Here is a 49,973-nt window from a genome sequence, read left to right on the forward strand (position 1 = left end):
TTTTTTATTTTGCTACAAACAGGTAGCCCCTGGCGGAGCATTTTAATGGCGGGTTTGTCGCGCGGTTGACTCACTCCGGCTGCACTGCGCTGGCCGACCCTCTCTTCCGCGGCGCGGTAAAGAGGGTGTAAAAAAGGTGGCGGCCTTTTGATTGAAATTTTAAACCAACGATTGATATATGAAAACGATTGACGCATTTACACTAACACCTAAACAACAACGCTTTTGCGATGAGTATTTGATGGATATGAACGCCACCCTCGCTGCCTTGCGGGCGGGATACACGCAGGCCACCGCCATGAACGGGCAATTGATGGAAATGCCCAAGATACAGGCTTATTTGAAGGAGCGGACGGCGGAGGCGAGTAAGAAACTGCAGGTGAGCCATGAAACGCTTTTGGGCGAACTGATGAAGGTTGCTTTTGCCAATATGGGCGACTATTTTGGGGATGACGGCAAGATAATGCCTATGAACGATATTGCGGATGATAAAAAAAGCGCGATATGGAGTTTGAAGGTGAGCGAGGGGAAATATGGTACTACGGTACAACTACGACTACACAACAAACTGGCGGCTTTGGAAAAGATTGCCAAGCACATTAAGTTTTATGAGGTGGAGCAAAAGCAACCGGAACCACAGGAGGCCGTTTATGTGGACAAAGGAGACCTGAACGATGATGACCGCTTTGAGGATGATAGCATTGACGCACTGGACAAGGATTTATACGAAAAAAAGGTAAAGCTTGAAACGCTGCAAAGGGAATTGTACTTAAAGGAACGGGATTTAAAGCAGCGGGAGGCGGATTTGGCGATGAGGGAAATGGGTATTCAGACCGCCTTAGCAAATGCTGCGGCAGTTGAAACGGCTGAAAAGGTTGAAACGGCAAAAACGGAAAGCGCGCCGACCAATACCTTTAGTAACCCGGGGTTGAGCGGCAGGAAGTTGAGCAATGAGGTGATGAAAGAACGCCGCCAGCAGTATTTGAACAGTTTGCCGCCTAAACCCGGGCAGAAGGTGTTCTTTTAAACAAAGCGCATGGCGCGTGGCGCAAAGCGTTTTGAATAACTTGTGGCGGATTTGAATTTTATGTGGCGTTTGTTATTTGGGGGATTGGAAATCCCCTGCCTTTGGGTCGAGGATTGGAAATCCCGATCAACGATTGGAAGCGGCTTTAGCGATGAGAGAGATGGGTGTAAACAGAGCGCTTGCTGATGCCGGGCGTAACAATAAGAACGGGGCTGCTACGGTTGTTGGTGATCCCGATAGCTATCGGGACACCAGCAACGGCGGTTGGAAGATGTGGTGCGTTATGCAGGGTGCAAATATGGCTTTGAGAAGGTTTCTCCTCGTACCTCGTTCGAAATGACAAGGTAGGTGAGTTTAAGTTTTGAAACACCCATATTTACCCATAGGGTTTGGTCATTGCGTCAATTGTTCATTGTGTTTGTAACGGGGTTAAAATCGCTTAGAGATTGCTCTATGCCTCGCCATGACGTTGTTACAGGCATATTTAAATATTCCCCCAGCCGCTGGCGAGTACATCGGCCAGGTGCATGGTTTGGAGCGGGATGTTGTTTTTGTCGATATAGCTTTGCAGGTGCAACAGGCAGGATGAATCGGTAGAGATGATATAGTCGGCCCCGGCTTCGAGGGCGTACTCTACTTTTTGCTGGGCCATGGCACTGGATATGGCATCGAACTTTACCGCGAAGGTACCGCCAAAACCGCAGCAGGTTTCGTTGTGTTTCAGTTCGACCATTTCGAGACCCAACACTTTGGAAAGCAGCAGGCGTGGCTCTGCCTTTATTTTGCACTCGCGCAGGCCGGCGCAGCTATCGTGGTAAACGGCGCGGCCTTCCAACTCGGCGCCAAAGTAATCGCGGTTGATGACGTTGACGAGGAAGTCGGACAGTTCGTGGATATTGCCTTGAATGGCCCGGCATTTATTATGGACGGTGGTATTGGTAAAGAGGTCGTTATAGTAGTTTTTTACCATGCCGGTGCATGAGGCCGATGGCGAAACGATGTAGTGGTCTTCGGAAAAATCGTTGAGAAATTTGCTGCCGGTTTCTTTGGCCTCATCCCAAAAGCCGGCGTTAAATGCGGGTTGCCCGCAGCAGGTTTGATTGGGATTGTATTCGACAGTGCAGCCCGCTTTTTCTAAAACCTTAGCCGTGTTGAAAGCTGTTTGCGGAAAAAGCTGGTCGATAAAACAGGGTATAAACAACTCGATCTTCATGCAGGGGGATTATGCGACACTAATATCAGGAAAAATACAATTTTATCCGGTGATGGCAAAGTAAGCAATAAATCCATGTGGTTTGAAATAAATATTTTAAAATCCGGTTTTACATTTGTAGCGGCGGATGGTCTAAAAAACAAAAGGAAAAATGCTTTTATTTGTTGCGCACAGACAACGTGCGGACACACACTTAAGCTTTAACTTTTGGAAGGACAGTTTTTTTTGTTGTGTTATTTTTAATATTTTTAACACAAACTTTATATATTTTATCCATATTTAAAAATTGAACGATAAAATTGAAATAAAATGCCCTGATCACAAAAAAACAGTTATCCGGAACGGAAAAAGGACCAGATTTGTCCGAGTTGCAAGCAAATATTGTTGAACGAACCTTATACAAACGACGCGAATAAGAAGATGAAAGAAAAAGAACGGATGAATATTGACCCGCTTTTTATCAAACCCAGCGATAATAATGCCGTGGCGAGGGTAAAATTAGTGTTACAGTATTTTAAGGCTTTGGCATCGTATGTTCAAATTGCTTTTTTTGTATTTATAACTTTTATATTATTTATAGTTGGTATCTTTGCAGCATAAAAATTTTCTCCCTAATTAAAGCAATAGCTTAATATTTAGCGCCTTTTACTTTTTGAAAACACTACTCAACCCATGGTTTATTTTAGGTTGTTTGGTTTGGTTAACTGTGTTTGTTTTACGGAAACTGCATTACGCTATTCCGCATTATAGCAACAGCTACCTGACCGACCTGTTTGCCGTGCCTGTGATTGCTACCCTGGGGTTATGGTTTATGCGGACGGCGATAATAAAAACGAACTTATACCGCCTATCGGCAGGGCAGGTATTGTTTATAGTAGCTTATCTGTCGTTGGTGTTTGAAGTGATTTTACCCCACTATTTTAAGCAATATACGGCGGATTATATGGATGTGGTGATGTATGCTATTGGGGGTATATTTTTTTTCAAAATAATGAACAAGCCTGTCGTTTGATTTCCCTTTTTTGCAAAATAACACGGTTAACTGTACTGTTTTGATGTCTACAACGCGTAAATTTTTTATTAAATACATCTATTAAACAAAAAAAATGTAATTTTAAAAATTAAAGATACAATTGGCCCTTAGAAAGTTGCGGTTAAAATTTGATCTTTGATTTGAACTACCGTTCTAAATTTAAACATTGCATAACCGGCGCTTATCGAAAGATGAAAAGGCAATTTATTCTGACCTGTATAATCCTATTAGGTAGCTGTTCGCTTGTATGTGCCCAAATAAGGGCTTATTACGGCCCCGACTCTGCTGAGTTGGCGGCGTTTAAAAAAGATTCGGCCAGGGTTGTTGCATTAAGAGCGGGTATTAGTTTAGAAAAAGCCCGTCCGTATCCGCTGCCTGAACCCAATGTAAAAGAAATAAAGTTTTACCACCGTTATTGGCGCGATATTGACCTGTCGAACCCGCAAAACAAAGTAATGGCGCAACCCGGGGCAACCTTGATAGAGGCAACCTTGGCGGCATTGAAAAAGGGAGTGATTACCGCTTATGACCCAACACCGGGAACGCCGGAAAATCCTACGGGCGACGCCTTTACCTTGCCGATAAACTACGCCCTAGTGATGTCGCAATTGAGCGATAGCGCTACGGTTGACCAGTTTGACAAGGACGGCAACAAAATTGGCAGCATACAAAAGGCCAACAATTTTACGCCCGATAAAATAAGCGGCTACCGGATAAAGGAGGACGTATACTTTGACAAAACGCGGTCGCGGGTGATGACACGTATTATAGGCATAGCGCCCTTGTTAAAACTAAGTTTAAGCAATGGCGATAGCTTGGGCGTGCAACCCTTGTGCTGGTTCAACTTTAACCAGTTCAGGAAGGTGCTGGTTACCATGGCTGTTGACACGGCGAATAAAAAGGCTGCTATGAGCATGGATGATATTTTTTTACAACGGCGTTTTGCGTCGCGGATTGTTGAGGAGTCGAACCCCCTTGGCGTACGCATTAAGGATTACGCCAGTTTGCCTGCCGACCAGGAAAAAGAAGCCAGACGGATAGAACAAAAATTAACGGCATATAAAGGTAGTATGTGGCCCTATAGTACGGTCGAAATTGAAGACGAGACTAATGGTACGGCCGATGCAAAAACCGACCGCGTACAAAAGAATACCAAAAAAATATCGGCACCCACGGGCGCTGCAAATGCCCCTACAAAGGTTAACTAACAAACGGTTTAACCACTACCCTACCCAAATAACACATTTGCGCCATTTTTTAGTAATGGCGTTGCAATGAATTTTATTTGAGCTATTTTAGTTAAAAGCCACGAGCTAATATATTGTAATACAAATGATATCAGAACCAACATACCAGGCGGCAAAAATAGTTGCCCCCACTATCGAAAAGCTTTTTGCGCAGCAAATACATGCCGCTGCCGGAAGCGAGGAAGCCGAAAAGGCCTCATTGGCGCAGGCATACCTGATTGAAGCGGTTATCGACGTGGCATTTTGGGCCAGCCTGCGCAAAGAAGAAGGGCGTTCGCCAAAGATATCCATCGCGTTGATGCCGCCGGATAAATCGGAACAACCACTTCTTTTTCACAAAAGGCTGAAATTTACTACCGATATTATTGTAAAACTGGCACCGGCTATTGAAAGCCCCGGCACGCATTTGGGTGTTTGGCATACCGGCGATGAACTATACATTTGGGGAACCACCCGATTTGTACCTGGTTTTTGTTTTATCTGCGAGGTTGTTGAACCAGGCTTATTGGTAATAAAGCACCGACGCATAACGGGCTTCGGCAAATTTGTAAATGTTGCCGTATTAAAAGGCGACCTCATTAAAGTGATTGATGAAAATACAGACGAGGTACCGGATTGCCCGGCATTGGTTACGTCGTTACTTGGGTTTAACGACCCTTCATCGTGGAATTACTCGATGAATATACACGTTCAACTGGCGGTATCGATGCGGGCGCACGGACGTGGGGGAGCGCTATTGGTTGTGCCTTCGGCGCACGAGAACTGGCGCGAATCCATTATTCACCCTATTACGTACCAGCTTACGCCCGAGTTTAGCGGACTGTCGGACTTGCTAAAGCAGGATGTTGCAAAAAAAGATCTGGATTTGTGGCAGGAAGAACTGAACCGCTCGGTGGAAAACGTAGCCGGCCTTACCGCAGTTGATGGTGCTACCCTGATGAATGATAAACACGAACTATTGGCTTTTGGTGCCAAAATAGCAAGGTCGCCAACCGGGCAACGGATAGAACGGATTTTGGTAACCGAACCTGTGATAGGCGGTGAGATACTGACGATACACCCCGGGCAATATGGCGGTACGCGCCATCTTTCGGCAGCGCAATTCGTGTTCGACCAACGCGATGCCATCGCCATGGTTGCATCGCAGGATGGGCGTTTTACTATTTTCGCATGGTCGCCATGCGAGAACATAGTACATGCGCACAGGGTTGATAGTTTACTATTGTAAACAAGCATAAACAAAAAAGCAACGCGGATGGCGCTGCTTTTTGTCTGAAATTTTTTAAAGCTTATCGGTTAAAAATTAGCTAACCTTGGATGGTTGTGTTTTTCGGAAGTGAAAGGTGATCCCTGGGTAAACAATGCCAGGCAAAAAAACAAGGCACCAAAACCCCAATGCGGCCAATGTACTTTAGGGATAAAGCTGTATAACCCAGGGCCAACCAATAAAAGGAAGCCGGCAAACATGGTCAAAAACAAGTTCATCTCCATGGGGAAAACCTGGATAACGCCCAATTTATTGTTGCTGAAAAATGCAATCAACAATAACAATACGCCCATGATTACCGGGATGAAAAGGGATGCACCGCCTACGTTATCAAAACCAAATACCCAAGGTGAAGAAATAAGCAATATAGCGCCCAAGTATTGAAGTGCCGCATGAAAAGATGTCGCGATAAATGGTTTCATTTTGTTTTTTTGTTTGTTTACGATAGCAAAAGTAAGTATATCTGTCCTTTGTTTTCAAAAAAAGTGAAAAGTCTGAAATAAAAAAGCCCCGGAGACAATTATCCCCGGGGCCTGTTAAACAGGATGGTATCTTAAAAGCCGAGGCCAATGCCGGCATTATATGAACTATATGTTCCTGCAGAGTACGATGCGTAAATATTCAATATAAAAAAGTTGAGTTGAAAGCCCGCATCGGCATGAAAGCCACTCACACTTGTTTCGTTTATAGATACGGGATTATTATAGGTTGTATACACCGGGTTTTGGGTAATCGGACTGTCTACACCTGTTGTTACAGGATAATTACCATAAGTATTTACGCTTGTAGTACCCGAGCTATAACCTACGGAAACGAAAGGGGTAAAAAACAATAATTTCTTTGAAAGTATTGCCTGAATATTTATTGCGCTAAACTTTCCCTGCAAAAGCTGGTTACTAAAATCTGTACTTTGCTGCCCGTCCTTGGGCTTTGCGTTCGAAGGATTAGGCGTAACATTAAGGTTATAGTTGTAAGTTAAACTTGTATAACCAAAGGCGATGGCCAAATCGAAAGGCATTAAATGTTTTGCTGTGCCAAAATCTTGTATAATGTCATGCTTTATACCAAAACCTATCATACCTAACGAACCAAAATCGGTGGAACCATAGTCTTTGCTGTTAACTGTGGGTATATATCGTAACGTAACATCAGTATTGTGTATTAAACCTACCGTAAGTTGCAGTAGCGGTGCCGGAACAATATTTATACCGCCGCTTGGCAAATTAAACGAGGCCAACTTTGTATGGCTGCCATCAGTACTGTAAACAGATATAGATTGACCTGGTGTATTATTACTACCCCCCAAAAGTTTGTGTTACCGTGCTTTGTCCTGCGGTTGTTGGCCCCACGGCACTTGATAAGCCTATCTTGGAATAATCAAAGCTTTGATCGGATGTTGGGATCATGGCCACGGAAACACTTAACCTCAAATCAAAATGCAAAAAATTTTTTGTTTTCGCTGTGTTTGTCCAACCATTAGAAAGATCGGTACCTAAACCCTTAAAGAGTGGTTCGAGATAAGCTTGTGCTAATTTTGTAGCATCGGCGGGTCCGGATTTAAAAAGGCTCGAAAAGTCGCCAGAGCTGTTTTGGTTGCTTTGCGCTTCGGCTTTTACACAGATAACAGCGGCAAGAATAATGCAGGTAAAAATTTTTTTCATTTTACTGAGATTTAGGTTCAACAATATTTATCGGGGATGACATTAAAAAAGCAAACAGGTAGTTAAAGTTACAAACAAATATAAATATTCGGACGCAATATTTAATTTTTAATTTATTACAACGCTGTTTTCAGCTCAAACCAGTTAAGCAACTTTCAGTTCTTTGTTACGCCGGAAGATGGACAGCAGGAAGCCTATCACCATAATAATGGTCCCGCTCCAAAAGAGATTGATATATGGGAAATCGATGGCTTTCATTACTATATATGGCTTTTTGCTTTCGGGTTTTTGGTAGACCGAAATCTCAATCTTGTTATCCTTTGCAATATTGACAATGCTGGTCAAACGCAACTTTAAATCGATATCCGCAATTTTACGGGCGAAATCGAAGCCGCTTTTGCCTTTAATCAGGTAAACGGGCTCGGCTTTATAAGTTTTGCCATGGCTGTGCACTTCGAGCATGGCGCCTACTGAAACATCGTTTTGACCAAGAGTAATGTTTTCGACTTTGGCATTCGGGTCGATGCCTTTCAACACTATCATGCCATCCCGATAAGGAATAGAATCGCCTATGGCAACCTCGTGAACAGTTGGCGGTTCGTAGCTGGCATCGTCGTTGGTTTCTTCATGAGCTGCACCGCCGTTTGTCTCATCGTCGAATTTAATGTTGGCCATGCTGATGTGGGTATACAAGTCGTGGAAAAGGTAATGGCGCGTATCGGGCGTAGCTACCAAACCAAACTTACTATTGGCTTGGGCATTTGGTTTTAACACAAATTCTTCTTTCAGGTTGCCTTTATCGTCAATCCTTTTATAATCCACCTTAAAGTAATGGTTCGGCAATGAAACTGAGTCGCCTGTATAAGTAATGGTATAGGCGCCCATTTTTATCGGCTCGTTTTTATAGAGCATGATATTTTCGCGGGGATTGTTCGTTTTGTCGAACTCGGCATTATAGGTTTCGCCGGTATCGTTAATGGATACCACTGAACTGGTGCCTGCAGAAAGTACTGCGCCAACCAGCAACAAACCAATACCGATGTGCGCAATGACCGAACCCGCCAACTTGGTTTTACCTTTTAATACTTCGGCCAAAATTTTGACATTAGCCAATACCGAGTAGATGGCACCGATAATGAGTACCGAATATATCCAATGGTTATGGTAAATACCGGTTATATAAATTACTAAAGCGCCAACAAGAGCCGCAAAAACGAGATATACTATCGACGTGATGAGAAAACGTGTGCTATCCGTTTTTTTATACTTTAAAAACTGGGTGAAACCCGCCAGTAAGGTAATTACTACAGCAAAACCACTTTGGAATACATTATAAAAATTGATGGGCTCTGTTGGTGGGGCTGCATGGGTGCCGAACATCGCGTTCCAAACGGGTATAGAGGTTACCGCTACCAATTGCAGACACGACAGTCCCAGAAAACAAGCGCCTACGAACATCCAGAACTCGCGGGAGTAGGTTTCTTCTTCTTTGGTAGTGATGGGAAGTTCTTTGCGCCTGATGACCAATAACACCACCGCGATGACGAGGAAAATGAGTACATCGATAACCAAATGCCAGTACATACCTAAATCTGTAAAGGCATGTACCGAAGTGTTTTGCAACACGCCGCTACGCGTTAAAAACGAAGCATACAACACCAGCACAAAGCTGATGAGCGTTAAAAATGTAGCCGTAAAGTAGGAATGCCCCGTATTTTTATAGACGATGAGCACGTGTACCGCACCAATCAAAGTAAGCCATGGGATAAGAGACGCATTCTCAACCGGGTCCCATGACCAATAGCCATTAAAATCCAGCGATTCATAGGCCCAAAACGAACCCATGATGATACCTGTGCCCAATACCATTACCGAAAACAGGGAATAACTGATGGCAGGTTGCACCCACTCTTTGTAGCGTTTGGTCCAGAGGCCGGCTACGGCGTAAGCAAAAGGCACTACCATGGAGGCAAAGCCCAAAAACAAGGTTGGCGGATGTATTACCATCCAATAGTTTTGCAGCAATGGGTTCAATCCGTTGCCATCTTTAATAAATTCGAGGTAGTTTGGCGAACTGAAAATAGGTGCCTGTATGGCATCGCGCAGCATAATAAATGGCGAGCTGCCTATGCGTGTACCAAATATCTCCACCCCTATCAGCATCGACGAAAGCAGCGTTTGCGATAAGGCCACCACTGTCATCACCGGATTTTCCCAGGATTTGGCTTTCCATATCAAAATATTGCCTAAAACGCCCTGCCAAAACGCCCAAAGCCAAAAGCTGCCCTCCTGCCCTTCCCAATAGCTGGAAATAATGTAGTAAACCGGCAATGCTTTGGATGAGTGCGCCCATGCATAATGGTATTCGAAAAGGTGGCTGTAAATGATATAGAACAGGCAGCAGCCAATACCAACTACCGATAAAGCATTTAAGCGGTAGCCAATGCGGCCAATGATATGCCATGATTTATCTAACGGGTTTTTGTTTACCGTGGCAAAATAATAGCTGATGGTTGATAATAGCGCCGAGCCGAAAGCGAGCACAATAAATAATTGTCCCAAATGCCCCGGCAAAAGGTGTTCACCTTTAAAATCTGTATCCATTAATATTATATAGTGGCTGTTTTAGCCTTGTATTCTGTAAGCTCCACCTTGTTTGGGGTGTATTTAGAAGGGCATTTCATCAATATTTTCGATGCGTGAAACTCGTTTCCTGTCATTTGCCCGGTGAGTACAATCTGCTCGGCGCGTTCAAAATCCTGCGGTTTGGTACCTGTAAATACCACTTTACACTCCTGGCCTTGCTTGTCGGTCATGTAAAAAGCGAAGTAGTTGGCATCCTTTGTGGCATCATAAACCAGTGCTTTTTTCTTATCCAGATGACCAACGATATCTAAAGCCGCATCCGTGTGTTTGGCATCGCTAAACGAGCCGTAAGTGCTTGTTTTTGAGTATGTGCTAATAATTACCGCTATCGCGATGGCGATAAGGACAATACCGAAGATGGAACCTTTTTTCATTGCTTAACTATTTAGATAACAATAGTGTGGCAAAAATACAAAACATCGGTGGAATATATTGTGATGATTGTCACTTATCTTATTTAGAATTGTTCTTAAGGGAGATGCGGAAAGCTAAAAGCAGAATGCGGAAAGCTTTAAAACAAAAAAGCTCAAAGCGACAGATCTGCTTTGAGCTTTTTGCTTTTTGCTATAAGCTTTTTTATGGCCAAACACCCAGTGTTTGATACGATACGGCTATTTTGTTGATAGCGCCTACAAAAGCGGCAGTGCGCATGGTATCTATCTTGGGGTTGCTTTTCCAGGTTTCGCGAATCTCGTGGTATGAGCGTATCATGGTATCTTCTAAGCCCGAGTTTACCAGTTCCAGCTCTGACGCGCCTTTGATGATGGTAGCACGTTGCATCGGAGTTAAAGCCGTGCCGGTGATACCTTCTACCATGTTCACCAAATTGAGGTTGGAGTTTTCTTCGAACCTGCGGTTCATACGGCCGAAGGCAACGTGCGACAGGTTTTTTAACCATTCGAAATACGACACGGTTACACCGCCTGCGTTGGCATACATATCGGGGATAATGATACCGCCGTTTTTGTAGAATATGGCTTCAGCCTCAGGAGTAGTTGGGCCGTTAGCACCTTCGCAAATAATTTTGGCCTGTATGTTATGCACGTTGGCTTCCGTTATCTGGTTTTCCAAAGCGGCAGGTACCAAAATATCGCATGGCTGTTCTAAACCTTCGAGGGAGTTCCTGAACTCTTTTGCACCCGGGTAACCTAAAATAGAGCCCGAAAGCTTGCGGTGCAGGAATACCGATTCGATATCCAAACCATCGGCATTATAAATAGCGCCTTCGTACTCGCAAAGGCCAACAATGATGCCGCCAAACTCGGAGAGGAATTTTGCTGAGTGGTAACCTACGTTGCCCAAACCCTGTACAATAACCCTTTTGCCCGATATACCTGTGGTGAGGCCTAATTTCTGCATGTCTTCGGCTACACTTACGCATTCGCGTATGGCGATGGCAACACCGCGACCAGTAGCTTCGCGGCGGCCTGCTATGCCATGCAGGGCGATAGGTTTACCGGTAACACAACCCATGGCATCCAACTGGCCGGGGTTCATGGTGGCATAGGTATCGGCAATCCAGCTCATTTCGCGTTCGCCCGAGCCGTAATCAGGCGCAGGTACGTCAATGCTGGGGCCAATAAAGTTCTTTTTTATCAACTCCACCGTGTAACGGCGGGTGATGTTTTCGAGCTCTTGTACGGTGTAGTTTTTGGGGTTGATTTTGATACCACCCTTTGCGCCGCCAAAAGGAACATTAACAATGGCGCATTTGTAGGTCATTAAAGCGGCCAAGGCCATCACCTCGTCTTCGTTTACCATTTCGCTGTAGCGGATACCGCCTTTGGTTGGCGATTGGTGTTGCGAGTGTTCAATACGCCAGGCATCGATTACCTCGAAATGGTTGCCTTTCCTTATAGGGAAACGGAAACGGTAGACGCTGTTACATGATTTGATTTGATCGAGCAAACCCGGATCGTGGTCGGTAAACTGGGCCGCGAAATCGAAGTTTTTACATACGTCACCAAAAAAATGCGTATCCTGTTCAGCAATAATTATACTGTGAGACATAATTTTGAAATTGAATAAATATTGGGTTCAGTTTATATTTGTGCAAAGGTGAATGAATTTATATCAATTGTGCAAATGAATACTTTCAAGGCTTGTTAGCCCCACCAACAACAACATCACGAAATCAATGTTTAAACAAGATAGTGTTATTTTTTGAACCAAATTGAACGGTAGTATTATTTTCAATTTTCGCAAAAAACAGACCAAAAAATGACATAAAATTGCCAAAGTGGCAATTTTAAACCCGGTTTTACCGCTCTAATTTTTTGAGCCGACGGTCGATAGTAAAGAGGTAAATGGCCAGGCCAACGAACACGATAGCGATGGTGGCTATCACCACATAAATTTTACCCGAGCTGCGCATGGTGTCGGCCATTTCAACATCAACGGGCTGGGCAAAAATGGCGGTATAGGTAAACAAAAATGTAAGGCGGGCGAGTATCTTTTTCATTAGTTTATGGCGTTCTTTTTGTTTTCAATCAAACGGATGCGGTAACGTATGGTGGCTATCCAAATAGCCATCAGGCTCCAGCCAATAAAAGCGGGGTACAATACCACGCGCATGCTTGTGGCCAGGTCGTACTTGCCAAAGGCCGGGTTGCCGCCGTTACCGGGATGCAAAGAGTCGGTTAAGCGGGGCAGTATAAATATAAGCACCAACATTATCGGAAAGGCGAAGATGTTATAAATGGCCGATATTTTAGCACGCTTTTGCTCTTCGTCCATAGAGTTACGCAAGACAAGGTAGGCGCAATACAGCAAAAAGGCAATGGCAGCGCTGTTTTGTTTTGGGTCGCCGCTCCAATATTCGCCCCAGGTGTATTTGGCCCACATCATGCCGGTTATCAACCCCAGAGCAAAAAACAATAGGCCGGTGTTTACACATTCAACTGCGGCAAGGTCGTACTCCTCTTTGCCTGTGTTTAAGTATTTGATACTGTAATAAACCGAAATGACAAAAACTGTTAGCATGCCCACCCACATAGGCACATGGAAATACAAATTGCGTATGGTTTCGTGCAAAATGGGCAAAGTGGGTACGGGCAATAAAAAACCGGCTATCATGGTATAAAATACCAGTGTTACGGCTAAAATTTTCCACCAGGATTTATAGATAAATTGCATATCGGTGTTTGGGGCTCAGTTTTATCAAATAGCGTAGCCGCAAAGGTATTTATTTTACGGGAGATAAGAGTCAAGAATCGAGAATCAAGAGTCAAGAATTTGTACTCGGGCTTGTTGATTTTACGCCTTAGTTATTTTTCTTAGTGTTTATCCGCCGGGGCATAATCAACCGGTAGCTGGTCGGCTACCTTATCGTTGCTCCAGGCGCCTTCGTACAATGTGCTCTTGCCTAACATTACAATGCCGTTCAAATCTATCAGGGTGTAGGGTTTATATAGCGTAATAATGGTGGACATGTAATTGGCCATATCGAGCGGACGATAAACATAGCTGTTGCTATCTTCATCGCGTTTTTTGGTATAAACCACATACAGGCAATCGGGAAAGGTAACGGCGAAAACTCCTGCCTCATCGGTTGTACGTAATACTTCATAGGGTCTTGTCGGTGTTCTGATCATTGTTTCGCGAAACTTGTTCAGATTGTATAGCTCTTTCCAATGATTGGCAGAATCGATCATGCCTTTGGCCATAAACTTATCAATGTTTTGGACAATGACTATTTGCGGCGGGCGCTCGGGGTTCGGCGTCCGTATCAACCGGTACATTTTAAAGCCGGCAGAATCAAGCTCGTTGCGCTCCAACGCACGAAAAAAGTGCATGCTTGAACCATAATAAGCATCTTCGCGTTTTTTGCGCCAAATTTCCAATTGTTTTTTGGTGCCTTTTAAATCTTCGAACTGGTATTGGCCGCCGTATGATACAATCTGGTTGATCTCGTCCAACTCAAAGCCGCCGAGCAGGTATTTGATGCGATAGCCCAGAGACTTGTTTTCGATCATGATATATTCATCGGCGGTACCTACCAGTTTCTTTTCGAAGGTATGGTAGTACAAATCGATAGCGGTGGGGTTCAGTATCCTGCATTTTTTGGCATTGTCCGAAGTACCTAAAAAGTATTTAATGAACTTGGCGAAATTCTCTTTAGAGAATGGGTGTCTAACAATGTTTACTTCCTGAAGATCGTAACTTTTGAGGTGCATCTCGATCTTCAAGTTGATTGGTGTTGCCCCTACCAGGATGGTTTGATGGTAACTATCGTAACCTACATAAGTAACCACCAGTTCGTATTGGCCGGATTTTACGTTTTGCATGGTAAATGTACCGTCGTTAGCGGTTGAGGTGCCAAAGGTAGCATTGCTTAAAAACACACTTGCTTTGGCCAACGGGGTGCCGAGATCGGCGCTGGTAACTTTACCGCTTATTGTACCTGCCTGTGCGAAAAGCAAGATTGGGGATAGTGCAAAAAGTAATAAAAGATAAAGTTTCCGCATGCGCTAAATTAACTGCAAAAGTAGCCTATTATTATGCAGGCAAAGTAACAATTATGTGTTAATCGCGCCATAAAAAAGGAAACAACAGCAAGGAGGTTACGATAACGATGAGGTTAATGGCCAGGAGTACGCCGATATCCTGATAGCTAAAACTGCGGTCGAGGCCATCGATAGCGCGTTTGCTCATCTTGATGAGTACCAGGATAACCGGTATGATGACCGGAAAACTTAAAATAGCCATCAAAGTGCCGTTATTGCCGGCTTTTGAGGCTATGGCCGATATCATGGTAAAAACGGTTGAAAAACTTATACTGCCCAATAAAACGCTTAAAAAGTAATATAGATTGTCGTCCGTTGGGTTTTTGAAGAACAAACTGTATATTATTAAAGCCAAAACGCTGAGAAGCGCCATCAGCAAAATATTGTAGATAATTTTCGACAAAATAATGGCGTGCGGGCCGGCGATGGTGTAATAGTACAACAACCGGCCTTTGCTCTCTTGCAAAAAGCTTTTGGCAATGGCATTTACCGCTGCGAAAAGGATAATGATCCAGAACAATATGTTCCAAACAATGGGGTAGCCTTGCGACTCGCGAAAGCCGGGATTGAGGTTAAATGCCATATAACACACAAAAACAGTGGATACGACGTATAGCAATACTCCGTTAAAGGCATATTTGGAGCGCCACTCCAAAATAATTTCTTTTTTTAACAGGTGTTTTGTTTGATTGAGCAAATCCATCGGTTGCAAATATACGTTTTTATAAAAGTGTGGACAGTATGGTTATCATGGGGAATAGATGCCACACAGACGGTGCGATAATCTTCGTAAATAATAAGAATGAGGCATAATTATATTAGTGGTACAGTTGTTGCCTTATTGTTTTAAATACGTTATTGATGAAAGCGATAGAAGAGCACATAGCATGTTATTGTTTGAACGCCCGGTGTTCGAACTCTATTTACCGTCATCAAACTACGGCCATAACGTATATCACCCTCGAAAAATCATTATTAGGAGAAACCAGATGCACCAAATGCGGTTCGGCATTGAAATCAATGGTTGACCTGGAAATAGAAGAGCAATTACGTACATTGCTGCCTAATTGAACGGCATATTTGCCGAACAATGATTACCTTAGTGTTATGCCCCAGATTTATTGTGATACCCCCGTTGGGGTAGCCTGTATTACGGAAACAGAAGGTTTTATCAGTAAGATATCGATTATGGATGTACCTGCTGATATTGAGCAGGCCGCCACGCCGCTTTTACAGCAGGCAGTGCAACAACTCGGTGAGTATTTTGCCGGAACAAGACAGGTTTTCGATTTTAAAATAAAGCAGGAAGGTACCCCGTTTCAGCAAGAGGTTTGGAGTGCATTGAGTGAAATAGGTTACGGAAAAACGATAACGTACACCCAGCAATCCAACAGGATGAAAAACCCCTTAGCCATTAGGGCCATAGCGGCGGCAAATGGCAAAAACAATTTATGGATAGTTGTACCCTGCCACCGGGTAATAGGTGCCAACGGCGAATTGACAGGCTATGCCGGTGGCTTGTGGCGCAAGCAATGGTTACTGGAACATGAAGCCAAGGTACTTGGAATAGGACAAACCAAGCTGACTTTTTAAACGGCCTTCCTTGTGGTAAGCAATTCGATATTGTTGTACAGATCGACCGCGTGAAAGGGTTTCGACATAATGACGTTCATGCCGGCGTCTACGGCGGCGCGACGTTCATCATCGAAAGATGATGCAGACAGCGATATAATAGGCATGCTGCGGGTTGGTTCGCTCATTTCGCACCTGATCATACAGGCAACTTCAATACCATCCATTACGGGCATGTGGGTATCAAGCAATAACACATCAAAATGTTTTTCCTGTAAAATATCAACAGCAGCTTGTCCATCGGCAACCATTTCAAAATCAACCTGCCATTCCCTCAGCATACGCGAAAACATAAACTGGTTGATGGTATTATCTTCGGCTACTAAAACTTTAAGGCCCTTTAACGTGGGCATGGAGTTGTTGTCAACAGATGTGGGGATTTGTGCTTGCATTGTGTTTCAGGTGTTTAGTCTCGTTTTATAATTTGGGGATGAGCTACTGCGGTACAATGGTTTATTTACCATAATAGCGGTATTGATACGCAAAAAAAGGGACGGATGTTTCGCCGCCCTGATTTTTTATTTACGAAAGAACTATCTGAGACAATTTTAAAGCGGGAATTATTGCTTGATTTCCATTTTATCGGCAAAGTGGGCGCAATAGTCGCGCAGGTCTTCCACAATGTTGGTTTCGCCGGTGGCGCGCAAAAAGCTATCGCCCATGGTTTGCAGGGTTTCGTAAAAGAAACGTTTCATATCATCGACAGGCATGTCTTTTGTCCACAAATCGATGCGGAGCGAATTTTTATAGTTATGGTCCCAAAGGGCCAGCATCATCGATTTTACGGGCAGCGCCTCTTTGGTTTTTGAGTCGGTTGATTCCCAAAGAATGGTTTCGGGAACATTGTTATCATCCAGTTCGATGGTGAGTTTAATTTCAGCTTTCTTCATGTAATGTGTTACTTCACTAATAATAATATAACGACCGTTAAGGTGATAAAGCTTAACTCAACGATCCATAGTTTTTTGGTTTGAGGGAAAAAGTTGCGCAGCATGAGGTCGAGGTAAAATACAACGAAGGCAAACAGCGCGAAAATAAAGGTAATGGTGCCCGTCCAGTGCTGGTAAGGGCTGCCCATTATTTTGGCGCCGTTGATAAATACGTAACCTGCTAAAACCAGCAAAAATGCCGTGGCGATATTGAGCGGGGTAATCCTGAATTTCATATTATCGTCTTTTCCTGTTCTCTTTTTGCGCGGCGGCCTTTTTGCCGGGCCTGTTGTTATGCGTTGCCTTTTTAGGTGCTGCCTTGCCTTTTGCCGCCGCGAATTTTTTGCGTTGGTTAAAGCTTTTCTTTTCGTGGAAGGCGCCTTTAAAGTCCGGGTCGTCTTTGCGTTTTTGGTCGTCAATCTCCCTGTCCTGGCTTTGCTTTTCGTCGTAAGGCGTGGCATCCACAAAAACTTCGGCGGGCAAAGATATAACAGGGATCTGTTGGCGTATCAATTTTTCTATCTTACGAATGTAATATTCTTCATTCGGGGCGCAAAAAGTAATGGCCTCGCCCGACTGGAAAGCACGGCCGGTGCGACCAATGCGGTGCACATAATCTTCGTAAACCACGGGTACATCAAAATTGATGACGTGGCTCACATCGCTTACATCGATGCCGCGGGAAGCGACATCGGTAGCCACCAAAATCTTCACTTCGTCGTTTTTAAACGCGTTGATGGAGTTGATACGGGTATTCTGGCCTTTGTTGGCATGCAGCACCCTCACCTCCTTCTCACCGAACTTACGGAGCAGGAATTTGTAAACATCCTCGGCGGCGTAACGGGTTTTGCAAAAGATGATGAGCTTTTTGATATCGTCGGGCTGATCGAGCAGGTATTTGAGCAGGTTTATCTTGGTTTTAACGTTCGGCACCATAAACAAACGCTGGTTTACCGTTTGTGCCGGTGTGGCCTGCGGGGTAACCTCAATGGTGATAGGGAACTCCAAAAAGTTTGAAGACAACTCGTTTATCTTATCGGACATGGTAGCCGAGAACAACAGGTTTTGGCGTTTGCGCGGAACTACCTCTAATATCCTGTTGATTTGGGGCATAAAGCCCATATCCATCATTTTATCGGCTTCATCCAATACCAAAACCTGGAGGGCTTTGGTTACGATGTGTCCCGCAAGGTAAACGTCCATTAATCTGCCAGGTGTGGCTACGATGATATCGACACCTTTATCTATCAGTTCTTTTTGTGTTTTGGGGCCCAATCCGCCATAAAGGCAAACAATGCGCAGGTCGGTATATTTGGCAAACTCGCGTGCGTTCTCTTCTATCTGGATAGCCAGTTCGCGGGTTGGGGCTACGATGAGCGCCCGCATATCGTTACCTTGGGCGTATTTGAGCCGCATGATGATGGGCAGCATATAGGCCGCGGTTTTACCCGTTCCTGTTTGGGCGATACCCATGACGTCCTGCCCGTTCATGATGGGCGGGATGGCTTTTTGTTGTATGGGCGTAGCTTCGGTATAACCGGCATCGGCAATGGCATTGAGTATTTGCCGGTTAAAATTAAAATCTTCGAAAGTTACGGACATGGCGGCAAAGGTAGGGTTTTGGGGATAGAGTCAAGAATTTAGAATCAAGAAACGGGAGGTGTGAATGATGAATATTTTAATATTAGATTAGAGGCAATTATGGAAGACCAACATATCAAAAATCTTTTAAACCAGGTATTAGCTGTTAGTAGGCGATATGAAAAGATAAATGAACTTTCGGGAGAGAACTTCAATCTTTTCAAAATATTAAAAATGGAATCATCAGAAGTCCGGCTTCATTCTGCTTTTTTAGGAGAAATGTTAAACCCGAAAGGGAGCCATGGACAGAAAGATGTATTCTTAAAATTATTCTTAGATAAATTTCAATTTAAGAATAACGCTTTCGATACGGCATCTGCACATTTAGAGATTGAAAAACACGCAGGATTTTTGAGCAACGATGGAACAGAAGGAGGTAGAATTGATCTTATAATAGAAGATCGAAATAGAAATCATATAATCATAGAGAACAAAATTTATGCCGAGGATCAAAAGAATCAAATGTTACGATACTTCAAACATTCGCCTACGGCTGACTTATTTTATTTGACACTTGATGGTAAAGAGCCTACGGAATACAGTAAAAACGAATTGAAAATCGGTAAAGATTTTCAATGTTTATCTTATATGACGGATATTATCGACTGGCTTGAAAGTTGTCGCAAGGAGGTTTCCGTTTTGCCTATTATCAGAGAAACCATATCTCAATATATTAATCTTATTAAACTTTTCACAAACCAAACAATTAACGACGCCATGAAACAAGAATTATCAAACATTATCATTTCAAATCTTGAAGCGTCTTTTCTAATAGCAAACAATTTAGATTCTGCAGCAGAACAACTATTGGAAAAATTGGAAATTGAAGTTGAAGCTATAGCTGAAGATTTAAATTTAGGTTGCCATTTCAATGCTAATTTGAATAAAAAATATACCGGTTTCAGTTTTGAAAAAGAAGAATGGGAATCAGCACATATCGTATTTCAATTTAGTGAATACGGAGAGAGGCCACTTAAGTATGGAATTTGTGCTTTTGAAGATCCCCAAAATGTGGAAATACCAGTTAACTTAAGAACTAAAGTTGCCGAAATATTTGGAACAACCCTTACAGCAAAAAATAATTGGTGGCTGTATAATCAAAATATGCCTGAACCTTTCAATAAAAATTGGAATAAATCGCCAGAGCCTTGGATCGATTTGAACAACGGTCGTCTAAAAGAGGTAATTAAGCAAAAGGTAGCGGAAATGTTAGATACTATCGGGGATTTAACACTATAGACTGGGTGTGTGCTAATATCAAATAAGCCAAAATTTCGTATTTTTGTAAAAAGGAAACCAGGGGGTTAACGGATATGCAATAAATGTAAAAAATACCCCATTTTATCCTCCTTAATCTAATTTTTCAGTAACAGCAGTAATAATGTAATGAAATATTATGAAGCCTAAAAATCAAATCTTAACAAAATTTCAGAAGTTTTTATTAAGTGGTCCAATAATGAGTGATGAGCAATACAAACTATTTAAAGAAGCTAGAAAGCATTTCAATAAATGGAGAATAAAGTAAGTCAAATTTTACCCATATAATTACAAGCACGTTGTTGGCGACAACACATTCAGAGTCCGTCGTTGTTAGTGAAAACGGTGCTAAACTTTATGATATACCGATATTTACCTATGACTGCCAATATACCGAAGCAATTGAATAGCGGGCTATCTATCGCAAAAGACATCCCGATGGAATCGGGAAGCCAGCAAAAAATAAAAATGAGAACACCCATATTTACCCATTTAATAGATTGCACAGCGACGGCCTGTCCTTAGAGAGATTGCCACGCTCGCGCTCGCAATGACAAAATAAAAAAACACCCATAAACACCCATATTTACCCATGACCATCCTGATAAAACAAGCGACTGTAGTAAACGAAGGCAAACAATTTGTGGCTGATGTATTGGTAAAAGATGGCTTTATTGAACGGATAGATGGCAGTATTAACCAAGCTGCCGATACGGTAATTGATGCCGAAGGCTTATTCCTGTTGCCGGGGATGATAGACGATCAGGTGCATTTTCGTGAGCCGGGGTTAACGCATAAGGCCAATATCTATACCGAATCTCGGGCGGCGGTGGCGGGTGGTATCACATCGTTTATGGAAATGCCCAATACGGTACCCAATACACTGACTCAGGAATTGCTGGCGGACAAATATGCCATAGCCGCCAAAACCTCGTTGGCCAACTATTCCTTTTTTATGGGTGCATCCAACGATAACCTGGACGAGGTGTTGCGTACCGACGCAAAGAATGTTTGCGGGATCAAGGTATTTATGGGCTCATCAACCGGGAATATGCTGGTGGACAACCCGAATACGCTGGAAAACCTGTTCAGCAAATGCCCGATGCTGATTGCTACGCATTGCGAGGATGAGGCAACCATCAAAAACAACCTGGCGCATTACAAAGCATTGTATGGGGATCACATCACCATTGAAATGCACCCCAAGATACGCAGTGCTGAAGCTTGCTACCTATCGTCGAGTATGGCGGTGGAATTGGCGAAGAAGCATAACACGCGGCTACATATTTTGCATATCTCTACCGAAAGGGAAACGCATTTGTTTGATAATACCGTCCCGCTAAAGGATAAAAAGATAACCGCCGAAGCCTGCGTACACCACCTGTGGTTTAGCGATACGGATTACCTCACCAAGGGCAACTTCATCAAATGGAACCCCGCCGTGAAGACGGCGGAAGACCGGGCCGGTATTTTAAAAGCGGTGCTAGACGGGCACATCGACATCATCGCTACCGACCATGCGCCACATACCATTGAAGAAAAAGCACAGCCTTATTTGGAAGCGCCGTCGGGCGGACCATTGGTGCAACATGCTTTACCTGCTTTGCTCGAAATGTACCATCAGGGCAAATTAACATTGGAACAAATAGTTGAAAAAACAGCGCGTAACCCTGCTATCTGCTTCAATATTGAAAAGCGCGGTTACCTGCGTGAAGGTTACTGGGCAGATATGGTGTTAGTTGATTTGAACTCGCCCTTGACTGTTAACAAAGAAAATATATTGTACAAATGCGGATGGAGCCCGTTTGAGGGGCAGGTGTTTAAATCGTCCATACGGCATACCATTGTTTCGGGTAATTTGGTTTGGAGCGAGGGTGGGTTTGTAGGGGATGTGAGTGGGAAGAGGTTGGGGTTTGTTTAGGCCAGAGGCCTAAGGATAGTTAGTCACGAGCGATGACGCTCGCGCCAGCTACTCCAACCAACAACCAATAAAAAACGCTGGCGCGAGGCTCTGCCTCGTGACTTGCTATTACCAGGCCTCCGGCCTGTATTTAAATGAATGTCGGAAAAGTATAAAACATATCCGGGTGGTTTATTTTTTGTAACGCTAACCGTAGTTGGCTGGATAGATGTATTTACTCGGCGTGAATATGCTGATGAGATTATCAAGAACCTGAACTATTGTATCAAAAACAAAGGGTTAAAGGTATATGCTTTTTGCATAATGCCAAGCCATATCCACATGGTCGCTTCGTCGGAAGGTTTATTGAGTGATATTTTGCGGGATTTCAAAAGTTATACTTCAAAACAGATCATTCAACAAATACAGGACAGCTTTGAAGAAAGCAGGAAAGAATGGCTGTTATATATGTTCAAGTTTTATGCAAACAACAATAAGCATAATGCTGAATATCAATTTTGGCAGCAACATAATCACCCTATTGATTTGTTTACTGCGAAAGTCATTGATCAAAAGATAAATTATATACATGATAATCCTGTAAATGCGGGTTTGGTTACGGAAGCGCGTTGCTATGTTTTTAGTAGTGCAAACGCGGATACAGAGTTATTGCTTGAGCGAGATTAGGCCGGAGGCCTGGGGATAGTTAGTCACGAGGCAGAGCCTCGCGCCAGCGAATGTTTTCTGCGGCATCGCATTGCTGCGATGCCACAGGGGTTAATGCTCTTTGAAATTATTTTACTCTCCCGGATGATATTGTCGCTCCACATGCTTTAACACATCGGCTTTGTAAAACAGTACGTCTTTAAACTGACCGTCGACATACATCTGGGCCTGGTCGGTGAAGTGTTTGGACGATGGGTCGAAGGATTGGCCGCCGGTAATCAAGCTTTTGGCTTTGATGGTTTTGCCGAACTCGACCGCGGCGATAAAGCTGTTGCCCGAATAACCATAACGCTTTTCTGTACCGGGCATTTGGCGGCTAACGAATGAAGGCAACTGCCCGAAGGCGGATGACACCTGCCCTACCGGTATGCTGGGCTGCTTATCATCAAATTTGCCGTCGGCAAGGCGCTGGTAGCGGTTGATATCGCCCCATTGTACTTTCCAGGTGCCGTATTTAGCTTTCAGGTCGGTGAGTGTTTTTACAAAATAGCGTAGTTGCAGTTGGCGGTCGATGGTTTTTGCCATAGTGGCGATGCGTTCGGTGGCATAGGTGCCTTCTTCCACAGTTTTGGCTTTGGGCATTTGCTCGGCCATCATGGTATTGCCCCAAAGCACGGCCAGTGTAGTTGCCACCGATGTTGCCGATGACCGCTTGTCCCAACTTTGCAATGCCTTAAAAGGTTCGGCCAGTTCGTTCTTTACCGAGTCGTCGCTTTGTTCGTAAACCCGAAACAGGGGTGGCAGCATCACATCGAAAGCGGCGAGGTATTTGTCATAGCCTTTGGCTATCAGGCTATCCAGTGTCAGTTTTTTGGCGTTACTCAATAAGCTGATGGCATTTACCCCGCGGAAATTTTGCCCATCGGGCGCCATATAGGCCGGGTATTTGGTTTTATCGGGACTACTTTTTCCTGCGGCTGCATAAGGCGTGGCGTTACAGTTTTGGATAAAGCCGGAGGCAGGGTTGTATACATGTACAATCTCATCGAGCGGGTATACCCCTTGCCATTCGGTAGCGGGTGTGGTACCATCCACCGGTAAGGTCCAGTCGTATTTGGGGTCGCGTTTGGGTACGAAGTTGCCGTACCACAGCGCAGTATTGCCTTTATCATCGGCATACACAGTGTTGTTGGTGGCGTTGGACAGCAGGTCCATGGCCTTTTTATATTCGTCGAAGTTATTGGCTTTGGTAATTTGCCATGATTCGAGCAGGGCATTGAACGAGCGATTGTTGGCTTTAAGGGCCAGCCATTTGCCATCGCGGCTACCCATAACAGGGCCGTGGTGGGTATACCAGGTTTTGAAGATTGATTGCTGAAGCTGCCCGTCCTTTTTATAACGAACGATGGTTTGCTGCGACGTTAAGGGTTTTGATTGGCCGTTGTACTCATAAACAAAGCCGTCGCCTTGTTTGCTTACTTTTTCGGCGTACAGGTCGGCAACGTCGGCATTACTGGTGGTATGCATCCAGCCGCAGTGCAGGTTAAAGCCCTGGTATACGAAGAACTGGCCCCAGGTCACCGCGCCATAAACGTGCAAGCCTTCTTCGCTTACCATTTCAACCTCGGAACGGAAATAGAAGGGCACGTGAGGATTTATCCACAACAATGCACTTCCAGTTGCCGATTTGATTGGCGATATGGCAAAACCGTTGGATCCTGTCTCGCGCAGCTCTTCGTTTGGTTCGCCGGCGTAGCCCATCAGTTGGCCGTTTCCGCCGTAAAAGGTTTGCACATCGCGCACGGTAGCACCGCCGGTTATGGTAGCACCTACGCTGCCATCGGTAAACATAAGGGCGTACCATGGTTTAAAATTGGTCAACGCATCGGGTTTAACTTCGGGGTGTTTGTACAGGTAGTAGTTCACGCCATCCGCGAAAGCGTCCATTAGCTTTTTGAAATAGGGAGGGGAAACTTGGTAGTCTTTTATGGCATCCGTGGTGTCTTCGGCAAGGCGCATCAGCAGGTCGTTGTAAACGGCGCTTTGACCATCAACTTCGGCAGTTCGGCCTAACACGCTGAGGTAGTTGCGTTCCACGCCTCTAAAATTATCCTCACATTCGCTATAAAGCAGGCCAAAAACTACATCGGCATCGGTTTTCGCGTAGATGTGCGGAATACCCCAAGTATCGCGGATGATGGTGACGCGTTTTGATGTGGCTTCGCAACGGGCTATATCAATGTTGGATAGTTTTTGCGCCGAACAAAATGCAGGCAACAGGAACAGAACTATAACGGTATATTTTAAAAGCATAAAGAACTTTTTATTTAGAAAATGTAAATTAGTAAAAAATCAACAATAAAAAACAATGCACGACAAAGAACTTAAACATGACTTAGAAAAGGTATTTGAGTTGGAACGGGTAATCCTGTTCAGCGATGCTGTATTTGCCATTATCATCACCATAATGGTGCTCGATGTAAGGCTGGAGTCGCCTGCCGGAGGCTTTGCAAACGCAAATCCAGACGTGGTAAAGGAAGCTATTATTCATTCGCTTACGAAGCTTGGGGGATATGCACTCAGCTTTTTTCTGGTTAGCAGGTTTTGGGTAAGGCATTTAAGAATTTTCAAAACCCTACGCGACTATGATATTCCATTGGTTGTGCGCAACTTGATGTTTTTGTTTGTTATTTCGCTTTTCCCTTTTGCTATTTCAATTATATGGGGGACAATTTCTTCAAAAAATTACTTTGGGCTGGATGTTTATATTACCATTTTTCTTGCAGCAACCATCGTGCAGACAGCCGTTATACAATATATTGTAAAACACAAGCAAAGCCTTTGTTTTACGCCCCAAAACGTTGAAGATATACTGCAATGGAAAGTTCAAAAACTTAATTTTTTCCTCACGCCTATTTCGCTTATTTTACTTGCAGTGTTTAATTTTATTGGGTATATTGAATTGGCACCATACATAATTGTACTGCAAGTTTTTGTATTGAGGCGACTGCAAAGTAAATACTATCCAAAAAACAGCCCCGTTAGAATAAAAAGCTTGTTTAAAAGGAGCAAAGGGGCTCAAAAAGTTTTAGTTGAAACTGTAGATTGAATGTTCAATGTTTTATTTATATTTGATTATCAAATCATTAAAAACACAGATTCCATGAAAAAGTATCTTTTGTTATTTGCGATGACCTTATCGATAGGCGTTGCTTTGGCTGCGAAATTAACGGATGGACCGCTAACCGGTTATATTGGCGATTCGATGTGTGCGGCCGATGGGAAAGCCAATAGTGCCGCGCATGCAGCATGTGCAGTAAAATGTATAAAAGGTGGTGCCGCCGCGGTATTGGTGGTGGGCGATAAAGTTTACAAAATAAGCAACCAGAAAGCTGTATTAAAATACGCCGGTAAAAAAGTAACCCTCGAAGGTAAAGTTACAGACGACAGTATTGAAGTAACCAAGGTGACGGAGGTTGCTGAAGTTAAGTCTTGAGTCGAAAGTCCTAAGTCAAAAGTCTTTTAAAATAGTGAGTACCCTGCCGAATATCGACAAGGGACTTTTTTATCATTTGCACCTGCCTATCGGCAGGATGTCATCTCTACATTATCAGGCATCTTTTTTCCATTTGATGAAGCAGCCGATGGCTTTGGTACTATTGGTTTCGACAGATTTGCCGCTTAATAGAGCGTTTACCGCGTTCTCCACATATTTTGTATGTTTTGGGTTGGTGTTTTCTGTGTCATCATCAATAGCGCCGATGTATTTTACCACATTGCCTTTATCAGTTTTTTGCAGGACAAATACGTGCGGGGTAGCTTTGGCACCATAGGTACGGGTAATGTCCTGTGTTTCATCGATGGTGTAAGGGAAGGTATATTTCTTCGCTTCGGCACGTTTTTTCATATTGTCGAACGAATCTTCGGGGATAGCAACCGGGTCGTTGGGGCTTATAGCAATTACCGGGTAACCTTTGGCTGCGTACATTTTATCGAGGTCCATAATGCGGCTTTCGTAAGCTTTGGCATATGGGCAATGGTTACAGGTAAACACGACTATAAAACCTTTGGCCGATTTGTAATTAGCCAGCGAAACGATCTTACCGTCTACGCTTTTTAGTTTAAAATCGGTGGCTACATCGCCGACTTTGTAACCTGTAGCAGGGTCGGCTGTCCAGGCTACCAGCCCGGTAACAGCGAGGGTGAGTACAAAAAGGAACTTTTTCATGGTGATTGATTTTTATATGTAAATATAACTATTAGCTCTCCAGCGGATTAGTGACATCAATAGGATTTGTCCCTGATGATTTTTTTGGTTTAAAAAGAAAGAAGATTGCTGTTATTCTCAACCCATATTCTATAGCCAGAACTATATAAGCTACGAAACCTGCTATTGGCAAAATGTAAATAGCTCCGGCAATTGCATCGAACAAATAATAAAGGGTTATTATTGTATACACCCATTTGGCCCATTTGTATCCTTTTCTTATCAAGATTGCGGATGCCATAAAAAAAGTAGCCGGAATCAATAAATCAATCCAATAGTAAATATCGGTCGAAAGGCTCCCGAATAAAAATAGGCTAATTATGTATATCACCAATGATAAAAAAATCAGGTTGGATGCCTTTTTTGAATTATTGTTAACGTTCTTTGGCATGGACTATTGATTATTTTGATATACTTTATTTAACTCAGCATAAGTAAACTCCTGTTCATAAAACTTACGGAAATGCTTTTTAGTATTTACGACCAACGTGCCGGGTAAAGCGCCGCTCCAGTTTTTGTCGATACCGTCAATAAACGCCTGTTCGTTGGTCTTATCTGCCAAAAATACTTCGCACATAAATTTATGGGCTTTGGCGAAGGATTTTACTTCGGTCAGTTTCGATTTAAAATCCATACTGATCAATAATACTTTAACCGGCTTGTTTTTATAGGTGGCTTGTAATTGCTCAAAATTTGGCAACTCCTTTACGCATGGCCCGCACCAGGTTGCCCAAAAGTTGACGATGTAAACAGTATCTGGGTTATTTACCCGCTTTTCTAATTGCTGTAAACTCAACAGGTTTACGGTTTTCGACTGCGCAAATGCTCCCGAAAGGCATATGGTAAATAGAAAAACAAAAATGAAACGTAGCCGCATAGCACAAAAATATCAAAAACTATCCATCAATCGGGCAACCAAAATGGGTAAACCTGCGGTTGCTTTTTTTTCAATTTTAACCAAATTGCTTACCCCATGAACCGGTGGTATTTTAGGATCGATAATGTATTTGGGGATATCATTGGGAACATAATTGATGAGTCCGGAAGCGGGATAAACCGCCAGTGATGAGCCTATCAGGATAAACGCATCGGCCATGCTGCAAATTTCGGCAGCGGTCTCTATCATGGGCACCTGTTCGCCAAACCAAACCACATGAGGCCGCAGTTGTGAACCTAATTCGCATTTTTCGCCCATTTTCAGTTCCCAACCTTCTATGGGATAAGTGAGCGTGGCCCTCTTGCTGCTTTGCGAGCGGGTGATTATCCCATGCAAATGGATCACATTGGTTGAGCCTGCCCGCTCGTGCAGGTCGTCGATGTTTTGGGTGATGATGGTTACTTTGAACTTTTCTTCGAGTTTGGCAAGGGCATAATGGGCGGCATTGGGTTGAGCCTCCAATACCGATTTGCGGCGCTGGTTGTAAAAATCCTGCACCAATACGGGGTTAATATACCAGGCATCGGGTGTTGCTACGTCTTCAATATTGTATCCTTCCCAAAGGCCATCGCTGTCGCGAAAGGTTTTGAGGCCGCTTTCGGCACTGATGCCGGCACCGGTGAGGATGACTATATGTTCCATATTGTAAAAATATCAAAAGTAGCGATGGGTTTGAAACCGATCGCTACCGGGCATAAAAAAAGCGATGGGTAAACCCATCGCTTCCTGTTTTATAGTTTGTTATTAAACAGCCAGTTCTCGCTGGGTTTGTAATACGGTGTATTTGCGCTTGGCCAGTTCGAAACCGCCAAATAGTACAGCACAGAAAACAACGTTACCTGCTATCATTTTAAGCTCGAAAGGTAATGCCGCCCTTAACGACTGCGCATAACCTGTCAACCCCGGCGAATATAGCGTACTGTTAAATGTAGTATCGGTAATTAGCCAATGCAACACTACAACACCAACCGAAGCCAGTAGAATGTTGGTTATATTTACTTTTTTGATCAGCGTACCTATAAATACCATTGCTGCAAAGCTGATGTAGACAACTACCGAGTTTGCGTACAAGCCGGTATGTTGGTATTTAAAGTAATTGATAAGCAGGTCGCTCATTAATAATACGGTCAATGGCACAAGGTAAGCTTTCCATTTATCAGAAAAGTAGGCCCCACCAAATAAAGCAACTGCGCCAACGGGTGTAAAATTTGCCCATGATACAATAGTACCGAGGCTGAATACGCGTGTTGCCGTTGCCAGCACGATCATTAAAATGAGTACACTGTTGCGGATGTTGATTTTTTGTAACGACATAGTTTTTATTGTTGTTGTAAAATTAGTGATTTGTTAACGAATACTAAAACTTAAGCCCGCATTAAAATTTGTTCCCATGGTATTGTACCCATATACATCGTAGTATTTGGCATTGAATATATTTTTAATATCGGCAAACAACTTTAGATTTTTACCCATAAGCGTGTATTCAGCGTAAGCATCAAAAAGATTATATGGGTCGAGTGTTACATTTTTAGTGGTGAAGCTGGTCAGGTCGAAGTATGAATCGCCACGGCTGCCATAGGTGCGAAAATCGGCACTGAGATATAGTTTTTTTGATGCCTGTACTCCTGCCGATAGGCTAAAAATATTTTTTGGCCTACGCAATATACCGTTGGTTTGCACATCTACACCTCCCGGCCCTTTAGTGATTGTGTTAGCATCCAAAAGGGTATAATATGCACTCAAATTAAATTTTTCCGTGCGATACGATGGTTCAACTTCTATTCCGCGGGCGTTCTGTACATCCTGATTGATATAATGTGAAGTATATACGATAGCGTCGCTTATTTTGCGTTGAAAACCCACCACACGTAGCTTAAAGTTGTCGTTAAAGTCGGAGGTGCTTAAGCCGGCCTCGTAGCTATTCGACCTTTCGGGAAGCAGGTTAGGGTTAGCGCCATACTGACCATAAAGCGCCTGCAGATCTGGCGCGTTGAAAGACGTGGATATGGTGCCAAATGCCTTTAATTTATTGCCGATTATATTTACCGATGGCGTTACTGAGTAGGTCCAATTACTGCCGTAAACATTATGTTTATTATAACGCGTGCCTGCCTCGATATTAAAAATTGATGCCAGACCGGTAACAAATACTGATGTATAGGCGCTAAATTGTTTAGCCGCTGCATCGAGTGCGGAGCCGCTTGTGGTACTTTGCTCATAGCGGTCATCTACACCTGCCAATACTTTTACTAATTTGTCGATATCGTAATTCAGGTACAGGTCGGCAAAGTTAAGACGACCGTTGTATGGGCTTGGCCCGTATAAGCCTGAAATGTAGTTCCTTTTGGTATTCTCGTAATTATAATTAAGGTTTATAGATAATCTATCTAAAGTAAAAACCGCTCTTGCACCTGTATTAAAATGCTTGGCTTCGTTATAATTATTCGCGTCGGTAAAGGCGCCATCGTCATAAGCGTAGTTACCAAACAAATATCTCACAAACGGACTGATTTTTAAATGTTGCGTTGCCTGCACCGAAAAATTAGCGTTCACAGCCTGCTCGTTAAAGCCATCCTTATCGAATGGCACAGTGGCATTGTCGGGTTGGGTAGCTTCCGATATCCCATTGGTTTTATCGTGCGTATAATTAACATTGTAGCTAAAAATGCCTACACGGCTGTTCAGTCCGAGACTTTGTTTAAAGGTGCCATAACTGCCTCCGGTAGCAACGCCGTTAAGGTTGAGCCCGGGCTGAGCTTCCTTCTTGGTTACGATATTGATGACCCCTGCAACCGCCGCCGATCCGTATAGGGTGGACTGCCCGCCTTTTAGGATTTCAATATGGTCGATTTGATCGATCGGGAAAAGTCGCAAGTCGAATGCACCTCCCGTGCCCGAAGGGTCGCTCACAACTACCCCATCCAATAGTATAAGGGTGTACTGGCTGCCGGCCCCGCGTAAATACAGGTTTTTGTCTTTACCAGGATTGCTGCCTGCTCCATTTACCATCACGCCGGCCTGTTCGTTCAGTAGTTCGGCTACTGATTTTCCTGCACTACGGTCTAACTGCTCGCGTGTAATAATGGTTACCACTTTACCCGTTTGTGATTGTTTTTGATAAATTTTTGATGAACTGATCAATACGTCTTTTAACACTTTTGAAGTGTCCTGCGCGAGGCCTGCCTTACTCAGCAATGCCAGTTGTGCAAGCCCCAGGCCTGCCGCAACTAAAATGTAATTTTTTTTCATGTTGATGTGAGTTTTAAACCCACAGCAAACAGCAATAAAGAGAATGGGAAACGCGGCAAAAGCGCGATCACATTCAAGCTTCTATCCCCGAAAGCTATGAATAATATTGTGCTTGAGGCAGGTCTTCTGGCTCGTCCTTGCGTTGAGGTCTTCCCATTCGCCATTTGACGTACAGTGACCGTGTGGTTCAACTAACCTTTACCGTTTGGGGTATTGGCCGGACTTACAGCTGCGGGACAGCTCCGGATTTACACCGGATTCCCTTTTAATCCTTTCGCATAGCGAAAGAAACCGAAAGCGTTACAAAAGTATAAGAAGTTTCAAGAAAGTAAAACGAAATTCAGGGCTTTTTGAAAAAACCATTTTTGACGTACCATGCCATCGTTAACCGTATCATACGATTATAGGTTTTGAGGCCATGAGGTTGGTTGTTCGCTTTTAAAAAGTGGTCGTAAAAAATGCTGCTCAGGGTACCGGCTTTGCCCTCGAAGCTTTTCCAGTACAGGTTTTCGGTTTTGAAATCGTGCAATACAGCGGGTGATATGCAAGTTTTGAACGACTTATACGTTACACTATCACGCCGGTGCAGGGCCGACATAAATTCACCTGTGCCTAAATAATAAGCTGAATATCGGAGCAGTTTGTCTTGCGATGATACCCCGGCGACAAAGCCAACAAAGTCAGCTTCATCTTCGGCACCGAAGCCCATTTGGTGGCTTAGTTCGTGCGTGGCGGTTACGGGTTTCATGAATACGGGCATCTGGTAATTTACCTGCGACTCGCCGGTAAAGGGGTCGTAATACCCTGCTGTGCCGAGATAATTGGATGCCCATGTTAGGATGGACGATTTTACTTTTGGGCTATAGCTGGTAAAATTTGATGATTGTTTAGAAAGCGCGCCGATTGCCTGAGCGGCTGTTTGATAAATGATAGCATTATCCATCTTAAAATCGCTGTCGTTTAAGCGTGAGCGGGTGGAGTTGGCGCTGTCGATCATCATCATGGTGATGGTCTTAACATCATTCAGCGTATACGAAGTATCCTGCAAACCCAGGCGTTTGGCTGCTGATGGGCGGTAGTAGTTTAGTCCCCAAAAGAGGTAAAAAACGAAACAAAGTAACTGAGCGACGATGATAACGCCGAGCAGATAATTAAAAAATGCTTGGAACTTTTTGCGGAAAAGGAAGCGGATGAGTTTAACAATGGCTATTATAGCACCGATGACAAGCGCGATATAAAAAATATCGCCAACACTGAAAGGGAATATATTGAAAATGAAGTGCAGTACCCGGCAGATGACGGGATACACACCTTCGGAGTAACAGCGCTCAATAAAACTCGCGAAGTTTTCAATAAAGCTGAGGAGGAATGTTAATACGACCAACACAGCGACAACTAATACTTTCTTCTTTATTGTTTTACTGAGTGGCGTAAACTTCATTGCGCAATTTACGCCTTATGGAACTTAATTTTCAATTTGATTTCTTTCTGCTTGAGATCGTCGACGTTGGTTTTTTCAGGGCCGTACCATTTGGGGCCGTTCATCACCAGTTCGATGGCTTTGCGGTTCATGGAATCACTACGGCCACGGATGACGCGGATATTACTGATGCGGCCTTCCGTATCCACCGAAAACCGAAGCTTTACCCTACCTGTCTGCCCATCGGGCATTACGGCCTTTTGGGTAAGATAGGCCATATAGCTTTTCCACCCATCCTGTGGTTGCGCGTCGTGTACATCGGCCGGGCGGGCCTTATGTGTTACCTCGACCACATCAAGCGAATTGCTGGCTTCAGTTAGTTTGATGTCGAGCTTACCTGCGCCGTTAAGGGCTAGGTGTTGGGTTTCGTACCCTATCATTTGCACCACTACCGAGTCTTTATTTACTTCTGCCGGCAGCGAATACTCCCCTTTGGCATTGGTGATGGCTTTGATGCTGGAGCCTTTTACGATGATACGTGCGCCGGGCAAGGGATGACCTGCGGTATCGGTTATTTTACCGGTGATTATGCCCCCATCCATTTGTCTGCGGAACTGGTTAACGGCTACTTCGGTTATATCTAAAGATTTCGATTTATTAGCTATTTCTTCGGTAACAGAAGGCTTGTTTTCGCTTGTATCATTCGTTACGGGAGGCTGAACCATTGCCAGCATATTGGCGTGATGATGCCTTACTGTAGCCAAACGTACACTATGTTGCTCAGTCGCCCTTCGTGCTTTTATCATTGAATCGGCCTGCAGCTGCATAACAGGTGAAACGGGGTGTGCCGGAATTGAAAAATTGGGATGCGCTTGTTGTTTGTTATTAGCTAACTGCGGCGTTAACCCTTTTGGCGATAACCAAAGCCAGGCCAGGCCACCTATTATTAATAACGATGCCGCGATGGGCAATATGCGCCATAAAACATTTACCGGCCCCTTTACGCGGCCTTGCAGGCGGCTCTTAAGTTCATTGAGGTTGGGCTGCTGGTTTTTTGCTGATGCTTCGTATCCTTCCAATGCTTCCATCAAAAACGGATCGTCCTGTGCCTGCTTTTCCAATTGGTGCATGGCGCGGGCATCAAGTTCGCCGTTAAGGTACTTGCGTATTTGCTCAATATCGGGTTGGTTAGCGCTCACGGTGTTTTTCTATACAAATCTTTAAATTACGTTTGCCATTTTGTATATGGCTTTTTACTTCGTTCAGGCTGTAGCCTGTTTGTTCGGCTATGTCCTTATAACATTGTTCGTCGGTATAAAACAGGTTGACACAGGTTTTTTGCGGCTTGGGCAGTTTCTCTTTACAACGCTCCAGGGCTACCATATTGTCTTCCATGTATTCGCTATAAGGATGCACATCTTCTGCAATTTCCATAAGCCCGTCAATTGGTTCGGCAATCATTTTTTTACCGGACCGTATCTGCATCAAACAAAAATTGCGGCACAGTACATATAACCAGCTTTTAAACTGCTTAATATCGTGCCGGGCAACTTTTACCACCAGCTCTTCAAATATCTGCATCACGGCATCCTTGGCGAGTTCCTCATCCTTCAAATATTTAAGGCAAAGCCCGTAAACCAGGTGCATGTATCGCTCGTAGAGGCGCGCAAGCCATTGCAGGTCGCCGGTTTGGCGATACTGAATTAGCAATTGGTCGTCGTCTGCAGGTTCCGGTTTATCAGCGCTCTTTAGGAATCTCATTTAATGCGGAAAAGTAATTTTTTTTTATCGCTTATGGAAATCTGCTTTTAGGATGCATCCCAACCATAAAAATCCATAACCATGAGCCCATATTTAATGATAGCTATGCCCTTTGATGCCGATACTTCGTAAAGCGCCGGCCTGTTTTGATGAATTGAACCGAATAATTAACCTTTAAAATTTACTACCATGTTAGAATCAAAATTAGATATTATGAGCACCGGCTGGCTAAACCTTGTTTTTGCAGGCCGCAACCAGGCATATGGCGCTTACCAATTGAGGCGCGAAAATGTCCGGACTACCAACAGGGCATTGGCAATAGCCATATCTGTTTTTCTTTTAGCGATTGCTACGCCGACTATTGCCAATATCATCAGGGGGATTATACCTAAGGCGGACCCGAAATTTACAGAGAGGGTTGTGAAGCTATTGCCGCCGCCAACACTTGAACACAAGAAGATCGTTCCGCCACTCCTGTGCAGCAAACGGTAAGACCACAGCATGATATTATACGTTTTCCACCGCCGATAGTGAGGCCTGATGTTGAAGCACAGGAACCACCAACCGACAAACAATTAACAACTGCCGACCCAGGTCAAAAAACGATGGCTGGTGGGGGAGACACACCAGTTATTGACGAACCACTGGGCCCGGTAACTACCCCGGGAGTTACTGAAGAAAGTACAGAAACGGTTTTTAAAGCGGTTGAAGTTGAGCCGGCCCCTATTGGCGGCATAGACAATTATTATAAATTTTTAGGTAAAAGGATAAACTACCCTACAGCAGCAAAAGAAGCCGGTACACAAGGCAATGTGATACTCACATTTGTTGTGGAGCGAGATGGCAGCCTAACCGAAATAAAAGCCCTGCGCGACCCGGGCAACGGCTTGGCTGAAGAAGCCATCAGGGTATTAAAATTAGCCCCGCATTGGACACCCGGCATACAAAACGGTAAAAAGGTACGCGTACAATATACCATACCCATCAGTTTTACTTTGGGGGAGCAATAGTTTGGTGAGGTAGTGAGTGGTCAGTTGTGAGTGGTGAATATTTACTGACCGCTCACAACTCACCATTGACCACCCCACTATTCCCACCAAAATTTATACATTTGGATGAAGCATTTACATCCGAATAATGAGAAACAAAATACGCTGGGGCATATTGAGTACCGCCAAAATTGCCCGCACGCAGGTGATACCGGCCATGCAACAAAGCAGGTTGTGCGATATAACAGCCATCGCGTCGCGTGATGCAAAAAAAGCGGAACAGACCGCCAAAGAATTTGACATTCCCCAATTTTATACCAATTACGAAGACCTGCTTGCCGAACCGCATATTGATGCCTTATACAATCCCCTGCCCAATAATCTGCATGTTGAATATACCATAAAGGCCCTGAAAGCAGGCAAACATGTGCTTTGCGAAAAACCAATCGGGTTGGATGCTGCTGAAGCGCAACAATTGCTGGATGCCACCCGGCAATACCCTCATTTAAAAGTGATGGAAGCTTTTATGTACCGTTTTCACCCGCAATGGCAAAAAGCAAAAGCCATGATTGATGAAGGTTTGTTGGGCGAGGTGAGGACGGTGCACGCTTTTTTCTCCTACTTTAATATCGACGCAGGCAACATCCGCAATAAAACCGAAGCGGGCGGCGGGGCATTGATGGATATTGGTTGTTATTGCATTTCGTTCCCGAGGTATATTTTTGGTGCCGAACCCGTGCAGGTGGTTAGTTTGATGGACCGCGACCCGGTGATGGGGACAGATCGTATTACATCGGGCATGTTGGATTTTGGCGATGGCAAGAGCGCTACGTTTACCTGCTCAACACAATTAGAACCTTACCAGCGCGTAAATATTTTGGGCACAAAGGGCAAGCTTGAGATCGAGATACCCGTGAACGCCCCGCCTGACGTACCTGCCAAAATGTGGCTGCAAATTAACCGGATAGCCGAAGAAATTACATTGGTACCCGTTAACCAATACACGCTGCAATGCGATGCCTTCGCCAAAGCGATATTGGACGATACCGAAGTGCCTACCCCCCTAACGGATGCGCTGAACAATATGAAAGTGATTGACGCGATAATAAAAAGCGCTGAAGCAAAAGCGTGGATCAATTGTTAACTTTGTCATCGCGCGAGCAAGCACAAATGAAGGAACTGAAAGATATTGTTAAAGCCTATGATGCCGTATTGAAAAGCGGCAAGCAATGCGCTTTGGCCACTGTTGTACTGGTGGAAGGCTCTGCCTATAGAAGGGCCGGCGCCAGGATGCTGATCACCGAAGACGGTGAACTGACCGGTGCCATCAGCGGGGGCTGCTTAGAGGGGGATGCTTTGCGCAAAGCCAGACTGGCCATGGCACAACAACAACCCATCCTGGTTACTTACGATACCATGGATGATGATGACGCAAAATTAGGCGTTGGCCTGGGCTGTAATGGCATTATCCATATACTGATCGAGCCGGTACATCCTTCTGACAGCAATAATCCGTTGGCGCTTATTAAACAGGTATTGAGCAAAAGGCAAAACGCGGTACTGGTTACGCTGTTTTCGTTAGCCGACAGAAAAGCAAAGCAACCGGGGACCTGTTTGCTATTGGATAGCGAAGGGCAAACTTTAGGTAATTTAGAAAATACTTCCATTAAGGATAAGATAGTCGCGGATGCGGAATCGGTGTTGCGGCAAGGACAATCGGAAACGAAAGCTTATTTTAGAGAAGCAGAATATACCGGTTTTATCGAGTTGGTTAAGCCTGTCATTTCGCTCATTATCATCGGGGCGGGTAACGATGCAATACCGCTAACACAAATGGCCGCTGTTTTAGGCTGGGAGACTACCGTTGTTGATGGCCGGCCGAATTACGCTTTGGCAGAACGCTTTCCTCAAGCGACGCGCATATTGGTTGCCAAACCTGAACAGGTATGCCCGCAAATTGTATTCGACGAACATACTGTTATGGTATTGATGACCCATAATTACAATTATGAGCTGGCCTTGCTGAAACAGGTATTGCCACTTAACCCGGTTTATATCGGGATACTTGGCCCAAAAAAGAAACTGGAGCGTTTATTAGGCGAACTGGAAGACGATGGGTTAAAAATTACGGAGCAGCAACTTGACCATATTTACGGCCCTGTGGGTTTGGATATTGGTTCGGAGGGGGCGGAAGAGATCGCGCTATCCATTATGGCGGAAATAAAAGCGGTGTTATCGCAACGAAACGGGCATTCGTTAAAATATAAGGCCGTATCCATCCACAATAAGGTGGCATCATGACCGGGATCGTTATATTGGCAGCGGGCGAATCGGCCCGGATGGGCCAACCCAAACAAAAACTTTTATATCATGGCAAAAGTCTGTTACAGCACGCCGTACAGGCCGCGCTCAATTCAACTTGCAGACCAGTTATTGTTGTTTTGGGTGCTTACGCCGATATTGTTTTAGCAGATATTAAGGGTGAGCCTGTTGTTGTTATACATAACTCAAACTGGGAAGAAGGAATGGCCTCATCCATCAGAGTGGGGATAATGGAATTGGAAAAAGATGATGACATCACGGGGGCCATTATCATGCTGTGTGACCAACCTTTTGTTGATGCTGCGTTGATAGATAGCCTTATCGCACAAAAAGAGAAAACGGGGAAAGGAATAGTTGCCTGCTACTACGGGGATACTGTTGGCGTGCCGGTGCTTTTCGATAGGAAGTATTTTGCTGAACTGCTTTTGTTGAAAGGGCACGATGGTGCAAAAAAGTTGCTTCATTCGTTTAAAAAGGATGTTATCACGATACCGTTCGCCTTGGGCAAGGTTGATATCGACACGATTAAAGATTACGAAAATTTATTATAGCAGCAGGCTGATTTTTTCTTTGTTGAATAATTTCATTTGTATTTCACTTGATTAATCGTAAATTTATCCACCCATAATTAATACAAAATGTATAAGGCACTTGTTATTGATGACGACCCCATCTTTCAGTACATTGCTGAAAAGATATTCAACAAAACAAATCTGTTTGAAGAGACAAATTGCTTTTTAGATGGAAACCTTGCATTGGAGTTTTTAGAGAAAAACGGAGATGATGCGGCCTCTCTTCCGGATGCCATATTCCTCGATATTTATATGCCGGCATTGAGCGGTTGGGAGTTTTTAAACTCGTTCGACAAAATCAGTTCGTCTCTCAAAAAAAACATCCCCATTTATTTACTCACGTCATCCATTGACCCTAAGGAGATACAACGTTCGAGGGAGCACCCCGCAGTAAGGGCCTTTTCATCAAAACCGGTAACCCAAGAGTTTATAGAGCATGCGTACAAAGACTGCGACCAGGTACACAGACAAAGCGCCTGATCCCAATTTTATTGTCATAAAACACTTTTCGAACAACCGTTCGAATGTTTTTACCGTTTATTAAAGAGTAGCTTTATGGTGGGCACAAAAACAAAAATGTGCGCGCCGGGTTGGTATATTTAACCAGGTTATTATCGTACTAAACACAACCATCATTACCCCACATTCAATGCCTTTTATAGCAGCCGTTTCTAAAACAGACCTTCCCAACAAAATTGACCAACAGGAAGTAAAAAAACAAGCCCGCGAAATGTTCGCGACAGACTTCCCGCAGGTTGACAGGTTGATACACGCCTTCGACAATACCGAAATAATTTCGCGTAATTTTGTAAAGCCTTTAAGCTATTATGCCGAAACGACAACGTTTGAACAGCGTAACGATGAATACAACAATTGGGCGGTACATTATTCGGTGCAGGCTATTGAGGATGTGTTACCTAAAGCCGGCATTGTTAAAGGAGATATTACTGATATCCTGTTCGTATCGACTACCGGCTTGGCGACGCCAAGTATAGACGCACAAATCATCAATCAAATGCATTTGAACCCGCATATTAACCGTATGCCCTTGTGGGGCTTGGGTTGCGCTGGGGGTGTATCGGGCATAGCAAAGGCGATGACGTTGGCTAAAGCAAACGCTGATGCAGTGGTTTTGTTAGTTGCGGTGGAACTTTGTTCGCTGACGTTGATAAAAAACGACTACAGCAAAAGTAATTTTATTGGTTCAAGTTTGTTTTCGGATGGGATTGTGGCTTGCATTGTTAAAGGGGATAACCATAGCCCCCAAGCCAAACTGATTAGCTTTAAGGCGGCCAGCAGTAAATTGTATTATGATTCGCTGGAGGTAATGGGTTGGGAGTTTAACGACAAGGGTTTTAAGGTTGTTTTTTCGAAGGATATACCCACTTTTATCCATGAGCACATCAAGGAAGATATTGTGGAGTTTTTGAGTAAGCATCAATTGGAATTAAAAGATATTAAGAACTTTATTTTTCATCCCGGAGGCAAAAAGGTATTGGATGCTTATACCGACGCCCTGGCTGCAGAAGGCGATTTTTTAAAAAACACCCGCGAAACAATGAATGGCTATGGCAATATGTCGAGCGCGACGGTTTTGTATGTGTTGGAAAAGTTTATGGCCGAGGGCTTTGAAGACGGGTATGGATTGATGTTGGCGATGGGGCCGGGCTTTTCGAGCGAAATGGTTTTGTTGGACATGAAAAATTAAGCCATGGTATTTATCCTTTTTATCAGTTTCCTTATCCTTCAGCGCCTTTTTGAGCTGTTCATATCATCAAAAAACGAAAAATGGCTGTTAGCAAATGGCGCGGTTGAGTATGGTAAGGAACACTACCCCTTTATTGTGGCATTACATACGCTGTTTATCATATCGCTGATTGTTGAATACTTTTGGCGTGGCGTGGCTGATGTGAATTTTGTACTGTTGGCTTTGTTTTTCGTGCTTATTACCATCAAAGTTGTTGTGATATCCACCCTGGGCACCTACTGGAACACCAAAATTTACAAAGTGCCGGGTACACGGCCTGTGAGCACGGGTATTTACAAATACGTTAAACATCCCAACTATATTATCGTCATCTGCGAAATTGCGGTCATACCCCTGACTTTTCACTTGTATTATACCGCTATTGCGTTTACCATCCTGAATGCCGTTATGCTGACCGTTCGTATTAGAAAAGAAAACGAAGTTTTGGCGATGTGAAATCCGGTTTTGGATTATTTAAAGTTTATGGTTTTTCCGTATTTTTAAATTGGAAAAACCCTAAATCATTAATCATGTATTTCGCAATCAAATTATTGTCGCCACGGCCAACCTTCCCACAGGATATTACGCCCGAAGAAATAGCCATTATGCAATTGCACAGGGCCTATTGAAAAAACTATATGGACCAGGGAATTATGCTGATATACGGCCCGGTTCTGGACCCTGCCGGCGTGTATGGCTTGGGCATAGTTGATGTAAAGGATGAGGAATATTTGAAACCTTTATTGGTTAATGACCCCGCGGCCCGCATAGGGAAGTATGTTTACCATCAAATGATGGCGGTGGTACCGAGTCAAAGCCCCCTTTAACCGGATAGCTATCGGGTCTCCTCAGTTGGCTAACGGAGAGACTTTAAAAGTCTATTTGTTCCACCCCATCAAATTCATCGCCCTTATAAATTCGGGTTGTATTGGTGCATTTACTGTTATTGTTCTGTGTGTTAAGGGATGCTTAAAGCTAAGTTGGGAGGCATGAAGCAGCATGGTTTCCATTTGCCAACGCTCTTTAAACAGTTTATTTTGCTTGTTGCAGCCGTGGGTACGGTCGCCGATAATGGGGTGAAAGATATGGCTAAAGTGTTTGCGCAACTGGTGCATTCGGCCTGTTTCGGGCTTAGCCTCAACTAATGAATAGCGCGACGTAGGATGGTTACCGAAAGGCACTTCTAACTCGGCTCGATTGAGTGTTTTATAGCGTGTAAAGGCATCTTGTAAAGTGCCATTCTCTTTTCGCAAGGGGTAGTCTATAGCCTCCTCATCTACCGTGTGACCACGAACAATGGCAAGATATGTTTTTTTGACCCGGTTTTCCATAAACTGCCTTTGCATCAATTTTTCGGTATCCTTATCCAAAGCAAACAGCAATACCCCGCCTGTTTTGCGGTCGAGCCGGTGCGCCGGGAACACGTGGCGGTTTAGCTGGTCGCGTAGTATCTGCAAGGCAAATTCCGCGGCATCAGCAGCGATGGACGAGCGGTGCACCAACAGGCCATGCGGCTTGTTGACGGCGATCAAGTAATCGTCCTGAAAGAGAATATCGAGCGTGGGCATATCGCCGCTAAGGTAAGCCTTTGTTATATTTTTAAACAAACCATTGGCTTGTATGTTGATATACGATAACAAAGCTTAATTTAGCACGTTGTACATCAAACCATTAACCTATGAAAAAGATAGTATTCATCATCGCCTTTTTATTAACCACTTCCTTGATCGCCTCGGCACAGGTTATACCAAGTTTTGCTTTTGGCGTAAAAGGCGGACTCAACTTCGCGCAATTTTCCACCAGTGGCAGCACGGCTTTCAGCAGTGGCAACCGTGCCGGGTACAACGCAGGTATATGGGCCAGGGTTGGTGCTTTAGGCCTTAACTTTCAACCGGAACTGTATTATGCCAGCAAAAGTTCGACCGTGGTGGATGGTTCGGGTAATACCAATACTGTAACCTTTAATAGTATTGATGTGCCGTTGTTATTGGCCTTCAGGTTTGGGGCACTGGGCTTGGGAGGTCATATCAATACCGGGCCAATGGTGTCATTCCTCATCAATAAGGACCAAAGTTTCAGCAACGCGTTAGTGAGCGCGGCGACTGTCCGCAATTATAAAAACCAGGATTTGGCATGGCAATTTGGTGCAGGTGTAGATATTAAAAGTATTTCCGTTGACTTGCGCTATGAGCTTGGCTTAAGTACCCTGAACAACGATGCCAACTATTCGGATAAGCTGAATTTGTGGAATTTGAGTTTGGCCGTCAACTTCCTGTAAAAGCAGCTTTAGCTTATTTCCTGTCTAAACCGCCACCGCCCAAAAAGAAACCGGCGTTAACGGAAAAGTAGCTTGGATTTACGCCACTGGGGTAGTTTTTGAGGTAGTTGTACTCCACATCGAAGCGAAGGACACCTATTTCGAAACCAATACGCGGGAAAGCGCCGATATGGTTTGCTTCGGCAATACTTTGCGATGGCGCTGCCTGATTAACCACTGCCCCCTGCCTGAACAAGCCAAAACCCGAGCTGACGAATGGCCGGAAAAAATGGTTTGAAAAGTAATGGTCGGCAGTTAGGCAATAAGAGTCGATAGGTGAAACGGTAATACCGTCGAGCGAGCTGCTGTTTAATTGTCGCAAAAAGGCATCCTGTATGCGGAAACCGATTTCATTTTCGTCGGAGAACCGGTATTGGGGCTCGACAGTGAGCACTAACATTTGGCTTGGCTGACCACCTACCGGGAGCGCGCCACCTAAAGCAACATCCAGTTTAAACTTGTTGTAGGTATCCTGGTGCTTCTTCTTTGGCGTTAAGGCCGTTTGAGCCATGCATAAGGCCGATAATCCTAAACAGCACAAGCAAAGTAGTATTTTTTTCATCGTTTGATGGGTTATCATTTAAAATCGAACCAAAGTGTGCCGGTTACCGGTTGGGCTGATGGTGTGTTTTTCTGACTGGCCGGACCCATTACTTTTGCCGCCTGGAACTTGGTACCTATCGGTGCAATTGCGCTCAAAAATCCTAAGCTGCCTTCTGGAAAAGCCGGTTCAACATTATTGTTCTTGAGAGCATCTTTCTCGCGTGATGGGTGCAACATTTGAAAATACATGTTTTTGTTGTCCGTGTAAACGGTAAAGGGCGATTCTTTATTTTCGATGGTTACCCAATTTACTTCGGCATGGTAGCCTTTAAACTCGGGGTAGCCCCATGTTTCGCCGGTAATGGCGTCATTGTAATCTTTGTGCCAAACGCCAAATTGCTGCCCTTTCAGGCGGTTTTTCCAAACTCGGTAAGGGCCCCGGCCCTCCCATTTCATGCCTGTGATTTTAGATTCCGGATAGTTGAAGGTAATGCCGATAAAATCCGCATCGCCGGTTTGGCTGTATTTGTAGTCGAGTTTGGCGGGTTGGCCCGATGCGAATGTCCATTTTACATGCAAGGCACCGGTTGCTCCCTGATAGTCGGCATCAACAATGCATTGCCCGTTGTTGCTGGTATGGGTAAATTGTTTTAGGTCGCAATTAACACCGGCCAGCACAGGGCCACCCGATAAGGATATATCGCCGGTTGATTTTATCACCTTTTGAATATATCCGGTTTTTTCGTCGAAATTGTATTTGATGCCACCACAGTTTACCGACAACTCGGTGCCGGTTTCGGTAGCGGTAACATTGCTTGAACTTGTTTTAGCTATTTTAGGTACGACAGGCGCTTTGATGGGCCAGCTCCATGTGCATACTTCCTTTTTATCCGGCCCGTAGGCGGTTAAGTATAATACATCCCCCTTTTTCCAGATTGGTGACAGATTTAACTGTAAAATACCCGTAGCGCCGGGTGCAACATCAAATAACGGGGGTATACCTCCTGCTACAATTTTAGCATCGGTAGATTTTGCTGAGGCGGATGGTAACGTTGCCACTTTCCACATAAAACTGCACTGCTTAAGGTTGGTAAAAAAGTAGCGGTTGGTAACCTGAAGTTTGCCGTTAAAGGTAGCGTCGATAGGTTGCGCGTCGATATGTATAGGCGACCATATCTCCTTTATCGCGTAAAAACTCCCCTCCTTTTCGCGGTGCGGGCCTACTATGCCATCTGGGGCGTGGTTGCCATCGGTATCATAGGCGCCATTTTTATCGCTGCGCCTTACGGCTTCATCCAAAAATGCCCAGATAAAGCCACCGGCACTGTGCGGGTGTTTGAGCATCAGGTTCCAAAAATCATCTAAAGCTGCCCCTGCCCCACCATCGTACAAGCCATGCATAAATTCGGTTGGGAAGAGTACGTCCTGCTCGGTAGCTACAGAGTTGAGCATGTAGGCATAGTCGGGATAGTGTTTGGTGTTGGTGCCATTGAGTTTAGCCCAGGGATGGATAACGATGCGTTTTTGCGGGTCGTACAAGGCGTAGTCGTTATCTAATGCTACATTCCAGCCGCCCTCGTTACCATTGTCCCAAATGACTACGGCCGGGTGGTTTACATCGCGGGTAACCATTTCCTTTACAATTTTACGGCCTACTATGGTATCGTAGGCAGCATGCCAGCCGGTAACTTCGTCCAACACATACAAACCCAACGAATCGCATACATGGATAAAATCCTCATCGGGCGGGTAGTGCGACATGCGCACGGCGTTCATGTTCATTTCCTTCATCAGGTTAACGTCCAACACATGCAAATCGTGACTAAGTGTGCGACCCGTTTCGGGCCAAAAGCTGTGGCGGTCGCAACCGCGGAACATGATCTTTACGCCGTTTACATAAAAGCCATCGTTTTTGCGCAGCTCTACTGTGCGGAAACCAAATTGCTGCTTAACCTGGTGAACAATACCCTTGCCGTTTTTTATGGAAACCCAAACCTGATACAGGTTTGGGAACTCGCTGCTCCATAATAAAGGATTAGCAACCGTGGTTTTCAGTTCGACCATATCCTGCGCTTTATCGGTCTTTATTGAGAATGGTTTACCTACGTTTTCGCCATTGAGTTTTTGAATTTGGGCTTCGATGGTTTCATCGCCTGAAAGATCTTTGGGATAAATATCCACCAGGAACGAGCCATCTGCCTTGGCATCAATGGCCATGTGTTCAATATGCCTTTCGGGGACTATCTCCAAATATACTGGACGAAATATACCACCAAATATCCAGAAGTCGCCGTTTCGCTCGGCGCGGTTTACTGATTTGTTGGCTGATGTTTTGCTTACGGTAACTTCGAGCAGGTTATCGCCGGCGGGCAACAGTAAATCGGTGATATCGTATTTAAAACGATAAAAGCTGCCTTGGTGCACATCGCCGACCGGTTTACCGTTTATTTTGACTTCAGTATCGCTCATCGAACCATCGAAAACAATAAATACGCGTTTGTTTTTGAAAGCCGCGTCGGTTGTAAATTTGTATTTATAGAGGCCTTGTTCGTTGGATTTCACTTTATCCATCCCATAATTATAAGAGCCAAAGCCTTGTTGCTCCCAGTTGGATGGCACAGCGATTTTTGTCCATTTACTGCTGTTTTGGCCTTCGGTACAATAAAAGTCCCATTGTACGGTGTGGTCCTTGTCCGTCCCCGAAAGGTACTTTACAATGGTAGCTTGAGAAAAGGCGGTTAAAGAAACAAGCGACAGCAAGGCAGGGAGTAAAATTTTCCTCATAATTGGTTTTTTGGTTTGATAAAGATGATGTATTCAACAAAGTTTACCAATTGTAAAAGTATTAAAATCTATTAAAAACCATACATTAAAGCTATTAATTACCGTAACAATAATGATATTTGATTGACCTAAAAAAGGATTAGCATATGGCTTATAATGAAAAGCTGGTTGACCGCCTGCGTGAGGCCTTGGTTGACTTACCCAATGTGGAGGAAAAAAAGATGTTTAGCGGCGTAACCTTTATGGTGGACGGAAAAATGTGCATTTGTGTAAACCATGATGGCCTGCTTTGCCGTGTAGGCCCCCACAAATTTGAAGAAGCATTAGAACGACATGGCTGCCGTGCAATGGAAATGAAAGGCAGAACAATGCCAGGCTACGTTTATGTTAGCGAAGAAGGTTTTAGTACCAAAGGGGAATTTGATTACTGGGTTGCGCTGTGTGTAGCCTACAATACAGAGGCTAAAGCGGCTAAAAAGAAAAAGAAAACTTAGATAATGGCGTGTTCCACGTCGTCGTATTGTGCTTCGTACAGGTCGGCGTTGTTTTTGTAGGATGACATGAGTCCGCCTGTAAAGCCTAAAATGCTGTCGAATTTACCACCCAGGTTTTTTACCGAGTTACCTAATTTTTCGCGGTTTTCGCTGCCTTTGCGTGGCGCGAACAACATACCTAATGTTACCCCCGCCGCGACACCTGCAAGCAGGAACGCAGCCGATTTTGATGTATTGCTCATAAGTTATAATTTATAAATTGATCTATGGTTCAAGTTATTTTTAATGACAACGCAAATTACTTAATTATGGTGTAATTTGAAAATGCGATGCATCATTTTTTATTAACATATCAATATTTGTACCAAAATGTGATACAAAAATGATAAAGTGACAATTTTAAGGCCAAAAACACATCGTCATTTATAAATATAAACGTTCAGTGCGGCAAAATTGTTACGATGGGTTATTAAAAAATTTATTTAATGGCTTCGGTAATCTTGCCACATTCGGGCATTTGGCTACCGTAGAAGGGGTTTTTTACCTCTTTTTCGGCTGTGAGCCAGTCGGAACCACCGTTGAACATGGGGCAATGTGCCACATATAAACTGCCCGAGCTAAGGCCTGAAGATTTAAATACCGGGGTCAATAATTTACTTAACAAAGCGAAGTGTTTGCGCTGCGCGTCGATGGTGGTTGCGGCTGCGATGGCCTGTGCTTCTGTGGCAATGGCGGGGAAATTTTTCATCGTTTTGGCTTCATCGGCCAATTTTGAGGCGGATGCTTTTGCTGTAGCGACATTGGCCGAGAAGATGGCTTTTTCGAGCCCATCATAATTTTGCCAGAGGGTATTTAAGGAAGCGTCTTTAAACACCGGTCCCGGGCCGGTGGCATATGTTAAACTAAACGCAAACAAGGCAAGGGCTAACAGGGTGTATTTAATCAATTTCATGGTAATCATTCTTTGCAGTACAATAATACGGGTTTTTGGGATTGTTTTTATCATTAACTAAAACTCCGGCAAATGGCCCGATGTGGGTAAATAAAGTTGATACCTAATGTATTTGCCGCGGACAATTGTTTTTTGATATCGGCCTCGCTGCTGGCTGTTAGCAGCATTAAAACTAAAAAAGCACTGATCTTTACTTTCATTTTTTGTTAATAGGTTTTGTAAGTTATGAGCTGGATGGCCGTTAAATTCTCTTTAGTTGTTGAAGGGTCTTTTTCATATTTTTTGATGGTTACGAGCTTGCCGTCACCATCATAGCTGTAAAATAAATGAGCAAGGCCATCGCGCCGAACGTCATTATAAATTGTATACCTGGTATCAATTGGCCCACCTGTCGACTCGATGGTCTGACCATCCCCATTGTATTTAAAGTCAACAATCAATCTCTTGTTCGTTTTAACGGTTTCGTATTCCCTGGTTTGGTTACCATTAATATCATACTCGTAATCATTCTGTTTAACTATCGAATCTCTTGCATCATAAGTGTCCATATGCTTTAGTAAGCCCCCCGGTATATGAGTATAATTAAAAACCGATGTAGTGATCATTTTTTTTTGTACCTCATTATAAACCATATTTTTGATCAATTCGGATCTGTCATTATAAATATATTGTTTTGTATCGAAAGGTTTGCCCGCGTCGGTATATGTAGCTAATATTAGCAAATTGCCTTTTTCATCATAACTGTATTTATCGGTGTAATTTCTTTTGTACATGACAAGATTTCCTTTAGAAAAAAGTTTGTTGTTGTTTTCAATAGTCCTTTCTTCTACAGTAGGTGACACGTAATTCCTTGTTTCCAAATTGCCATTCTTATCATATTTATACGTTTCATCTTTATCAAACATACCATTGTCATTGGCTTTGGTTATGATATTATGAATCAATAAATATTGTTCGGCAATTGAGGTTTTATTAATTAATTCATTTTTATGATTATAATTATACATGCTTGTAGTGGTGCGATGCATTATTTTTTGAGCTGAAGCATTTGGCGAATATTCGATTGTCTTTATAAGATTACCCCGTTTATCATAAAACATGCGGCAAAACAAGGTGCTGTCGGTGGGTTGGTCGCTTTCGTGTTTTACCAGGTATTCGTCAACCTCCTGAATTTTGTGTGATGAGTAAAACTGACGATCAGCCCCGGCGAGTTTTTTTTCATCTTTTTGGGGGTTGGTTTGGGCGAAGGTGGTGGTGGTGAGGAGTAAGATAAAGATGTATTTCATTTATCGTAGTATTTGTAGTAGTACTTGTATTTACCCATAAGTAAATGGTATTTGTTATAAGTTAGGGTTTGCAACGCGTCTCCATAGGAATTATACGTGAAAAAATCATGTGTTTCGTCGAAATCATAATAATTAATGATTTGTTTTGAATAGTCTGACAACTGGCTGTTCGGCAACTTAGCATAACTAACTGAACCCGTTCTTTGCATACTTTCTATTAATTGGTTTTTATCATTATACTTTCCTTCGTATACTAATTCCTTAACTCCGTACTCGGTAGTATATATTTTAAGCTTGTTGCCTCTTTTGTCATATTCGGTTTCTTCAATTTGGGTCAACGAATCTTTGGAATAAATTTTTTCTGTTTGTTTCATTCCATCAGCATCATGTATGTAACTATAGATATTTTTCCCAGCAAGCTTCAGTTCATGGCCCTGAAAATTTTTATAGTAATCTTCAATTAATTGGTGTTTTTTATTGTATTTATGCATTTGAATGTTTACAGTCCCCTTTGTTGACTTTGAGTAGAGATAGACAATTTTATCCGTATTCCCAAGATATTTATACCAGCTACTTCCTCTATATAAAGTTTTTTTATTTAATTCAGTTCCTTTTGCTAAACGTCCATACTTGTTATATTGATAGGTGTATAATATATAACTACTGTCTTGAGGTCGATACGCCCATTTGGTAGTTAACTGTCCTTTTTTGTTATAAAACGAACTATCGGCATAAATCATCTTTTCACCTTCATAATTAGCGCGTTTGATTATTTGCCCTCTCTTGTTGTATATTATCTTAAAATAATATGGTGCGGAGTCTTCACTTATGGCTTTTGTTATATACCCTTTTTTATCGTAAAAATCCTGATTATAAAGGATGCTATCTCCCGTCAATTCGCCAACGTTGACTGAGATTTGGTATGTATCAACTTCTTTAATTTTATGAGCGGCAATACGCTCATGGTCGGTCTGACCTTTAGCGTGATACATCAAGCAAGTTAAAAAGAATAAAATTGAGTAGGCTTTCAGATATCGCATCAGTCAAATTTTTTGTAGTACCATTTAATAACCATGGTAAGTTTATCATCATAGTAAGCTAAGCCTGTGCTTAAATTCCCATCGGTATTATAGGTTAGTGTATCTAAATTCTGATGCAGAGTAAGTAGTTTTCCATAACCTTTGACCGGATATTTTCCATTTCCACTCAAAATGGCCTTTTCATAATAAACATCTTTTTGCATCGCAGTTAACAATTGGCGCCTGTCATTATACGTCCACGCTGCCGTTACCGATGACTCATCTCCCCATATATAATCCTTAATTTTATTGCCGCGCAAATCATAGTCTGTTGCTCCGATGGTATTTAAAGAATCTTTGCTATTGGGGTTTTGATTTAATTGCGTAAACCCTGTTTTAGTGTTGATATAATAAAATACCTCTTTGTTTTTATATTCAGACGGAGTGCCTCTGCGTATGGTATAACGTTTCACGAGTCTATTTTCAGCATTAAAATAGCTTTTCATTTTAGAATAACCGTGCCCCACAAACTTTCCATAAATTAAAATCATGTTGCCGTTTTTATCATATCTACTGTACGTCGTCAAACTAAAGTGAACCAAGGCTTGTGTAGTGTTTCGGGTTTAAAGTAAAGCTAAGTTTTCCATTTTGGGGGTGCAAGTGATCTGTGATTTTATTTTTTCATAGGCA

The 49,973-nt window shown here is 43.6% G+C and carries 58 protein-coding genes and 1 riboswitch; of the genes, 24 read left to right on the forward strand and 34 right to left on the reverse strand.

Going from position 1 to position 49,973, the window contains the following annotated elements:
* The first annotated feature begins 178 nt into the window (after positions 1-178).
* Both QZX97_RS00405 and QZX97_RS00410 read left to right on the forward strand, forming a co-directional pair.
* Positions 179-1,027: a terminase small subunit gene (locus QZX97_RS00405; protein ID WP_295663977.1), complete on the forward strand. Its 849-nt coding sequence runs from the start codon at positions 179-181 to the stop codon at positions 1,025-1,027.
* Positions 1,028-1,187: 160 nt separating this feature from the next.
* Entirely contained in the window at positions 1,188-1,367 is a 180-nt protein-coding gene (locus QZX97_RS00410) for a hypothetical protein (protein ID WP_295655267.1), read from the forward strand.
* A 144-nt stretch (positions 1,368-1,511) separates the two neighbouring features.
* Here QZX97_RS00410 and QZX97_RS00415 read toward each other — a convergent pair whose 3' ends face one another.
* Positions 1,512-2,240 carry a (Fe-S)-binding protein gene (locus tag QZX97_RS00415; RefSeq protein ID WP_295655265.1) on the reverse strand — a complete coding sequence of 243 codons (729 nt, stop codon included), beginning with the start codon at positions 2,238-2,240 and terminating at the stop codon, positions 1,512-1,514.
* 420 nt (positions 2,241-2,660) lie between these two features.
* Between QZX97_RS00415 and QZX97_RS00420 the strand changes: the two genes are divergently transcribed.
* The 4 genes from QZX97_RS00420 (at position 2,661) to QZX97_RS00435 (ending at position 5,748) form a co-directional block, all read left to right on the forward strand.
* Positions 2,661-2,840, forward strand: a complete 180-nt coding sequence (locus tag QZX97_RS00420; protein ID WP_295655263.1) for a hypothetical protein — start codon at positions 2,661-2,663, stop codon at positions 2,838-2,840.
* A gap of 52 nt (positions 2,841-2,892) precedes the next feature.
* A complete protein-coding gene (locus QZX97_RS00425) occupies positions 2,893-3,252 on the forward strand; it encodes a hypothetical protein (RefSeq protein WP_295655262.1) in 360 nt (119 codons plus the stop codon).
* 212 nt (positions 3,253-3,464) lie between these two features.
* Positions 3,465-4,481: a gliding motility protein GldN gene (gene gldN / locus QZX97_RS00430; protein ID WP_295655260.1), complete on the forward strand. Its 1,017-nt coding sequence runs from the start codon at positions 3,465-3,467 to the stop codon at positions 4,479-4,481.
* 124 nt (positions 4,482-4,605) lie between these two features.
* Complete coding sequence (locus QZX97_RS00435) at positions 4,606-5,748, forward strand: putative sensor domain DACNV-containing protein (protein ID WP_295655258.1); 1,143 nt, start codon at positions 4,606-4,608, stop codon at positions 5,746-5,748.
* A gap of 68 nt (positions 5,749-5,816) precedes the next feature.
* Here QZX97_RS00435 and QZX97_RS00440 read toward each other — a convergent pair whose 3' ends face one another.
* The 10 genes from QZX97_RS00440 to QZX97_RS00485 form a co-directional block, all read right to left on the reverse strand.
* The gene (locus QZX97_RS00440) at positions 5,817-6,209 is read right to left on the reverse strand and encodes a hypothetical protein (protein ID WP_295655255.1); all 393 of its coding nucleotides are present in this window, start codon (positions 6,207-6,209) and stop codon (positions 5,817-5,819) included.
* Between the two features lie 131 nt (positions 6,210-6,340).
* Entirely contained in the window at positions 6,341-7,093 is a 753-nt protein-coding gene (locus QZX97_RS00445) for a DUF6588 family protein (RefSeq protein ID WP_295655253.1), read from the reverse strand.
* Positions 7,083-7,448 (reverse strand): DUF6588 family protein, encoded by a 366-nt coding sequence (locus tag QZX97_RS00450; protein WP_295655251.1) that lies wholly within the window; start codon positions 7,446-7,448, stop codon positions 7,083-7,085. The genes QZX97_RS00445 and QZX97_RS00450 overlap by 11 nt, the downstream gene beginning before the upstream one ends.
* A gap of 144 nt (positions 7,449-7,592) precedes the next feature.
* On the reverse strand, positions 7,593-10,052 hold the full coding sequence (gene ccsA, locus QZX97_RS00455; RefSeq protein WP_295655249.1) for a cytochrome c biogenesis protein CcsA: 2,460 nt from the start codon (positions 10,050-10,052) through the stop codon (positions 7,593-7,595).
* A 5-nt stretch (positions 10,053-10,057) separates the two neighbouring features.
* Positions 10,058-10,468, reverse strand: a complete 411-nt coding sequence (locus QZX97_RS00460; RefSeq protein WP_295655248.1) for a cytochrome c maturation protein CcmE — start codon at positions 10,466-10,468, stop codon at positions 10,058-10,060.
* A 202-nt stretch (positions 10,469-10,670) separates the two neighbouring features.
* On the reverse strand, positions 10,671-12,104 hold the full coding sequence (locus QZX97_RS00465) for a Glu/Leu/Phe/Val dehydrogenase (RefSeq protein ID WP_295655245.1): 1,434 nt from the start codon (positions 12,102-12,104) through the stop codon (positions 10,671-10,673).
* Positions 12,105-12,354: 250 nt separating this feature from the next.
* A complete protein-coding gene (locus QZX97_RS00470) occupies positions 12,355-12,555 on the reverse strand; it encodes a CcmD family protein (protein ID WP_295655243.1) in 201 nt (66 codons plus the stop codon).
* On the reverse strand, positions 12,555-13,220 hold the full coding sequence (gene ccsA, locus QZX97_RS00475) for a cytochrome c biogenesis protein CcsA (protein ID WP_295655273.1): 666 nt from the start codon (positions 13,218-13,220) through the stop codon (positions 12,555-12,557). The genes QZX97_RS00470 and ccsA (QZX97_RS00475) overlap by 1 nt, the downstream gene beginning before the upstream one ends.
* A 149-nt stretch (positions 13,221-13,369) precedes the next feature.
* On the reverse strand, positions 13,370-14,515 hold the full coding sequence (locus tag QZX97_RS00480) for a carboxypeptidase-like regulatory domain-containing protein (RefSeq protein ID WP_295655241.1): 1,146 nt from the start codon (positions 14,513-14,515) through the stop codon (positions 13,370-13,372).
* Between the two features lie 103 nt (positions 14,516-14,618).
* Positions 14,619-15,302, reverse strand: coding sequence for a heme exporter protein CcmB (locus tag QZX97_RS00485; protein WP_295655240.1), 684 nt, complete (start codon positions 15,300-15,302; stop codon positions 14,619-14,621).
* Positions 15,303-15,460: 158 nt separating this feature from the next.
* On the opposite strand from QZX97_RS00485, the gene QZX97_RS00490 reads away from it, so the two are divergent.
* Together QZX97_RS00490 and QZX97_RS00495 are read left to right on the forward strand one after the other, a co-directional pair.
* Positions 15,461-15,670 (forward strand): hypothetical protein, encoded by a 210-nt coding sequence (locus tag QZX97_RS00490; RefSeq protein WP_295655239.1) that lies wholly within the window; start codon positions 15,461-15,463, stop codon positions 15,668-15,670.
* Between the two features lie 36 nt (positions 15,671-15,706).
* A complete protein-coding gene (locus QZX97_RS00495; RefSeq protein WP_295655237.1) occupies positions 15,707-16,192 on the forward strand; it encodes a methylated-DNA--[protein]-cysteine S-methyltransferase in 486 nt (161 codons plus the stop codon).
* Here the strand turns inward: QZX97_RS00495 and QZX97_RS00500 are convergent.
* The 4 genes from QZX97_RS00500 to QZX97_RS00515 all read right to left on the reverse strand — a co-directional run bounded on the left by QZX97_RS00500 (position 16,189) and on the right by QZX97_RS00515 (position 18,762).
* On the reverse strand, positions 16,189-16,623 hold the full coding sequence (locus QZX97_RS00500; protein WP_295655236.1) for a response regulator: 435 nt from the start codon (positions 16,621-16,623) through the stop codon (positions 16,189-16,191). The two genes, QZX97_RS00495 and QZX97_RS00500, sit on opposite strands and share 4 nt — an antisense overlap.
* 168 nt (positions 16,624-16,791) lie before the next feature.
* On the reverse strand, positions 16,792-17,121 hold the full coding sequence (gene gldC, locus QZX97_RS00505) for a gliding motility protein GldC (protein ID WP_295655235.1): 330 nt from the start codon (positions 17,119-17,121) through the stop codon (positions 16,792-16,794).
* A gap of 8 nt (positions 17,122-17,129) precedes the next feature.
* Positions 17,130-17,396, reverse strand: coding sequence for a hypothetical protein (locus QZX97_RS00510; RefSeq protein ID WP_295655234.1), 267 nt, complete (start codon positions 17,394-17,396; stop codon positions 17,130-17,132).
* A 1-nt stretch (position 17,397) separates the two neighbouring features.
* Positions 17,398-18,762: a DEAD/DEAH box helicase gene (locus QZX97_RS00515; RefSeq protein WP_295655233.1), complete on the reverse strand. Its 1,365-nt coding sequence runs from the start codon at positions 18,760-18,762 to the stop codon at positions 17,398-17,400.
* A 99-nt stretch (positions 18,763-18,861) separates the two neighbouring features.
* Between QZX97_RS00515 and QZX97_RS00520 the strand changes: the two genes are divergently transcribed.
* The 3 genes from QZX97_RS00520 (at position 18,862) to QZX97_RS00530 (ending at position 22,645) form a co-directional block, all read left to right on the forward strand.
* Positions 18,862-20,040, forward strand: coding sequence for a PD-(D/E)XK nuclease family protein (locus QZX97_RS00520; protein WP_295655232.1), 1,179 nt, complete (start codon positions 18,862-18,864; stop codon positions 20,038-20,040).
* 610 nt (positions 20,041-20,650) lie between these two features.
* A complete protein-coding gene (locus tag QZX97_RS00525; protein WP_295655231.1) occupies positions 20,651-21,979 on the forward strand; it encodes a dihydroorotase in 1,329 nt (442 codons plus the stop codon).
* A 138-nt stretch (positions 21,980-22,117) separates the two neighbouring features.
* On the forward strand, positions 22,118-22,645 hold the full coding sequence (locus tag QZX97_RS00530) for a transposase (protein WP_295655230.1): 528 nt from the start codon (positions 22,118-22,120) through the stop codon (positions 22,643-22,645).
* 111 nt (positions 22,646-22,756) lie between these two features.
* Here the strand turns inward: QZX97_RS00530 and QZX97_RS00535 are convergent, their stop codons facing one another.
* The gene (locus QZX97_RS00535; protein WP_295655229.1) at positions 22,757-24,937 is read right to left on the reverse strand and encodes a penicillin acylase family protein; all 2,181 of its coding nucleotides are present in this window, start codon (positions 24,935-24,937) and stop codon (positions 22,757-22,759) included.
* Between the two features lie 55 nt (positions 24,938-24,992).
* Here QZX97_RS00535 and QZX97_RS00540 point away from each other — a divergent pair, with 55 nt between their 5' ends.
* Together QZX97_RS00540 and QZX97_RS00545 are read left to right on the forward strand one after the other, a co-directional pair.
* Complete coding sequence (locus tag QZX97_RS00540; RefSeq protein WP_295655228.1) at positions 24,993-25,733, forward strand: TMEM175 family protein; 741 nt, start codon at positions 24,993-24,995, stop codon at positions 25,731-25,733.
* A gap of 54 nt (positions 25,734-25,787) precedes the next feature.
* Positions 25,788-26,120, forward strand: coding sequence for a hypothetical protein (locus QZX97_RS00545; protein ID WP_295655227.1), 333 nt, complete (start codon positions 25,788-25,790; stop codon positions 26,118-26,120).
* Positions 26,121-26,234: 114 nt separating this feature from the next.
* Here the strand turns inward: QZX97_RS00545 and QZX97_RS00550 are convergent, their stop codons facing one another.
* From QZX97_RS00550 to QZX97_RS00590, 9 genes are all read right to left on the reverse strand, one after another.
* Positions 26,235-26,852 (reverse strand): thioredoxin family protein, encoded by a 618-nt coding sequence (locus QZX97_RS00550; protein WP_295655226.1) that lies wholly within the window; start codon positions 26,850-26,852, stop codon positions 26,235-26,237.
* 31 nt (positions 26,853-26,883) lie between these two features.
* Positions 26,884-27,282 carry a hypothetical protein gene (locus tag QZX97_RS00555; RefSeq protein WP_295663981.1) on the reverse strand — a complete coding sequence of 133 codons (399 nt, stop codon included), beginning with the start codon at positions 27,280-27,282 and terminating at the stop codon, positions 26,884-26,886.
* A gap of 3 nt (positions 27,283-27,285) precedes the next feature.
* Entirely contained in the window at positions 27,286-27,768 is a 483-nt protein-coding gene (locus QZX97_RS00560; RefSeq protein WP_295655224.1) for a TlpA family protein disulfide reductase, read from the reverse strand.
* A gap of 12 nt (positions 27,769-27,780) precedes the next feature.
* The gene (locus QZX97_RS00565) at positions 27,781-28,470 is read right to left on the reverse strand and encodes an NAD-dependent deacylase (protein WP_295655223.1); all 690 of its coding nucleotides are present in this window, start codon (positions 28,468-28,470) and stop codon (positions 27,781-27,783) included.
* A 102-nt stretch (positions 28,471-28,572) separates the two neighbouring features.
* Positions 28,573-29,142 carry a DUF6580 family putative transport protein gene (locus tag QZX97_RS00570; RefSeq protein ID WP_295663984.1) on the reverse strand — a complete coding sequence of 190 codons (570 nt, stop codon included), beginning with the start codon at positions 29,140-29,142 and terminating at the stop codon, positions 28,573-28,575.
* A gap of 33 nt (positions 29,143-29,175) precedes the next feature.
* Positions 29,176-31,077 carry a TonB-dependent receptor gene (locus QZX97_RS00575; RefSeq protein WP_295655221.1) on the reverse strand — a complete coding sequence of 634 codons (1,902 nt, stop codon included), beginning with the start codon at positions 31,075-31,077 and terminating at the stop codon, positions 29,176-29,178.
* A 98-nt stretch (positions 31,078-31,175) separates the two neighbouring features.
* A riboswitch (cobalamin riboswitch) is annotated at positions 31,176-31,388 on the reverse strand.
* 29 nt (positions 31,389-31,417) lie between these two features.
* Complete coding sequence (locus QZX97_RS00580) at positions 31,418-32,518, reverse strand: DUF3810 domain-containing protein (protein ID WP_295655220.1); 1,101 nt, start codon at positions 32,516-32,518, stop codon at positions 31,418-31,420.
* Positions 32,519-32,526: 8 nt separating this feature from the next.
* Positions 32,527-33,696, reverse strand: coding sequence for a TonB family protein (locus QZX97_RS00585; protein ID WP_295655219.1), 1,170 nt, complete (start codon positions 33,694-33,696; stop codon positions 32,527-32,529).
* Entirely contained in the window at positions 33,686-34,258 is a 573-nt protein-coding gene (locus QZX97_RS00590) for a sigma-70 family RNA polymerase sigma factor (protein ID WP_295655218.1), read from the reverse strand. Before QZX97_RS00590 ends, QZX97_RS00585 begins: the two co-directional genes overlap by 11 nt.
* 189 nt (positions 34,259-34,447) lie before the next feature.
* Between QZX97_RS00590 and QZX97_RS00595 the strand changes: the two genes are divergently transcribed.
* The 9 genes from QZX97_RS00595 to QZX97_RS00635 all read left to right on the forward strand — a co-directional run bounded on the left by QZX97_RS00595 (position 34,448) and on the right by QZX97_RS00635 (position 40,715).
* Positions 34,448-34,750 carry a hypothetical protein gene (locus QZX97_RS00595; RefSeq protein ID WP_295655217.1) on the forward strand — a complete coding sequence of 101 codons (303 nt, stop codon included), beginning with the start codon at positions 34,448-34,450 and terminating at the stop codon, positions 34,748-34,750.
* Positions 34,735-35,268, forward strand: a complete 534-nt coding sequence (locus QZX97_RS00600) for an energy transducer TonB (protein WP_295655216.1) — start codon at positions 34,735-34,737, stop codon at positions 35,266-35,268. Before QZX97_RS00595 ends, QZX97_RS00600 begins: the two co-directional genes overlap by 16 nt.
* A 127-nt stretch (positions 35,269-35,395) precedes the next feature.
* Complete coding sequence (locus tag QZX97_RS00605) at positions 35,396-36,391, forward strand: Gfo/Idh/MocA family oxidoreductase (protein ID WP_295655215.1); 996 nt, start codon at positions 35,396-35,398, stop codon at positions 36,389-36,391.
* On the forward strand, positions 36,376-37,548 hold the full coding sequence (locus QZX97_RS00610; RefSeq protein WP_295655214.1) for an XdhC/CoxI family protein: 1,173 nt from the start codon (positions 36,376-36,378) through the stop codon (positions 37,546-37,548). The genes QZX97_RS00605 and QZX97_RS00610 overlap by 16 nt, the downstream gene beginning before the upstream one ends.
* Complete coding sequence (locus QZX97_RS00615) at positions 37,545-38,120, forward strand: nucleotidyltransferase family protein (protein WP_295655213.1); 576 nt, start codon at positions 37,545-37,547, stop codon at positions 38,118-38,120. Before QZX97_RS00610 ends, QZX97_RS00615 begins: the two co-directional genes overlap by 4 nt.
* An 87-nt stretch (positions 38,121-38,207) precedes the next feature.
* Positions 38,208-38,621, forward strand: a complete 414-nt coding sequence (locus tag QZX97_RS00620) for a response regulator (protein ID WP_295655211.1) — start codon at positions 38,208-38,210, stop codon at positions 38,619-38,621.
* 169 nt (positions 38,622-38,790) lie between these two features.
* Positions 38,791-39,849, forward strand: coding sequence for a 3-oxoacyl-[acyl-carrier-protein] synthase III C-terminal domain-containing protein (locus QZX97_RS00625; RefSeq protein ID WP_295655209.1), 1,059 nt, complete (start codon positions 38,791-38,793; stop codon positions 39,847-39,849).
* 3 nt (positions 39,850-39,852) lie between these two features.
* Positions 39,853-40,344 (forward strand): isoprenylcysteine carboxylmethyltransferase family protein, encoded by a 492-nt coding sequence (locus QZX97_RS00630; protein WP_295655207.1) that lies wholly within the window; start codon positions 39,853-39,855, stop codon positions 40,342-40,344.
* Between the two features lie 182 nt (positions 40,345-40,526).
* Positions 40,527-40,715 carry a hypothetical protein gene (locus QZX97_RS00635; RefSeq protein WP_295655205.1) on the forward strand — a complete coding sequence of 63 codons (189 nt, stop codon included), beginning with the start codon at positions 40,527-40,529 and terminating at the stop codon, positions 40,713-40,715.
* Positions 40,716-40,766: 51 nt separating this feature from the next.
* On the opposite strand, the gene QZX97_RS00640 is transcribed toward QZX97_RS00635, so the two are convergent.
* Positions 40,767-41,456: a pseudouridine synthase gene (locus QZX97_RS00640; protein WP_295663994.1), complete on the reverse strand. Its 690-nt coding sequence runs from the start codon at positions 41,454-41,456 to the stop codon at positions 40,767-40,769.
* 110 nt (positions 41,457-41,566) lie between these two features.
* On the opposite strand from QZX97_RS00640, the gene QZX97_RS00645 reads away from it, so the two are divergent.
* Positions 41,567-42,166, forward strand: a complete 600-nt coding sequence (locus tag QZX97_RS00645; protein WP_295655202.1) for a porin family protein — start codon at positions 41,567-41,569, stop codon at positions 42,164-42,166.
* A gap of 13 nt (positions 42,167-42,179) precedes the next feature.
* Here QZX97_RS00645 and QZX97_RS00650 read toward each other — a convergent pair whose 3' ends face one another.
* Both QZX97_RS00650 and QZX97_RS00655 read right to left on the reverse strand, forming a co-directional pair.
* A complete protein-coding gene (locus QZX97_RS00650; RefSeq protein ID WP_295663987.1) occupies positions 42,180-42,767 on the reverse strand; it encodes a hypothetical protein in 588 nt (195 codons plus the stop codon).
* A 14-nt stretch (positions 42,768-42,781) separates the two neighbouring features.
* Positions 42,782-45,532: a glycoside hydrolase family 2 TIM barrel-domain containing protein gene (locus QZX97_RS00655; RefSeq protein WP_295655198.1), complete on the reverse strand. Its 2,751-nt coding sequence runs from the start codon at positions 45,530-45,532 to the stop codon at positions 42,782-42,784.
* A 146-nt stretch (positions 45,533-45,678) separates the two neighbouring features.
* Between QZX97_RS00655 and QZX97_RS00660 the strand changes: the two genes are divergently transcribed.
* Positions 45,679-46,026, forward strand: a complete 348-nt coding sequence (locus QZX97_RS00660; protein WP_295655196.1) for a TfoX/Sxy family protein — start codon at positions 45,679-45,681, stop codon at positions 46,024-46,026.
* Here QZX97_RS00660 and QZX97_RS00665 read toward each other — a convergent pair.
* From QZX97_RS00665 to QZX97_RS00690, 6 genes are all read right to left on the reverse strand, one after another.
* On the reverse strand, positions 46,023-46,268 hold the full coding sequence (locus QZX97_RS00665; RefSeq protein ID WP_295655194.1) for a YtxH domain-containing protein: 246 nt from the start codon (positions 46,266-46,268) through the stop codon (positions 46,023-46,025). The two genes, QZX97_RS00660 and QZX97_RS00665, sit on opposite strands and share 4 nt — an antisense overlap.
* Before the next feature lie 236 nt (positions 46,269-46,504).
* Positions 46,505-46,978, reverse strand: a complete 474-nt coding sequence (locus tag QZX97_RS00670) for a DUF3347 domain-containing protein (RefSeq protein ID WP_295655192.1) — start codon at positions 46,976-46,978, stop codon at positions 46,505-46,507.
* Positions 46,979-47,031: 53 nt separating this feature from the next.
* Positions 47,032-47,178 carry a hypothetical protein gene (locus QZX97_RS00675; RefSeq protein ID WP_295655189.1) on the reverse strand — a complete coding sequence of 49 codons (147 nt, stop codon included), beginning with the start codon at positions 47,176-47,178 and terminating at the stop codon, positions 47,032-47,034.
* A gap of 6 nt (positions 47,179-47,184) precedes the next feature.
* Complete coding sequence (locus QZX97_RS00680) at positions 47,185-48,264, reverse strand: hypothetical protein (protein WP_295655188.1); 1,080 nt, start codon at positions 48,262-48,264, stop codon at positions 47,185-47,187.
* Complete coding sequence (locus QZX97_RS00685; protein ID WP_295655186.1) at positions 48,261-49,304, reverse strand: hypothetical protein; 1,044 nt, start codon at positions 49,302-49,304, stop codon at positions 48,261-48,263. Before QZX97_RS00685 ends, QZX97_RS00680 begins: the two co-directional genes overlap by 4 nt.
* Positions 49,304-49,834, reverse strand: a complete 531-nt coding sequence (locus QZX97_RS00690) for a hypothetical protein (protein ID WP_295663990.1) — start codon at positions 49,832-49,834, stop codon at positions 49,304-49,306. Before QZX97_RS00690 ends, QZX97_RS00685 begins: the two co-directional genes overlap by 1 nt.
* Positions 49,835-49,973 lie beyond the last annotated feature (139 nt).

The sequence above is a fragment of the uncultured Mucilaginibacter sp. genome (genome assembly GCF_903893715.1).
Lineage (GTDB): Bacteria > Bacteroidota > Bacteroidia > Sphingobacteriales > Sphingobacteriaceae > Mucilaginibacter.

What these genes read in the sequence shown, in the direction of transcription:
- QZX97_RS00405 (WP_295663977.1), top strand. Translation starts at nt 179, where the DNA reads ATGAAAACGATTGACGCATTTACACTAACACCTAAACAACAACGCTTT.
- QZX97_RS00410 (WP_295655267.1), top strand. Translation starts at nt 1,188, where the DNA reads ATGGGTGTAAACAGAGCGCTTGCTGATGCCGGGCGTAACAATAAGAAC.
- QZX97_RS00415 (WP_295655265.1), bottom strand. Translation starts at nt 2,240, where the DNA reads ATGAAGATCGAGTTGTTTATACCCTGTTTTATCGACCAGCTTTTTCCG.
- QZX97_RS00420 (WP_295655263.1), top strand. Translation starts at nt 2,661, where the DNA reads ATGAAAGAAAAAGAACGGATGAATATTGACCCGCTTTTTATCAAACCC.
- gldN (WP_295655260.1), top strand. Translation starts at nt 3,465, where the DNA reads ATGAAAAGGCAATTTATTCTGACCTGTATAATCCTATTAGGTAGCTGT.
- QZX97_RS00435 (WP_295655258.1), top strand. Translation starts at nt 4,606, where the DNA reads ATGATATCAGAACCAACATACCAGGCGGCAAAAATAGTTGCCCCCACT.
- QZX97_RS00440 (WP_295655255.1), bottom strand. Translation starts at nt 6,209, where the DNA reads ATGAAACCATTTATCGCGACATCTTTTCATGCGGCACTTCAATACTTG.
- QZX97_RS00450 (WP_295655251.1), bottom strand. Translation starts at nt 7,448, where the DNA reads ATGAAAAAAATTTTTACCTGCATTATTCTTGCCGCTGTTATCTGTGTA.
- ccsA (WP_295655249.1), bottom strand. Translation starts at nt 10,052, where the DNA reads ATGGATACAGATTTTAAAGGTGAACACCTTTTGCCGGGGCATTTGGGA.
- QZX97_RS00460 (WP_295655248.1), bottom strand. Translation starts at nt 10,468, where the DNA reads ATGAAAAAAGGTTCCATCTTCGGTATTGTCCTTATCGCCATCGCGATA.
- QZX97_RS00465 (WP_295655245.1), bottom strand. Translation starts at nt 12,104, where the DNA reads ATGTCTCACAGTATAATTATTGCTGAACAGGATACGCATTTTTTTGGT.
- QZX97_RS00470 (WP_295655243.1), bottom strand. Translation starts at nt 12,555, where the DNA reads ATGAAAAAGATACTCGCCCGCCTTACATTTTTGTTTACCTATACCGCC.
- QZX97_RS00485 (WP_295655240.1), bottom strand. Translation starts at nt 15,302, where the DNA reads ATGGATTTGCTCAATCAAACAAAACACCTGTTAAAAAAAGAAATTATT.
- QZX97_RS00490 (WP_295655239.1), top strand. Translation starts at nt 15,461, where the DNA reads ATGAAAGCGATAGAAGAGCACATAGCATGTTATTGTTTGAACGCCCGG.
- QZX97_RS00495 (WP_295655237.1), top strand. Translation starts at nt 15,707, where the DNA reads ATGCCCCAGATTTATTGTGATACCCCCGTTGGGGTAGCCTGTATTACG.
- QZX97_RS00500 (WP_295655236.1), bottom strand. Translation starts at nt 16,623, where the DNA reads ATGCAAGCACAAATCCCCACATCTGTTGACAACAACTCCATGCCCACG.
- gldC (WP_295655235.1), bottom strand. Translation starts at nt 17,121, where the DNA reads ATGAAGAAAGCTGAAATTAAACTCACCATCGAACTGGATGATAACAAT.
- QZX97_RS00510 (WP_295655234.1), bottom strand. Translation starts at nt 17,396, where the DNA reads ATGAAATTCAGGATTACCCCGCTCAATATCGCCACGGCATTTTTGCTG.
- QZX97_RS00515 (WP_295655233.1), bottom strand. Translation starts at nt 18,762, where the DNA reads ATGTCCGTAACTTTCGAAGATTTTAATTTTAACCGGCAAATACTCAAT.
- QZX97_RS00520 (WP_295655232.1), top strand. Translation starts at nt 18,862, where the DNA reads ATGGAAGACCAACATATCAAAAATCTTTTAAACCAGGTATTAGCTGTT.
- QZX97_RS00525 (WP_295655231.1), top strand. Translation starts at nt 20,651, where the DNA reads ATGACCATCCTGATAAAACAAGCGACTGTAGTAAACGAAGGCAAACAA.
- QZX97_RS00530 (WP_295655230.1), top strand. Translation starts at nt 22,118, where the DNA reads ATGTCGGAAAAGTATAAAACATATCCGGGTGGTTTATTTTTTGTAACG.
- QZX97_RS00535 (WP_295655229.1), bottom strand. Translation starts at nt 24,937, where the DNA reads ATGCTTTTAAAATATACCGTTATAGTTCTGTTCCTGTTGCCTGCATTT.
- QZX97_RS00540 (WP_295655228.1), top strand. Translation starts at nt 24,993, where the DNA reads ATGCACGACAAAGAACTTAAACATGACTTAGAAAAGGTATTTGAGTTG.
- QZX97_RS00545 (WP_295655227.1), top strand. Translation starts at nt 25,788, where the DNA reads ATGAAAAAGTATCTTTTGTTATTTGCGATGACCTTATCGATAGGCGTT.
- QZX97_RS00550 (WP_295655226.1), bottom strand. Translation starts at nt 26,852, where the DNA reads ATGAAAAAGTTCCTTTTTGTACTCACCCTCGCTGTTACCGGGCTGGTA.
- QZX97_RS00555 (WP_295663981.1), bottom strand. Translation starts at nt 27,282, where the DNA reads ATGCCAAAGAACGTTAACAATAATTCAAAAAAGGCATCCAACCTGATT.
- QZX97_RS00560 (WP_295655224.1), bottom strand. Translation starts at nt 27,768, where the DNA reads ATGCGGCTACGTTTCATTTTTGTTTTTCTATTTACCATATGCCTTTCG.
- QZX97_RS00565 (WP_295655223.1), bottom strand. Translation starts at nt 28,470, where the DNA reads ATGGAACATATAGTCATCCTCACCGGTGCCGGCATCAGTGCCGAAAGC.
- QZX97_RS00570 (WP_295663984.1), bottom strand. Translation starts at nt 29,142, where the DNA reads ATGTCGTTACAAAAAATCAACATCCGCAACAGTGTACTCATTTTAATG.
- QZX97_RS00575 (WP_295655221.1), bottom strand. Translation starts at nt 31,077, where the DNA reads ATGAAAAAAAATTACATTTTAGTTGCGGCAGGCCTGGGGCTTGCACAA.
- QZX97_RS00580 (WP_295655220.1), bottom strand. Translation starts at nt 32,518, where the DNA reads ATGAAGTTTACGCCACTCAGTAAAACAATAAAGAAGAAAGTATTAGTT.
- QZX97_RS00590 (WP_295655218.1), bottom strand. Translation starts at nt 34,258, where the DNA reads ATGAGATTCCTAAAGAGCGCTGATAAACCGGAACCTGCAGACGACGAC.
- QZX97_RS00595 (WP_295655217.1), top strand. Translation starts at nt 34,448, where the DNA reads ATGTTAGAATCAAAATTAGATATTATGAGCACCGGCTGGCTAAACCTT.
- QZX97_RS00605 (WP_295655215.1), top strand. Translation starts at nt 35,396, where the DNA reads ATGAGAAACAAAATACGCTGGGGCATATTGAGTACCGCCAAAATTGCC.
- QZX97_RS00615 (WP_295655213.1), top strand. Translation starts at nt 37,545, where the DNA reads ATGACCGGGATCGTTATATTGGCAGCGGGCGAATCGGCCCGGATGGGC.
- QZX97_RS00620 (WP_295655211.1), top strand. Translation starts at nt 38,208, where the DNA reads ATGTATAAGGCACTTGTTATTGATGACGACCCCATCTTTCAGTACATT.
- QZX97_RS00625 (WP_295655209.1), top strand. Translation starts at nt 38,791, where the DNA reads ATGCCTTTTATAGCAGCCGTTTCTAAAACAGACCTTCCCAACAAAATT.
- QZX97_RS00630 (WP_295655207.1), top strand. Translation starts at nt 39,853, where the DNA reads ATGGTATTTATCCTTTTTATCAGTTTCCTTATCCTTCAGCGCCTTTTT.
- QZX97_RS00635 (WP_295655205.1), top strand. Translation starts at nt 40,527, where the DNA reads ATGGACCAGGGAATTATGCTGATATACGGCCCGGTTCTGGACCCTGCC.
- QZX97_RS00640 (WP_295663994.1), bottom strand. Translation starts at nt 41,456, where the DNA reads ATGCCCACGCTCGATATTCTCTTTCAGGACGATTACTTGATCGCCGTC.
- QZX97_RS00645 (WP_295655202.1), top strand. Translation starts at nt 41,567, where the DNA reads ATGAAAAAGATAGTATTCATCATCGCCTTTTTATTAACCACTTCCTTG.
- QZX97_RS00650 (WP_295663987.1), bottom strand. Translation starts at nt 42,767, where the DNA reads ATGAAAAAAATACTACTTTGCTTGTGCTGTTTAGGATTATCGGCCTTA.
- QZX97_RS00655 (WP_295655198.1), bottom strand. Translation starts at nt 45,532, where the DNA reads ATGAGGAAAATTTTACTCCCTGCCTTGCTGTCGCTTGTTTCTTTAACC.
- QZX97_RS00660 (WP_295655196.1), top strand. Translation starts at nt 45,679, where the DNA reads ATGGCTTATAATGAAAAGCTGGTTGACCGCCTGCGTGAGGCCTTGGTT.
- QZX97_RS00665 (WP_295655194.1), bottom strand. Translation starts at nt 46,268, where the DNA reads ATGAGCAATACATCAAAATCGGCTGCGTTCCTGCTTGCAGGTGTCGCG.
- QZX97_RS00670 (WP_295655192.1), bottom strand. Translation starts at nt 46,978, where the DNA reads ATGAAATTGATTAAATACACCCTGTTAGCCCTTGCCTTGTTTGCGTTT.
- QZX97_RS00675 (WP_295655189.1), bottom strand. Translation starts at nt 47,178, where the DNA reads ATGAAAGTAAAGATCAGTGCTTTTTTAGTTTTAATGCTGCTAACAGCC.
- QZX97_RS00680 (WP_295655188.1), bottom strand. Translation starts at nt 48,264, where the DNA reads ATGAAATACATCTTTATCTTACTCCTCACCACCACCACCTTCGCCCAA.
- QZX97_RS00685 (WP_295655186.1), bottom strand. Translation starts at nt 49,304, where the DNA reads ATGCGATATCTGAAAGCCTACTCAATTTTATTCTTTTTAACTTGCTTG.
- QZX97_RS00690 (WP_295663990.1), bottom strand. Translation starts at nt 49,834, where the DNA reads ATGATTTTAATTTATGGAAAGTTTGTGGGGCACGGTTATTCTAAAATG.